General features: G+C 74.3%; 54 protein-coding genes (1 of these 54 cut by a window edge). 25 read left to right on the top strand and 29 right to left on the bottom strand.

Features of this window, described 5'->3' with window-relative positions; translation table 11 throughout:
- The 3 genes in view from ACL02O_RS02760 to ACL02O_RS02750 are tightly spaced (at most 1 nt apart) and all read left to right on the top strand, a layout consistent with a single transcriptional unit that may run on beyond the window.
- A protein-coding gene (locus tag ACL02O_RS02760) for an FtsX-like permease family protein (protein ID WP_412816324.1) crosses the window boundary here: on the top strand, positions 1–2426 show its 3' portion. 304 nt of this gene lie to the left of the window's left edge; the window shows 2426 of its 2730 coding nt (coding positions 305–2730); the start codon falls outside the window, past its left edge; its stop codon occupies positions 2424–2426.
- Position 2427: 1 nt separating this feature from the next.
- A complete protein-coding gene (locus tag ACL02O_RS02755; protein ID WP_412816323.1) occupies positions 2428–3420 on the top strand; it encodes an ABC transporter ATP-binding protein in 993 nt (330 codons plus the stop codon).
- Complete coding sequence (locus ACL02O_RS02750; RefSeq protein WP_412816322.1) at positions 3417–4136, top strand: ABC transporter ATP-binding protein; 720 nt, start codon at positions 3417–3419, stop codon at positions 4134–4136. The genes ACL02O_RS02755 and ACL02O_RS02750 overlap by 4 nt, the downstream gene beginning before the upstream one ends.
- Here ACL02O_RS02750 and ACL02O_RS02745 read toward each other — a convergent pair.
- Complete coding sequence (locus ACL02O_RS02745) at positions 4126–4713, bottom strand: hypothetical protein (RefSeq protein WP_412816321.1); 588 nt, start codon at positions 4711–4713, stop codon at positions 4126–4128. The two genes, ACL02O_RS02750 and ACL02O_RS02745, sit on opposite strands and share 11 nt — an antisense overlap.
- Before the next feature lie 101 nt (positions 4714–4814).
- Entirely contained in the window at positions 4815–5267 is a 453-nt protein-coding gene (locus ACL02O_RS02740) for a GNAT family N-acetyltransferase (RefSeq protein ID WP_412816320.1), read from the bottom strand.
- Between the two features lie 20 nt (positions 5268–5287).
- Here ACL02O_RS02740 and ACL02O_RS02735 point away from each other — a divergent pair, with 20 nt between their 5' ends.
- A complete protein-coding gene (locus ACL02O_RS02735; RefSeq protein ID WP_412816319.1) occupies positions 5288–5845 on the top strand; it encodes a potassium channel family protein in 558 nt (185 codons plus the stop codon).
- Positions 5846–5908: 63 nt separating this feature from the next.
- On the opposite strand, the gene ACL02O_RS02730 is transcribed toward ACL02O_RS02735, so the two are convergent.
- On the bottom strand, positions 5909–7513 hold the full coding sequence (locus ACL02O_RS02730; protein WP_412816318.1) for an alpha/beta hydrolase: 1605 nt from the start codon (positions 7511–7513) through the stop codon (positions 5909–5911).
- A gap of 19 nt (positions 7514–7532) precedes the next feature.
- The gene (locus ACL02O_RS02725) at positions 7533–8645 is read right to left on the bottom strand and encodes an ATP-dependent DNA ligase (protein ID WP_412816317.1); all 1113 of its coding nucleotides are present in this window, start codon (positions 8643–8645) and stop codon (positions 7533–7535) included.
- Between the two features lie 136 nt (positions 8646–8781).
- Between ACL02O_RS02725 and ACL02O_RS02720 the strand changes: the two genes are divergently transcribed.
- Both ACL02O_RS02720 and ACL02O_RS02715 read left to right on the top strand, forming a co-directional pair.
- Complete coding sequence (locus tag ACL02O_RS02720) at positions 8782–8994, top strand: hypothetical protein (protein WP_412816316.1); 213 nt, start codon at positions 8782–8784, stop codon at positions 8992–8994.
- 78 nt (positions 8995–9072) lie between these two features.
- A complete protein-coding gene (locus tag ACL02O_RS02715) occupies positions 9073–9495 on the top strand; it encodes an SRPBCC family protein (RefSeq protein WP_412816315.1) in 423 nt (140 codons plus the stop codon).
- Positions 9496–9597: 102 nt separating this feature from the next.
- Here the strand turns inward: ACL02O_RS02715 and ACL02O_RS02710 are convergent, their stop codons facing one another.
- A complete protein-coding gene (locus ACL02O_RS02710) occupies positions 9598–10095 on the bottom strand; it encodes a GNAT family N-acetyltransferase (RefSeq protein WP_412816314.1) in 498 nt (165 codons plus the stop codon).
- Positions 10096–10188: 93 nt separating this feature from the next.
- On the opposite strand from ACL02O_RS02710, the gene ACL02O_RS02705 reads away from it, so the two are divergent.
- On the top strand, positions 10189–10689 hold the full coding sequence (locus tag ACL02O_RS02705) for a DUF1990 family protein (RefSeq protein ID WP_412816313.1): 501 nt from the start codon (positions 10189–10191) through the stop codon (positions 10687–10689).
- On the opposite strand, the gene ACL02O_RS02700 is transcribed toward ACL02O_RS02705, so the two are convergent.
- The 9 genes from ACL02O_RS02700 to ACL02O_RS02660 form a co-directional block, all read right to left on the bottom strand.
- Positions 10683–11597, bottom strand: coding sequence for a DNA-3-methyladenine glycosylase family protein (locus tag ACL02O_RS02700; protein WP_412816312.1), 915 nt, complete (start codon positions 11595–11597; stop codon positions 10683–10685). The genes ACL02O_RS02705 and ACL02O_RS02700 overlap by 7 nt on opposite strands.
- A gap of 141 nt (positions 11598–11738) precedes the next feature.
- Positions 11739–12383: a hypothetical protein gene (locus tag ACL02O_RS02695; RefSeq protein WP_412816311.1), complete on the bottom strand. Its 645-nt coding sequence runs from the start codon at positions 12381–12383 to the stop codon at positions 11739–11741.
- Positions 12384–12589: 206 nt separating this feature from the next.
- Positions 12590–13369 (bottom strand): anti-sigma factor family protein, encoded by a 780-nt coding sequence (locus ACL02O_RS02690; protein WP_412816310.1) that lies wholly within the window; start codon positions 13367–13369, stop codon positions 12590–12592.
- Entirely contained in the window at positions 13366–14064 is a 699-nt protein-coding gene (locus tag ACL02O_RS02685) for a sigma-70 family RNA polymerase sigma factor (RefSeq protein WP_412816309.1), read from the bottom strand. The genes ACL02O_RS02690 and ACL02O_RS02685 overlap by 4 nt, the downstream gene beginning before the upstream one ends.
- An 81-nt stretch (positions 14065–14145) precedes the next feature.
- On the bottom strand, positions 14146–15003 hold the full coding sequence (locus ACL02O_RS02680; RefSeq protein WP_412816308.1) for a spermidine synthase: 858 nt from the start codon (positions 15001–15003) through the stop codon (positions 14146–14148).
- Entirely contained in the window at positions 15003–15962 is a 960-nt protein-coding gene (locus tag ACL02O_RS02675) for a hypothetical protein (protein ID WP_412816307.1), read from the bottom strand. The genes ACL02O_RS02680 and ACL02O_RS02675 overlap by 1 nt, the downstream gene beginning before the upstream one ends.
- Before the next feature lie 16 nt (positions 15963–15978).
- Positions 15979–18453: an AAA family ATPase gene (locus tag ACL02O_RS02670; RefSeq protein ID WP_412816306.1), complete on the bottom strand. Its 2475-nt coding sequence runs from the start codon at positions 18451–18453 to the stop codon at positions 15979–15981.
- Positions 18453–19601, bottom strand: a complete 1149-nt coding sequence (locus ACL02O_RS02665; RefSeq protein ID WP_412816305.1) for an exonuclease SbcCD subunit D — start codon at positions 19599–19601, stop codon at positions 18453–18455. Before ACL02O_RS02665 ends, ACL02O_RS02670 begins: the two co-directional genes overlap by 1 nt.
- Before the next feature lie 9 nt (positions 19602–19610).
- Positions 19611–21359, bottom strand: coding sequence for an ATP-binding protein (locus ACL02O_RS02660; protein WP_412816304.1), 1749 nt, complete (start codon positions 21357–21359; stop codon positions 19611–19613).
- Positions 21360–21669: 310 nt separating this feature from the next.
- On the opposite strand from ACL02O_RS02660, the gene ACL02O_RS02655 reads away from it, so the two are divergent.
- On the top strand, positions 21670–23280 hold the full coding sequence (locus ACL02O_RS02655; RefSeq protein ID WP_412816405.1) for a hypothetical protein: 1611 nt from the start codon (positions 21670–21672) through the stop codon (positions 23278–23280).
- Between the two features lie 24 nt (positions 23281–23304).
- Here the strand turns inward: ACL02O_RS02655 and ACL02O_RS02650 are convergent, their stop codons facing one another.
- Positions 23305–23601 (bottom strand): DUF7144 family membrane protein, encoded by a 297-nt coding sequence (locus tag ACL02O_RS02650; protein WP_412816303.1) that lies wholly within the window; start codon positions 23599–23601, stop codon positions 23305–23307.
- A 325-nt stretch (positions 23602–23926) separates the two neighbouring features.
- On the opposite strand from ACL02O_RS02650, the gene ACL02O_RS02645 reads away from it, so the two are divergent.
- Entirely contained in the window at positions 23927–25471 is a 1545-nt protein-coding gene (locus tag ACL02O_RS02645; protein ID WP_412816302.1) for a M4 family metallopeptidase, read from the top strand.
- A gap of 148 nt (positions 25472–25619) precedes the next feature.
- On the opposite strand, the gene ACL02O_RS02640 is transcribed toward ACL02O_RS02645, so the two are convergent.
- On the bottom strand, positions 25620–26453 hold the full coding sequence (locus tag ACL02O_RS02640; RefSeq protein WP_412816301.1) for an alpha/beta fold hydrolase: 834 nt from the start codon (positions 26451–26453) through the stop codon (positions 25620–25622).
- A gap of 72 nt (positions 26454–26525) precedes the next feature.
- Here ACL02O_RS02640 and ACL02O_RS02635 point away from each other — a divergent pair, with 72 nt between their 5' ends.
- Positions 26526–27575 carry a sigma-70 family RNA polymerase sigma factor gene (locus ACL02O_RS02635; RefSeq protein WP_412816300.1) on the top strand — a complete coding sequence of 350 codons (1050 nt, stop codon included), beginning with the start codon at positions 26526–26528 and terminating at the stop codon, positions 27573–27575.
- Between the two features lie 34 nt (positions 27576–27609).
- On the opposite strand, the gene ACL02O_RS02630 is transcribed toward ACL02O_RS02635, so the two are convergent.
- The gene (locus tag ACL02O_RS02630) at positions 27610–28395 is read right to left on the bottom strand and encodes a pyrimidine reductase family protein (protein WP_412816299.1); all 786 of its coding nucleotides are present in this window, start codon (positions 28393–28395) and stop codon (positions 27610–27612) included.
- 150 nt (positions 28396–28545) lie between these two features.
- Here ACL02O_RS02630 and ACL02O_RS02625 point away from each other — a divergent pair, with 150 nt between their 5' ends.
- From ACL02O_RS02625 to ACL02O_RS02600, 6 genes are all read left to right on the top strand, one after another.
- Entirely contained in the window at positions 28546–29091 is a 546-nt protein-coding gene (locus ACL02O_RS02625) for a plasmid pRiA4b ORF-3 family protein (protein ID WP_412816298.1), read from the top strand.
- A gap of 246 nt (positions 29092–29337) precedes the next feature.
- A complete protein-coding gene (locus ACL02O_RS02620) occupies positions 29338–30651 on the top strand; it encodes an ABC transporter substrate-binding protein (RefSeq protein ID WP_412816297.1) in 1314 nt (437 codons plus the stop codon).
- 124 nt (positions 30652–30775) lie between these two features.
- Positions 30776–31765, top strand: coding sequence for a carbohydrate ABC transporter permease (locus ACL02O_RS02615; RefSeq protein ID WP_412816296.1), 990 nt, complete (start codon positions 30776–30778; stop codon positions 31763–31765).
- Positions 31766–31778: 13 nt separating this feature from the next.
- The gene (locus ACL02O_RS02610) at positions 31779–32675 is read left to right on the top strand and encodes a carbohydrate ABC transporter permease (RefSeq protein WP_412816295.1); all 897 of its coding nucleotides are present in this window, start codon (positions 31779–31781) and stop codon (positions 32673–32675) included.
- The gene (locus ACL02O_RS02605; protein WP_412816294.1) at positions 32672–34105 is read left to right on the top strand and encodes a GH1 family beta-glucosidase; all 1434 of its coding nucleotides are present in this window, start codon (positions 32672–32674) and stop codon (positions 34103–34105) included. The genes ACL02O_RS02610 and ACL02O_RS02605 overlap by 4 nt, the downstream gene beginning before the upstream one ends.
- Positions 34106–34184: 79 nt before the next feature.
- Positions 34185–35231 carry a LacI family DNA-binding transcriptional regulator gene (locus tag ACL02O_RS02600; RefSeq protein WP_412816293.1) on the top strand — a complete coding sequence of 349 codons (1047 nt, stop codon included), beginning with the start codon at positions 34185–34187 and terminating at the stop codon, positions 35229–35231.
- Positions 35232–35337: 106 nt separating this feature from the next.
- Here the strand turns inward: ACL02O_RS02600 and ACL02O_RS02595 are convergent, their stop codons facing one another.
- Entirely contained in the window at positions 35338–36414 is a 1077-nt protein-coding gene (locus tag ACL02O_RS02595; RefSeq protein WP_412816292.1) for a phosphotransferase family protein, read from the bottom strand.
- A 150-nt stretch (positions 36415–36564) separates the two neighbouring features.
- Between ACL02O_RS02595 and ACL02O_RS02590 the strand changes: the two genes are divergently transcribed.
- Both ACL02O_RS02590 and ACL02O_RS02585 read left to right on the top strand, forming a co-directional pair.
- Positions 36565–37269, top strand: a complete 705-nt coding sequence (locus tag ACL02O_RS02590) for an ACT domain-containing protein (protein ID WP_412816291.1) — start codon at positions 36565–36567, stop codon at positions 37267–37269.
- An 80-nt stretch (positions 37270–37349) separates the two neighbouring features.
- The gene (locus ACL02O_RS02585) at positions 37350–38435 is read left to right on the top strand and encodes a GNAT family N-acetyltransferase (protein WP_412816290.1); all 1086 of its coding nucleotides are present in this window, start codon (positions 37350–37352) and stop codon (positions 38433–38435) included.
- A 180-nt stretch (positions 38436–38615) separates the two neighbouring features.
- On the opposite strand, the gene ACL02O_RS02580 is transcribed toward ACL02O_RS02585, so the two are convergent.
- From ACL02O_RS02580 to ACL02O_RS02565, 4 genes are all read right to left on the bottom strand, one after another.
- Positions 38616–40181, bottom strand: coding sequence for an aldehyde dehydrogenase family protein (locus ACL02O_RS02580; RefSeq protein ID WP_412816289.1), 1566 nt, complete (start codon positions 40179–40181; stop codon positions 38616–38618).
- 275 nt (positions 40182–40456) lie between these two features.
- The gene (locus ACL02O_RS02575; RefSeq protein WP_412816288.1) at positions 40457–40981 is read right to left on the bottom strand and encodes an isochorismatase family protein; all 525 of its coding nucleotides are present in this window, start codon (positions 40979–40981) and stop codon (positions 40457–40459) included.
- A 147-nt stretch (positions 40982–41128) separates the two neighbouring features.
- Entirely contained in the window at positions 41129–42007 is an 879-nt protein-coding gene (locus ACL02O_RS02570; RefSeq protein WP_412816287.1) for an LPXTG cell wall anchor domain-containing protein, read from the bottom strand.
- A gap of 50 nt (positions 42008–42057) precedes the next feature.
- The gene (locus ACL02O_RS02565) at positions 42058–42783 is read right to left on the bottom strand and encodes an LPXTG cell wall anchor domain-containing protein (protein WP_412816286.1); all 726 of its coding nucleotides are present in this window, start codon (positions 42781–42783) and stop codon (positions 42058–42060) included.
- A gap of 393 nt (positions 42784–43176) precedes the next feature.
- On the opposite strand from ACL02O_RS02565, the gene ACL02O_RS02560 reads away from it, so the two are divergent.
- Positions 43177–44124: a cellulose binding domain-containing protein gene (locus ACL02O_RS02560; protein ID WP_412816285.1), complete on the top strand. Its 948-nt coding sequence runs from the start codon at positions 43177–43179 to the stop codon at positions 44122–44124.
- A 237-nt stretch (positions 44125–44361) separates the two neighbouring features.
- Positions 44362–44589, top strand: a complete 228-nt coding sequence (locus ACL02O_RS02555; RefSeq protein ID WP_412816284.1) for a hypothetical protein — start codon at positions 44362–44364, stop codon at positions 44587–44589.
- A gap of 1 nt (position 44590) precedes the next feature.
- Here the strand turns inward: ACL02O_RS02555 and ACL02O_RS02550 are convergent, their stop codons facing one another.
- Genes ACL02O_RS02550 through bioB form a run of 3 tightly spaced genes read right to left on the bottom strand, consistent with a single transcriptional unit; the run spans position 44591 to position 46292 of the window.
- Positions 44591–45097: a GNAT family N-acetyltransferase gene (locus ACL02O_RS02550; RefSeq protein WP_412816283.1), complete on the bottom strand. Its 507-nt coding sequence runs from the start codon at positions 45095–45097 to the stop codon at positions 44591–44593.
- 3 nt (positions 45098–45100) lie between these two features.
- A complete protein-coding gene (gene bsaP / locus ACL02O_RS02545) occupies positions 45101–45289 on the bottom strand; it encodes a biotin synthase auxiliary protein BsaP (protein WP_412816282.1) in 189 nt (62 codons plus the stop codon).
- A 7-nt stretch (positions 45290–45296) separates the two neighbouring features.
- On the bottom strand, positions 45297–46292 hold the full coding sequence (gene bioB, locus ACL02O_RS02540) for a biotin synthase BioB (protein WP_412816281.1): 996 nt from the start codon (positions 46290–46292) through the stop codon (positions 45297–45299).
- Positions 46293–46481: 189 nt separating this feature from the next.
- Between bioB and ACL02O_RS02535 the strand changes: the two genes are divergently transcribed.
- Genes ACL02O_RS02535 through ACL02O_RS02520 form a run of 4 tightly spaced genes read left to right on the top strand, consistent with a single transcriptional unit; the run spans position 46482 to position 50772 of the window.
- Complete coding sequence (locus tag ACL02O_RS02535) at positions 46482–47618, top strand: 8-amino-7-oxononanoate synthase (RefSeq protein ID WP_412816404.1); 1137 nt, start codon at positions 46482–46484, stop codon at positions 47616–47618.
- On the top strand, positions 47615–48355 hold the full coding sequence (gene bioD / locus ACL02O_RS02530) for a dethiobiotin synthase (RefSeq protein WP_412816280.1): 741 nt from the start codon (positions 47615–47617) through the stop codon (positions 48353–48355). The genes ACL02O_RS02535 and bioD overlap by 4 nt, the downstream gene beginning before the upstream one ends.
- A gap of 54 nt (positions 48356–48409) precedes the next feature.
- Positions 48410–50062 (top strand): sensor histidine kinase, encoded by a 1653-nt coding sequence (locus ACL02O_RS02525; RefSeq protein WP_412816279.1) that lies wholly within the window; start codon positions 48410–48412, stop codon positions 50060–50062.
- The gene (locus ACL02O_RS02520; RefSeq protein WP_412816278.1) at positions 50059–50772 is read left to right on the top strand and encodes a response regulator; all 714 of its coding nucleotides are present in this window, start codon (positions 50059–50061) and stop codon (positions 50770–50772) included. The genes ACL02O_RS02525 and ACL02O_RS02520 overlap by 4 nt, the downstream gene beginning before the upstream one ends.
- A gap of 18 nt (positions 50773–50790) precedes the next feature.
- Here ACL02O_RS02520 and ACL02O_RS02515 read toward each other — a convergent pair whose 3' ends face one another.
- From ACL02O_RS02515 to ACL02O_RS02500, 4 genes are all read right to left on the bottom strand, one after another.
- Entirely contained in the window at positions 50791–51612 is an 822-nt protein-coding gene (locus tag ACL02O_RS02515) for an ABC transporter permease (protein ID WP_412816277.1), read from the bottom strand.
- Positions 51609–52541 carry an ABC transporter ATP-binding protein gene (locus ACL02O_RS02510; protein ID WP_412816276.1) on the bottom strand — a complete coding sequence of 311 codons (933 nt, stop codon included), beginning with the start codon at positions 52539–52541 and terminating at the stop codon, positions 51609–51611. Before ACL02O_RS02510 ends, ACL02O_RS02515 begins: the two co-directional genes overlap by 4 nt.
- 117 nt (positions 52542–52658) lie before the next feature.
- A complete protein-coding gene (locus ACL02O_RS02505) occupies positions 52659–53822 on the bottom strand; it encodes a cytochrome P450 (protein ID WP_412816275.1) in 1164 nt (387 codons plus the stop codon).
- 9 nt (positions 53823–53831) lie between these two features.
- Positions 53832–54500 (bottom strand): class I SAM-dependent methyltransferase, encoded by a 669-nt coding sequence (locus ACL02O_RS02500; RefSeq protein ID WP_412816274.1) that lies wholly within the window; start codon positions 54498–54500, stop codon positions 53832–53834.
- 198 nt (positions 54501–54698) lie between these two features.
- On the opposite strand from ACL02O_RS02500, the gene ACL02O_RS02495 reads away from it, so the two are divergent.
- The gene (locus tag ACL02O_RS02495) at positions 54699–55532 is read left to right on the top strand and encodes a hypothetical protein (protein ID WP_412816403.1); all 834 of its coding nucleotides are present in this window, start codon (positions 54699–54701) and stop codon (positions 55530–55532) included.
- Positions 55533–55573 lie beyond the last annotated feature (41 nt).

Here is a 55573-nt window from a genome sequence, read left to right as displayed (position 1 = left end):
GCTGGTACCACGCCCAGACCTCGTTCGCCCGACTGACCGGCCCGACACTGAGCTCCGAGAAGGGACTGATCGACCTCAGCCTGCGCGCGATGACCGGCATCCGTCAGGCGGCCACCCTGGCCGAGGGGCGCTGGCCCGACCCCGGGGTCACCGGGGACGGCGCGATCGAGCTGGCCCTCGCCGACACCGTGGCCGGTCCGCTCGGCGTGCACGCCGGCGACCGGTTCCGGCTGTCCATCCTGGACCCGGACAGCCGCCAGCTCCGGGCCCGGACGGTCGAGCTGGTCGGCGTGTTCCGGCCGCTCGACGGGCGGGACGGGATCTGGGACGCCCTGCCGTCGATGCTGCGGCTCACCCCACCCGAGGGCGACGGGGAGCCGTTCCTCGCCGTCGGCTACACCGCCGACGCGGGGCTCGACGCCGCCGCCACCGCCGGCTTGCCGGTCGCCTTCGGCTGGCGCTACCGGATCGCCCCGGACCGGCTGGCCCCCGGCCAGCTCGGCCCGATGATCGACGGGATCGCCGCGCTGACCCGGACCCGGCCCGCCGGACTCACCCTCACCCAGGGCGTCGACATCCCGCTGCGGCGGTTCGCCCAGTCGCTCGCCGCCGCCCGCACCCTGCTCGCCGTCATCGCCGCCGGGCTGCTCGCCACCCTCGCCGGCCTGACCCTGCTCGCCGCCCGGCTCGCCGCCCGCCGGCGGCGCACCGAGTACCTGCTGATCCGGGCCCGGGGCGGCTCGACCGGGGCGGTGCTGCGTCGCGGCCTCGCCGAGTCGGCGCTGGTGCTGCCGCTCGCCGCGGGCGCCGGCTGGCTGCTCGCTGGCCTGCTCCCCGGCGCCGGCACCGAGCTGCGCTGGGTGCTGCTCGCCGGGCTGCTGGCTACGCTGCTCCCGCCGGTCACCGCGCTCACCGCGGGGCGGGGCGAGGGTGGGCGGGCCGACCTGGTCGGCGGTCGCGCCACCGCGGTCCGGCTGACCGTCGACGTGACCGTGCTGGGGGTGGCCGCGCTCGGGGCGTTCCTGCTGCGCCGGCGGGGACTCACCCTCGACGGGACGGTGGACCCGCTGCTGGTGTCGGTGCCGGTGCTGCTGGCGGTCGCCGCGGCGCTGATCGCGCTGCGCGCCTACCCGTGGCCGCTGCGGCTGCTCAGCCGGGCCGCCGCGCGGGCCCGGGGCAGCGTCGCCTTCCTCGGCACCGCCCGCGCCGGCCGTGCGGCGACCACCGGCCCGCTCGTCGTGGTGGTGCTCGCCATCGCGACCGCCGCGTTCTGCGGGGTGGTGGCCGCCGGCATCGAGACCGGGCGGGACCGGGCCGCCGCCCGCGCCGTCCCCGGCGACGTCCTGGTCGACGGGGAGCGGTTCGCGCCGGACACCACCGAGGCGCTGGGCGCGGTGCCCGGCGTACGGGCGGTCGCCCCGCTGCTGATCGAGGAGGACCAGCGTCCGTACGCCGACCGGGCCGGCCGGTTCGGCGGGGTCGGGGGCACCCAGGTCCTGCTCGTCGACGGTGCCCGCCTCGCCGAGGTGGCCCGCCGCGCGGGCGTCACGCTGACCGTGCCCGACCCGCTGCACACCGGCGGAGACGGCAGCACGCCGCTGCCGGCGCTGGTCTCCCCGGCCCTCGCCGACGAGTTCGCCAAGGCGGGGCTGGCCGACCGGGACGGCCGCCGGCCCGCCTGGCTGGATGTGCAGGGCGCCCGGCTGCCGGTGCGGACGGCCGCCACCGTGGACGAGTTCCCGCTGGTCGGCCGGGACGTCAAACGCTTCCTGGTGCTGCCCTGGCCGGCGCTGCCGGCGGACGCCCCGCACCCGGTGGTCCCCACTGGCTTCCTGCTGGCCGGGGAGCGGGTGGACCCGTCCGCGGTGGCCCGGGTGGTCCAGGAGGGGCAGCTGCGCTACCAGCGTTCCGGGGCGGTCACCGGCGCGGAGCGCCCCCGCCGGCCGGAGGTGCTGACCCGGTCGGCGGTCCGCGCCGAGCTGGGCGGCAGCGGGGTGAACGGGCTGCTGGTGTTCGGCTTCACCATCGGCGCGGTCGGCGGCGGCCTGCTGGGCCTGCTGGCACTTGCGTTCGCGGTCCTCGCCGGGGCGCGTGGCCGGGGGCAGGTGCTGTCCCGGCTGCGCACCATGGGCCTGTCCCGCCGGCAGTGGCGAGGGCTGCTGCTGGTGGAGCTGACCCCGCTGGTGCTCGTCTCGGTGCTCACCGGCGCGTTGGTGGGCGCGGCGTTGCCGTTGCTGCTGACCCCGGTGCTCGGCCTGCCCGCGTTCACCGGCGGGGTGGCGGCGCCGGTGCGTTTCGAACCCGGTCTGGTGGCCGGCGTGCTGGGCCTCGCCGTGCTGGCCCTCGGCTTCGCGGTCGCCGTCGAGGCCCTGAACAACCGCCGGATGCGCCTCGGCGAGGTGCTCCGGCTCGGAGAGGAGAGCTGAGATGACAGCGACCGCCGAGATTTCCGCCGTGCCGGACCTGGCCGCCCTCCAGCAGCGCGCGGCGCAGCGCGCGGCCGAACGGGCCGGTGGCCGGGACCGGTTGCGCGGGCACATCGTCTGCGACGGCCTGGTGCGCATTTTCAAGACCGAAGGCGTGGAAGTGGTCGCCCTGCAGGGCCTCGACCTGGTCATCGACCGGGGCGAGCTGCTGGCGATCGTCGGGGCCTCCGGGTCGGGCAAGTCGACCCTGCTCAACATCCTCTCCGGACTGGACACCCCCACCGCCGGTATCGCCCGGGTCGCCGAGTACGACCTGCTCGCCCTGTCGAACCGGCGGCGGCTGGCCTACCGCCGCCAGGTGGTCGGCTTCGTCTGGCAGCAGACCGGCCGGAACCTGCTGCCGTACCTGACCGCGCTGGAGAACGTGGAGCTGCCGATGAAGCTGGTCGGCGGGCGTTCCCGGCGGGCCCGCCGGGAACGGGCCCGTGAGCTGCTCGACCTGGTCGGCGTCGGCTACTGCGCGGACCGGAAGCCCAGCCAGATGAGCGGCGGCGAGCAGCAGCGTTGCGCAGTCGCCGTGGCGGTGGCCAACGACCCGGAGGTGCTCTTCGCCGACGAGCCGACCGGTGAGCTGGACGAGGCGACCGGGGCGGAGGTGTTCGCCGCGATGCGGACCATCAACGCCGAGCTGGGCGTCACCATCGTGGTGGTCACCCACGACCACGCCGTCTCCGGCCAGGTCCGCCGGACCGTCGCCATCCGCGACGGTCGGACCGCCTCGGAGGTACGCCGTACCGCGCGGGTCGCCGCCGACGGCAGCACCGAGCTGGTCTCCGAGGAGTACGCGGTGCTCGACCGGGCCGGCCGGATGCAGCTGCCGGCGCCCTTCGTGGACGCCCTGTCGCTGCGCGACCGGGTCCGGCTCAACCTGGAACCCGACCACGTCGAGGTGCGGCCCGGCGACCGGGCGCACGCCGAGGAGAGTGACTCATGAGCGAGCAGGTGTCCCTGGCGCCGACCCTCGTCGCCAGCACCGACGAGGTGGTCCGGGTCGAGGGGGTCAGCCGCACCTTCGGCCGGGGCGAGCACGCCGTGCACGCGGTGCGGGAGGTCTCCTTCTCCGCCGTCCGGGGCGAGCTGGTCGCCGTCCAGGGCCGCTCCGGCGCCGGCAAGACCACCCTGCTGAACCTGGTCGGCGGGCTGGACCGGCCGGACACCGGCCGGGTCGTGGTGGCCGGGCACGAGGTCACCGCGGCGAGCGAGCGGAAGCTGCTGGCGCTGCGCCGGGGGACCGTGGGTTTCGTCTTCCAGACCTTCGGCCTGGTGCCGATCCTGTCCGCGGCGGAGAACGTCGGGGTGCCGCTGCGGCTGGCCAGGGTGCCGGCCGCGGAGCGGGAGCAGCGGGTCGCCGTGCTGCTGGAACTGGTCGGGCTGGGCGGGCACGCCGCGCAACGTCCGTACGAGCTCTCCGGCGGGCAGCAGCAGCGGGTGGCTGTCGCCCGGGCCCTGGCCAACGAGCCGGACCTGCTCATCGCCGACGAGCCGACCGGCCAGCTCGACTCGGAGACCGGCCGCGCCATCATGGACCTGCTCCGGGCCGTGGTGCACGCCAGGGGCATGACCGCCCTGGTGGCCACCCACGATCCGGCCCTGATCGAGATGGCCGACCGTACCCTCACCCTCCGGGACGGCCGGCTGGTCACCGACTGACCCGCGTCGCGGCGGTCACGGGGCCGCCGGCCCGACCGGCCGTCGCGTTCGGCGCGGCAGGGCGGTGGCGGGAGCGGCGGCGGTGGTAGGCGACGGTGAGGATGAGCAGGAGGGGTCCCCAGAGGAGGAGGGGCAGGTAGCAGGCCACCAGGAGGGCGAAGCCGGCTGGGGAGAAGCCCAGGTCGTTGCCCCGGATGACCACGCCCCAGGCGGCGTATCCCCAGATCAGGGTGAGCGCGAGGGCGCCGGTCGTGGCGGCGGTGACCGCGACCGACGGCGGCACCCGCCGGCCGCCGAGCCCGGGCAGCCACCGGGGGAACACCTCGCCCCACGGGCGGACCAGGCCCAGCGCGAGCAGTGCCAGCCCCTCCGACACCAGGCTCAACGAGACGATGTAGAGGCTCTCCCCGAGCCCCGGGCGGACCGGTGCGCCGTACGCGGAAGCCCCGATCGGCACTCCGGCGACCAGGGCGATCCGCCACAGGCCGGAGGGGAGCACGGCCAGCGGGATCAGGTGGGCGACGCGGACCGCCCAGGCGGGGGCGGGCCGGCCGGTGGATACGGCGGTGACGGGCATGGCGGTCCTCCTCGGTTGCCCGTCCAGCCTGGCCCGGCGGCCGTTCCCGACCCTCCCGCCCGGCGGGGAACCGGCTCCCCGGTGTGGGGGAGCGCCCGGGGTCAGAGGGCCAGCTTCATCCCCTCGTGGCTGGCCACGAAGCCGAGGCCGCGGTAGAAGCGGTGCGCGTCGGCGCGGGACTTGTCGGTGGTGAGCTGTACCAGCGCGCAGCCCCGCTCGCGGGCCCGGTCGACCGCCCAGGTCATCATCGCCCGGCCCAACCCCTGCCCGCGCAGGTCCGAGCGGACCCGGACCGCCTCGATCAGCGACCGCTCGGCGCCGTGCCGGCCCAGTCCCGGGATGTACGTGATCTGCATGCACCCGAGCAGTTCGCCGCCGCGGTCGGCGACGACCAGGTGGTTCCGCGGGTCGGCGGCGATGTCGGCGAACGCCCGGTCGTACGCCTCGTCCACCTCGGTGAAGTCGCGGGTCTTGCCCAGCACGTCGTCGGCGAGCAGGGCGATGACGCCGGGCAGGTCGGCGCGGACCGCCTCCCGGAAGATCACGTCGGTCATGCCGGCAGCTTGGCACAGTGGTGACCGGCGATGTCCGGGCGGCGGTCGCCGGCAGCGGGCAGCATGTCGCCATGGACGTCCTGCTGCTGCCGTTCCGCTGGATCTACCGGGGCCTGGTGTGGTTCGCCAACTCGCCGCGGACGTTGATCATCTCCTACCTGCTGATGATCGTGGTGGCGGGCATCATCTACAGCCACGTAGAGCGGAAGAACGCCGCGGACTCCGTCTGGTGGGCGGTGGTGACCGCCTCGACGGTCGGGTACGGCGACATCTCGCCGACCACCTTCGCGGGACGCTTCCTCGCCGCGCTGCTCATCTCCACCATGGTCCTCCTGGTCATCCCGCTGATCACCGCGCACTTCGCCAGCCGGCTGATCGTTGACGACGACGCCTTCGAGCACGAGGAGCAGGAGGAGTTGAAGGCCGACGTGCGCCGGCTGCGGGCGCTGGTGGAGGAGATGGCCGCCCGGCAGGGCATCGAGATGCCCGAGTCGGAGCGCCCGCTGCTGCACGGGCCGGGCAGCGGCGCGCCGCTCTGGGAGCGGTCCGCCCGACGTCGCCGCCGACGGCGGCGGTGAGGCCGGGTCAGCGATGGTTCGGGCAGCCGCGCGGCGCGGGCCGGCTGACCGGCCGGCGCGTGCTCACCGGGCCGGACAGCGCAGCCCCTCCCGCGGAACGGCGAGCGAGATCAGGTACGCGTCGACGGCGGCCGTCACGCAGGCCGTCTGCGGGTAGGCGGTGTGCCCCTCGCCCTCCCAGGTCAGCACCCGTCCGACGCCCAGCATCGAGGCGAGCGCGGCGGTCTGCTCGTAGGGGGTAGCCGGGTCGCCGGTGGTGCCCACCACCACGATCGGCGGCGCGCCGACCGCCTTGCCGGTCGGGTACGGGTCCCGCTTGCCGGGCCACTCGACGCAGGTGAGGATCCCGACCGCCAGGGCCGGGCCGAACAGCGGGTACTTCGCGCGCCACTGCGACTGGAGCCGGCGGATCTGCTCGACGGACGGCTTCTCCGTCTCGTCCGCGCAGTTCACCGCCATGTTGGCGTCGAACAGATTCGAATAGTGCCCGTTCTCGTCGCGGCCCGCGTACGCGTCGGCGAGCTTGAACACCCCGGTCGGGTCGCCGGCCTGCAGCGAGTCGATCGCCCGGGCCAGCTCCTGCCAGCCCGCCTCGGTGTAGAGGGAGGAGATGACCGCGTAGAACACCCAGCCCCCGGTGGCCTCCCGGCCGTCCTTCCCCCGCACCGGGGAGACCTCGGCCTTGTCGATCGCGGAGGTGACCGCGGCCCGCGCGTCCGGCGCGATCGGGCAGCGGCCGGCGTTGGCCTGGCACCAGCGGGCGAAGTTGTCGAACGCCCGCTCGAAGCCCTTCGCCTGGCTCTCCGACCCGGCGATCAGCTTCTGCTGCGGGTCCACCGCGCCGTCGAGCACGAGGGCGCGGACCCGCTTCGGGTAGAGCTGCGCGTAGGTCGCGCCGAGCAGGGTGCCGTACGAGTAGCCGAGGTAGGTCAACTTCTCGTCGCCCACCGCCGCGCGTACCGCGTCCATGTCCCGGGCCGCCTGCTCGGTGCCGTAGAGCACGAGCTGATCGCCGTACTTGTCGCCGCACCGCCGGCCGATCCGCTGGTTGAGGTCGGCGAAGCCGTCGAATGACGCCTGGCTCTCCGGATCCGGCTCGTAGCCGAAGCTGGCGTCCAGGTCGGCGTCGGAGATGCACTTCACCGGGCTGGACCGGGCCACCCCGCGCGGGTCGAAGCCGACGATGTCGAAGCGGTCGGTGACCGCGGTCGGCAGCCCGCCGAACCCGGAGCCGAAGGAGAGGTAGACGGCGGTGTCCACGCCGGAGGCGCCGGGACCGCCCGGGTTGACCACCAGCGACCCGATCCGGTCGTGCTGCCGCTCCGACCGGATCCGGATCAGCGCGATCTCGAAGGTCTCCCCGGTGCCGGGCCCGGCGGTCGCGCCGGTGGCCGCGCCGGTGCCCCAGTTCCGGGGTACGGCGATCCGGGCGCACTCGTAGCGCATGCCCTGCGCGCCCCGGCCGACCAGCTCGTCCGGGACCTCCGGGCAGGCGCGCCAGGTGGGTGCGGTGCCCGGAGGTGCGGCCTCCACCTGGCCCTCGACGCGCGGGGCGATCACCGGCAGGGTGCAGCCGGCGGTGAGCAGCACCGCCGCGGCGAACCCGGCCAGGGCGGGCCGAACCCGACGGATCCGGTCGGAGAAGCGGGTCACGTGGCAGCCTTCCATGATCGTGTCGACGGCCAGGCTACGCCCGGCCGCCTCCGCCGCCGACGGTCGCCGCCGGGTCCCCGCGCAGCACCTCGTCCACGTCGTACCGGATCGGGCGTTCGAGCTGGTCGTAGCTGCAGGAGCGGGGATCGCGGTCCGGACGCCAGCGGACGAACTGGGCGGTGTGCCGCAGCCGGTCGCCCTCCATCGCGTCGTAGCCGACCTCGGCCACCAGATCCGGGCGCAGCGGCTCCCACTCGAGGTTCTTGGTGCCGGTCCACCGGCTCACCCCGCCGGGGATGCGCTGCCCGCGTTCGTGGTCGCCGTGCACCCACGGGTGGTCGGCGGCGACCTCGCGGTACGGCTCCAGCTCGGCCAGCAGCTCCTTGCGCCGCGCGGCGGTGAACGAGGAGCTGACCCCGATGTGGTGCAGCACCCCGGCGTCGTCGTAGAGACCGAGCAGCAGCGAGCCGACCACCGGGCCGGACTTGTGCCAGCGGAAGCCGGCCACCACCACGTCGGCGGTCCGGGCGTGCTTGACCTTGAACATCAGCCGCTTGCCCGGCTCGTAGGGCAGGTCGGCGGGCTTGACGATGAGGCCGTCCAGGCCGGCGCCCTCGAAGACGTCGAACCAGCGCCGGGCCGTCTCCGGGTCGGTGGTGACCTGGGTGACGTGCACCGGCGGGCGGACCTTGGCCAGCGCCTTCTCCAGCGCGGCCCGGCGCTGCGGGTAGGGCCGGTCGGTGAGCAGCTCGTCGTCGAGGGCGAGCAGGTCGAAGGCGACGAAGTCGGCCGGGGTGGTCTCGGCGAGCAGCTTCACCCGGGAGGCGGCCGGGTGGATCCGCTGGGCGAGCAGCTCGAAGTCGAGCCGGGGCTGCCCGCCCGGCCCGTCGCGGCGGATCACGACCAGCTCGCCGTCGACCGCGCACCGCGGCGGGAGCTGGCGTCGGGCCTGCTCGACGACCTCGGGGAAGTAGCGGGTCATCGTCTTGCCGCCCCGGCTGGCCAGCTCGACCTCGTCCCCGTCGCGGAAGATGATGCAGCGGAAGCCGTCCCACTTCGGCTCGTACGTCATGCCGGGCGCGGTGGGGAGCTGGGGCACGCTCTTGGCCAGCATCGGCTCGACCGGCGGATTGATCGGCAGGTCCACGGCGACCAGTCAACCAGACGCCACCGACAGCCGTGAGGCAGATCACCGGCGGTGCCGGGTGGCGTGTCCCCGCACCGACCCGTTCGTCCCCGCCGACCGGATGGCGGAACACCGGCTCGGCGCTACCGTTCGCGGCGTGCCGGAGTGGAGCTGCGGGTGCTGCGGACGCTGGCGGGTCAGCGTGCAGCTGATCCGCGGGCGGTACCGCTACCGGCTGGTGCACCGCTACCGCCCCGAGCACGGCGGCGGCGCCAACGTGATCGGCGAGGTCGCCTCGGTGGCCGAGCTGGAGGAGCTGCTGCGCCGGCACGCCCCGGTCGGCCTGGCCGACCTCCGCGAGGCCGCGTGACGGCCGCCACCGCGCACGGGATCATCCGGGGTCTATACCGGGCGTAACCTGACCGTGTCAGCACGGGGAGGGAGCGCCATGCGGTTCGTCGAGTCCGTCGAGATCACCGCCGCCGCCGACCGGGTCTGGGCGGTGCAGACCGATGTGGAGCGCTGGCCGGAGTGGACGCCCTCGGTGACCGCCGCGCGCCGGCTGGAGCCCGGGCCGTTCGCCCTCGGCTCGTCGGCCCGGCTGGAGCAGCCCCGGCTGCGACCGGCGGTCTGGCGGGTCACCGAGATCGACGAGCCGCGTGTGTTCGTCTGGGAGTCCGACAGCCCGGGCGTGCACAGCCGGGGCGAGCACCGGGTGGTCCCGCTGCCCGACGGGCGGGTCCGCGCCGAGCTGGTGATGGCGCAGACCGGCCCGCTGGCCTGGCTGGTCGGGCTGCTCGGCGGCCGGACCATCCGCGGCTACCTGCGGCAGGAGGCCGACGGGCTCAAGCGCCGCTGCGAGCGGGACTGACGCGCCGACGCCGGCCGGGGAGATGTCGTCGTCCCCGGTCCTGATCACCGTGGGTCACGCCCACCCCGGCACCGCACCTCGCCTCCGGGCGAGGTTCCGGCGTCACCCGGAAGGAGCCGTTCCCGTCGGGTCGAGCGCCTTCTCCAGCACCGCCAGGCGGTTGCCGTTCTCGTCCGGCCGGTGCGTCACCACCCGGTAGCCGCGCCGCGCGTACAGCCCCAGGTTCTCCGCGCTGTCCGCGCCGGTGAACAGGGCGAACCGGGCCACCCGGCCCGCGCAGGCCGCCTCGATCGCGGTGAGCAGCCGCCCGCCGACGCCCCGACCCTGCTGGTCCGGCGCGACCGAGAGGCGGCCGATGTGGGCGGTGTCGCCGTCGATGCGGGCGCGCACCGAGCCGACCAGGCGGGGCCCGAGCCGGGCGGCCAGCACCACGGTCGGGCCGGCCAGGTCGGCCCGCACCTCGTCCAGCGTCTCGGTCAGCGGCGGCAGGAACGGGTCGGCGTAACGCTGCGCCTCCACCAGGTACGCGGCGCGCTGCACGGTGAGGATCTCGCCGGCGTCCGCGACCCCGGCCGGGGCGATGGTCACCTGATCGGTCACCCGACAAGCCCACCACAGCCCGCCGGGCCGACGCCCGGCGGCCCGCCCGCCCCGGGGCCGTACGCTGGCGGGGTCCCGCGCGAGGAGGTGGCCGTGCCCGAGCTGACGTACACCGAGGTGGGTGCGACCCGCGACGGACGCCTGCCGGCCGGCTACCAGCACCTGCGCCACCGGGTCCGGCTGCCGGACGGCTGCTTCCCGGTCGCCGCGGCCGCGGTGCTCGGCTGGCGGTTGCACCGGGCGGCGGGGGTGGCGATGCGCACCGATGCGCCGCGCGCCGACGCGGGCGTACAGGTCACCCCGGGTCTCGGGGTCGGGCCGCTGCGCATCTGGGGCCCGACCGAGGTGGTCTGGGCGCTGGACGAGCCGGACCGGGCCGGCTTCGGCTACGGCACGCTGCCCGGGCATCCGGAGATCGGCGAGGAGGCGTTCCTGGTGCGGCGGGCCGGGGACCGGGTCTTCTTCGAGGTGACCGCGTTCAGCCGCCCCGCCCGCTGGTACGTGCGCGCCGCCGGGCCGCTCGCCCGGGCGGTCCAGCACCTGTACGCCTGGTGGCTGGGGCGTACCCTGCGCCGGCTCTGCGCCGCTCAGTAGGCGGCGAAGGAGCGGATGCCCGCCCGGGGGCCGTATCGGGGCGCCTGGATGCCGGCCGCCTCCAGCAGCAGGCAGACCCGCCCCCGGTGGCCCCGGAACGGCTCCAGCAGCGCCAGCATCCGGGCGTCGTCGCCGCGCGGCTCCCCCGCCAGCGCCCAGGCCACCGTGTTGGGGATGTGGTAGTCGCCGACGCTGACCGCGTCCGGGTCGCCGTACGCGATCCGGACCACCTCGGCGGCGGTCCACGGGCCGATGCCGGGAATCGCGGTGAGCCGGCGGGTGGCCTCGGCGGCGTCGGCGCAGCGTTCCAGCCGGTCCGCGACAGCCGCGGCGCGGCGCAGTGTGTCGGCCCGGCGCTGCTCCACACCGAACGGGTGGAAGACCCAGTACGGGGCCGCGGCCACCGTCGCCGCCTCCGGCGGCAGCAGCAGCGGTTGCAGCGGACCGGGCGCCGGCTCCCGGAAGTGCCGGACGGTCGCCGCGTACGCCCGATACGCCTCCTTGCCGGTGACCTTCTGCTCCAGGACGGCCCGCAGCACCCGGGGGAAGACCAGGCCGGTGGCCGGCATCCGCAGCCCGTGGTGCTCACGGGCCAGCCGGGCGACCAGCGGGTGCGCCGCCGCGAGCTCGGCGAAGCCGGTCAGGTCGTCGCGCAGCCCGGCCACCGCGTCGGCCCGGTCGACCACCCAGACCGCTCCGGGGCCGTATCCCTCCGCGACCAGCTCACCCGCCTCGGGCCGCAGCGCGAGGGTGGCCGGCCCGGCCGGGGTGCGGGTGGCCCACCAGAAGGTGCCGGCGGCGACCCGGGCGCACGGGTCGTACGCGCTGAAGGTGAGCCCGCGCACCGAGGCGGCCAGTCGATAGCCGGCCGGAGGGTGCAACGTCCGGCGGGCGGCGGGGGAGGTCACCCGGCCACTCTGCCATGACGGTGCGCCGTGACGGGCGACACCGCCGGGACGCTGCCGGTGTGCCGGCGTCCGGGTGCACGACGATGGCCGGCCGCGCCCTCCTCGGCTGCGACCGGCCACCGTGTCCCTACCCGGCCTGGATCAGTACGAGTAGCCGCCGCTGTCCGAGCCGCCCGAGTCGCCGGTGGCCGGCGGGGCGACCGCCGTCGGGGTGCCGGTGGGCACGCACGTCAGGTTCTTCTTGCCGTTCTGGTCGATCACCCACCAGGTGCCGCCGACCCCCTGGCCCTTCCACTGGCCGGGCTTCTTGTCACCGATGTACCGGTAGACCGGCCAGCCGCCGATGGTGATCTGCCGGGTGCCGTCCTGGCGGGTGACCGTGCCGATCTTGTCGTCGGCGATGCCCTGCAACTGCGGGTTGCCGTCGGTCAGGGCGGGCGGCCAGACCTGGGCGCACTTGTCCACGCAGTTGGACTGCGGCGGGTCGGCCGAGTCCTTGTCGAAGCGGTAGAGCACCCACCCGTCCTGGTCGGTGACGACGTTGCCCATCCGGGGGACCTTCTTGCCGATCAGCTGGTCGGTGAGCTGCACGTCGGCCGCGGGCGCGGCCTGGTTGTCCGCGGTGGCGGCGGCCTCCGGTTCGGCCGTCGCGGTGGGCTCGGCCGCGGCGACGGCGACCGGCTCGGCCGCGCTCGAGTTCGCCCCGTCGTAGCCCGCGGGCGCGCAGGCCGTTAGTGCGACCATCGCGCTCGCGACGATGACGGTCGTCCGCTTCAGGTGTGCCACGTGCCCTCCTCAATCTTGGCAGTTCGCCGGGTAGTACGGGCGGCGCGCTGTCAAGGTTGAAGAGGGAAGGGTGGTCCATTTCACAGTGGGCTTGTTGAACCGTCCCGACCTGCGGCACGTGGGGGAGCACGTCGGGTGGACCCGGGTCCGGACATGCCGGAACGGCGCCGGGCGGTGCGGCTGCCCGGCGCCGACGTCGCCTCGGGTCAGATGTCGGCCACCGTCACCAGCGGCGTGGCGATCCCGCCAACGTCGATCGACTGCACCTGGATCTTCGCGATGTCGTCGAGCGTGGCCGACGTGGACGCGCTCAGCTCCAGCGCGTCACTCCGGGCGCTCGTCCCGTAGCCGGTGCCCGGCACCGACCAGGTGCTCACCACCTCGCTGGTGTTGTTCTTACGGATCACCACCAGCCGGCAGGTGCGCGGCCCCGGCAGCCGGGCCAGCCGCACGCTGATCTGCGTGCCGTACTCCTTGCGGGCGAGCCACATGTTCGTCTGCACGCCGGTGCTCGGGTCGGTCGCCCGGTGCTCGTCGCCCTCCGGCTCCGTGCCGCCGATGTTCGGGTCGCCCGGATCACCCGCGGTGCCGGTCGGGGCCGCGGTGGGCACGCTCTGGGTCGGCTCGGCCTGCGGGAGCGGCTGGCTGCCGTCGAACACGGTGGCGAGGCCGACGCCGCTGACGGTACCGAACACCACCACGGCGGCGGCGGTCGCGAAGAGCTGCCGCACCCGGTTCCGCCGCCGGTCCAGCCGCACCGCGTGCAACGTCCGGTCCAGCAGCGCCGGATCCGTGTGGGTCTGCTCCAGCGCCGCCATCGTCTCGCCGTCGATCCCGGAGAGCAGCCCCACCACCGGGACCATCGTCTCCAGCTCCGCCGCGCACGCCCAACAGGTGGCGAGGTGCTCCTCGAACCGCTCCGCGTCCTGCGGGTCCAGCACGCCGAGCGCGTACGCGGCGACGTCCATGTGATCCGCCCGGCTCATTCCGTCACCCCCCTTTCCTGCAGAGCCGTGCGCAGCGCGCGCAGCGCGTAGTAGACGCGCGACTTCGCGGTGCCGAGCGGGAGGCCCAGCTCCTCGGCCGCCTCGGGCACGGTACGCCCCCGGAAGTACGTCGCCACCAGGATCTCCCGGTGCGACTGGCTCAGCGTACGCAGCGCGTCGGCCACGGTCATCGTGCGCAGCACCCGGTCGGTGCTGTCCGCCTCGGCGAACGCGGTCAGGTCCCGGTCGTACGTCTCCGCCGGGCGGGCCTGCTCGCTGCGGTGCTCATCGATGGCGATGCGGCGGGCCACCGTGACCAGCCACGGACGCAGCGAACCCTGGCCCTGGGTGCCCAGCCGGTGCGCGTTGCGCCAGGCCCGCAGCAGCGTCTCCTGCACGATGTCCTCGGCGCGCTGCCGGTCACCGCCGGTCAGCCGCATCACGAACATCAGCAGCGGACCGGCGTGCTCCGCGTAGAGCAGCCGGATCAGCTGGTCGGAGTGACTGGCCTCGGTGGACGCCGCCTGGTGGCGTCCGGGCACCGGTCGCGGCGTCACCGGGTCATTCTGGCGATCGGCGGACCGGCCGTCGACCCCGCGGCCCAACCTCGACGCGCGCGACTGAGGCTGCGCCCGGGCGAACATCCACTCGGGCCTCGCCACCTCGCCGTGCCAGCCGGCCGCCACCGCATGCATGCAGACCTCCGGTGTCCGATGACCTCAGCCGGCCCCCACGGGCGTGGCCGCCCGGTGATACGGAGCAATCCGCCGAGCGGATCAACGACGCACGGAAAAAATTCCGGGCGGTGGCGGGGTGGAATCGGTGGCGTCCGCGTCGCGGACCACCGGGGCGCCGCCGGCGAACCGGTCCAGCTCCGCCCCGGCCAGCACCCGGCCGGGGAACCAGTCCCCGGCGGCCCGCCGGGTCAGCTCCGGCACCGGCGGCTCCACCCGGGACGCCACCAGCACCAGGTTGCCGTAGCGCCGGCCGCGCAGCACCGCCGCGTCGCCCACCAGGCAGCCCCGGGGCAGCACCGTCCGCACCGTGGCCACCTGCGCGCGGGCGTGCCGCAGCGGCGGCCCGTCGGCGATGTTCGCCAGGTAGAACCCGCCGGGCCGGAGCACCCGGGCCACCTCGGCCGCGTACTCCACAGAGGTCAGGTGAGCCGGGGTACGGGCGCCGGCGAAGACATCGGCGACCACCAGGTCGTAGCCGGCGTCCCGGCTCGACGTGAGGGTGGCCCGGGCATCGGCCACCCGGACCCGCAGCCGCGGGTCGCTCGGCCAGGGCAGCGCCCGGCGCACCAGCTCCACCAGCGCGCCGTCCACCTCGGACACCCGCTGGGTGGAGCCGGGCCGGGTGGCGGAGACGTACCGGGGCAGGGTCAGCGCGCCGCCGCCCAGGTGCAGCACCCGCAGCGGCGTGCCGGGCGGGGCGACAAGGTCGATCGCGGCGGCCAGCCGGCGGACGTACTCGAACTCCAGGTGCGTCGGGTCGGCCAGGTCCACGTGCGACTGTGGGGCGTCGTCGAGCAGCAGCGTCCACGAGCCCGGCCGGTCCGGGTCCGGCACCAGTTCGGCCCGTCCGGTGTCGACCTGCTCGACCAGCCGGTCGGCGCCGCGTCGGCGGCCCATCAGCGCCGGATCCCCCGGGCCGCGCTGGCCAGCACCCGGTGCAGCAGCCGGGCGTCGCCGAGCAGCCCGCGCAGCCGACGCTCCAGGCCGGCGATCGGGATCAGGTTCTGCGGGGCCCGCGGATCCTTGTACGGGCTGGAGGCGAACCGGGGCAGGGTGACCAGGGACAGCTCAGCCAGCTCGATCGCCTCGGCCTCGGTCAGCTCGGCGGAGCACTCCACCCGCACGATTCCCGCCCAGGGCGCGCCGCCGGAGACCGGCAGCCGGAGATACCAGGAGTAGCCGCCCCAGGCGGTGCCCAGCCGGAACACCGGGCTGCGCTGCCCCGGGGCCAGGCCGGTGACCACGGCGGTCAGCCGCGCGTCGAGGTACTGGCTGTGCTGGGTCTTGATGTAGCCCAGGGTGCGCGGCAGGTTCCGGCGGCTGCGCAGCGGCCCGTCCACCACCAGCAGGTCGCCGTCGGTCCGCACCGCGTCGGACACCGCCACCTCCAGCGCGGTCAGCGGCGCCTGCACCGCGGCGGGCAGTTTACTCAGCTCACCGCTGCCGCCGACCCGGTGCACCGGGTAGCGGATCGTGCCGGCCACCACGTCCTGTGCCGAGGGGCTGGCGGTGAACAACCCCCGACCCACCTGCGCCCCGGCCAGCTCCGCCGCGCCGCGATCCAGGTCGCAGCGGACCACCCCGGCGGCGTACGAGGCGGCGATGCCCGGATACGAGCCGCCGTCGTCCTCGGCCGTCCAGACACTGGCGTCGATCCGGCGTACCCCGTCGACCAGCAGCACCACGTCCGGGGCGGCCAGGTCCGGCCGGGCCCCGACGGCCCGCCAGTCGGCGGCCGGCAGCTCGACCTCGGCGTCGACCTGGGCGCTGCTCGGGGCCGCCGGCCCGCCCCCGCCGGCCGCCTCGAACGACGCCCCGTACGCCGGGTCCCACGCGTCGACGAAGAAGCGCGTCACGCCGCCCCCGCCCCGCTCACAGGCCGGTCCGTTCCACCCGGGCGGTCCGGGCGTCCTTGCGGACCTCGAAGCGGACCGGGATCCGCTCGGCGAGCGCCGGTACGTGGGTGACCACGCCGACCATCCGGTCGCCGCGGGCGGCCAGGTTCTCCAGGGTGGCCGCGACGGTGTCCAGGGTGGCCGCGTCGAGGGTGCCGAAGCCCTCGTCGAGGACGATGGACTCCAGGCTGGCCGCGGTGGTGGACATCCCGGCGAGCTGCTCGGACAGCGCGAGAGCCAGCGCCAGCGAGGCCTGGAACGTCTCCCCGCCGGAGAGCGTGCGCACCCCCCGGCGCAGTCCGGCGTCGTGCTGGTCGACCACGAAGAACTCGCCCTTGTCGTGTACCAGGTCGTACTGGCCGCCCGACAGCTCGCGCAGGATCCGCGACGCGCCGTCGACCAGCAGGTCCAGCGCCTCGGCCAGCAGCCAGCGCTCGAAGTTGTTGGCCCGCAGGTGCCCGGCGAGGGCCCGGGCGACCCGGGCCTGGCGTTCGTGCCCGGTCCGCTGCTCGTGCAGTTCGGCGGCCTGCTCGCGGCGGTCCTGGAGCCGGCGCAGCTCCGCCTCGGCGCGCTCCACCGCCACCGCCGCGTCCCGCAGCGGGTCGTCGGCCGCGTCCAGCCCGGCGGCGGTGAAGAGCCCGGCGATCCGCTCCCCGGCCTCGCGCACCGCGGCCTCGGCCGCGCTCACCGCGGTGACCAGCCCGTCCCGGTCGGCCCGCCGCCGGTCGGCCTGCGCACCGGCCCACCCGGCGAGGGCGGTCCAGGCGGCGGCCACGTCCTCGCGGTCGGCGGCGGGCGGGCCGAACCGGGCCAGCCCGTCGCGGGTGGTGTCGAAGTCGCGCCACGCTCGGCGCAGCCGCTCCTGCGCCCCGTCGAGCGCGCCCCGGGCCCTGCGGGCGGCGTCCCGACCGGCCCGGACCGCCCCGGCCGCCTCCTCCAGGGCACGGCGCAGCCGCGCGTGCTCCGCCAGGTTCTCCCGCAGGGTCTCCGGCGTGGCCGCGCCGGCGAGCTGCGCGTCCAGCTCGGCCAGCCGGGCCCGCAGCTGGTCGTGCTCGGTGCGGGCGCGCAGCAGCACCCGGTCCAGCTCGCGCGCGGTGGTGTCGCGCTCCTGCACCACCCGCTTGGCCGCCTCATTGGCCGCCCGGGCCGCCTTGCCGGCGGCGATCGCCCGAGCCACCGCCGACTCCTCGGGTACCGCCGGCACCCGGGGGACCACCTGCTCACAGACCGGGCACGGGCCGCCGGCGGCCAGGTGCGCCCGCAGCGCCACCGCCTGGTCGGTGGCCTTGGCCTCCTCGTGCGCCCGGAACGCCGCCTCCAGCTCGGCCTCGGCGCGCTCGGCGAGCGCCCGGGCCTCGGCCAGCGCGCCGGTCGCCGTGTCGTGCTCGGCCTGCGCCGCGCTCACCGCCGCGCCGACCGCCGCCGCCTCGCCGGTCAGCCGGTCCCGGTCGGCGTGCGCCTTGAGCAGCAGTCGCAGCGCGCTCTCGTCGCCGGCCGCGGCCAGCTCGCCGCGCAGCTTCTCCTCGCGTTCCTCGGCCAGCCCGACCGCCGCGCCGGTCTCGTCGGCGGTTGCCCGGGCGGTGGCCACCGCCCGGGCCAGCTCGGCGGTCCCGTCCGGCGGCCGGACCCCGGTCAGCACGGCCAGCTCCGCGTCGAGCGCCGCGAGCGCCGCCGCCTGCTCCCGCGCCGTGACCCGGGCCCGGTCCAGCTGCGGTACGGCGGCCGTGACCGCCCCGGCCAGCTCGCGCATCCGGTCCACCCGCCGGCCCGCGCCCGCCAGGGCCTCGTCGTCGACGTCGGCGAGCCCGCCGAGCATCCGGTCGACCGCCTCCAGTCTCGCCTCGGCCTGGCCGGCGCGCTCGGTGGCCCGCTTCTGCACGTCCTCGTAGATGCCGAGGCCGAGCAGGTTTACCAGGATCTGCTGCCGGGTGGCCGGCTTGGCGTGCAGGAAGTCGGCGAACTGCCCCTGCGGCAGCACCACGCAGCTGGTGAACTGCTCGTAGGGCAGGCCGACCGCGTCCAGCACCGCCTGCTCCATCTCGGCGGGGGTGCCGGCCACCACCTCGCCCAGATCCTCGGGGCTCAGCCCGGTGTCGAGCTTGGTGACGTCGAAGCCGGGTGGCATCAGCTGCAACCCGGCGTTGGCGGTCTTCACCGTGCCCCGGCCGTCCCGGCGGACCACCCGGGTGGCCACGTACCGGTCGCCGGCGGACTCGAAGACCAGCCGCACCCGGGCCTCGGTGGCCGAGGGGGCGAGCGCGTTGGCCAGTCCCCGGGTGCCGCCCCAGCGGGGCACCGTGCCGTAGAGGGCGAAGCAGATCGCGTCGAGCACCGTCGACTTGCCGGAGCCGGTGGGGCCGACCAGGGCGAAGAAGTCCGCGTCGGTGAAGTCGACGGTGGTCTCCTCGCGGAAGACGGTGAAGCCCGCCATGTCCAGCCGCATCGGCCGCATCAGTGATCGACCTCCTCGAGCAGCTCGTCGAAGAGCTCCTGGACGCCCTCGTCGGCGTGCCCCCGGCTGCCCAGGTAGTCGGCGAAGAGCTCGCGCGGCGAGCGGCCGGCCCGCTGGGCGGTGCGGGTGCCGCTGCCGGGGGCGGGCACCAGCTCCGGGTCGATCCGGATCTCCAGCGCCCGGGGCAGTAGCTCCTGCACCTCCTCGCGCAGCCCGGCGCGGGGCTGTTCGCGGACGTAGACCCGCAGCCAGCCCTCAGGGGCGTCGAGCTCGGCGAGCTGGGCCAGGGTGCCCCGGACCGTGCGCAGCGGCACCGCGCCGGGTACCGGCACCTCCCGGACCTGCGCCGCGGTGGTGGCGGTGACCTCGACGACGGTCACTGAGCCGATGTTCTCCTGCTCACCGAAGTCGACCGCGAGGGGGCTGCCGCTGTAGCGGATCGGGCAGGGGCCGATGACGCGCTGGGACCGGTGCAGATGGCCCAGCGCCACGTAGTGCGCGTTGCCGGGGAAGACCGTGGCCGGGACCGCGTAGCCCAGCACGGTGTGCGCGTCCCGCTCGCCGCCGCCGGTGCTGGCGCCGACTACGGTGAGGTGGGCGGTGACCAGGTGCACCCGGTCCGGCTCGGTGAATCCCTCGGCGAGCCGGGCGAGGACCCGGCCGAGGTGGTCGGCGTACGTCTGGTTGGCCTCGGCGGCGGTCAGCTCGTACATCTCCACGGCACGGACCGCGTACCGCTGGGAGAGGAAGGGCAGCGCGGCCAGCTGCCAGCGCTCACCGCCGGCGGTGACCCCGTCGATGACGTGCTCGGCCGGGTTGTCCCGTACGCCGCCGCGCAGGGTGATGCCGGCCGCCTCGGCCCACGGGCGCAGCGCGTCGAGGGCCTGGCCGTTGTCGTGGTTGCCGCCGATCGCCACCACGTCCGCCCCGGTCCGGCGCAGCGCGGTCAGCGCCCGGGTCACCAGGCGGGTCGCCTCCGGGGTGGGTGCGGCGGTGTCGTAGAGATCGCCGGCCACGATCACCAGGTCGGGCCGCTCCACCCGGGCGATGTCGATCACCTGGCCGAGGACCTGCTTGTGCTCCTCGACCCGCGACTGCCCCTTGAGAACCTTGCCGACGTGCCAGTCGGAGGTGTGCAGGATCTTCATGGCCGCACCTCAGAACGGGATGTCGTCGTCGGAGTTGCCGGAGCCCACCACCGCGAACGGGTCGGCCGCCTGGGTGATCGAGCGGAGCGTCTCCGACGGCGCCCGGCCGGCCTCGGAGACCCGGGTGGCCCAGGCCGGGAAGGGGAACTCCAGGCACAGCGGCACCGGAATGTCCGGCTGGTTGACGAACATGGTGCCGGGCTTGGCCAGCAGCGCCCGCTGCCGTTGGGCGGGCGGGAGGAAGCCGTACTCGGGGCGGGACGCCTCGGCCGGGTCGAGCCGGCCGACCACCCGGATCGCCGAGTTGGTGACGATTCGCCGCTCCACCTCGCTGGCCGTCTGCTGCGCGCCGACCAGGATCACCCCGAGCGAGCGGCCCCGCTCGGCGATGTCGAGCAGCACCTCCTTGATGGGGGAGGAGCCCTCGCGTGGGGCGTACTTGTTGAGCTCGTCGAGGACCACGAAGAGCAGCGGCTTGGCGGTGCCGGCCTTCTCCTTGCGCTCGAACTCGCTCTTGAGCGTCACGCCGACCACGAAGCGCTGCGCCCGGTCCGGCAGATTGTGCAGGTCGACCACGGTGACCTGGGCGCTCTCCGCGGTGTTGATCGAGTGCGGGCGGCGGGCCGCCAGGTCGCCCCGGATGAGCCGGCCCAGGTCCTTCTTGCTGCCGATCAGCCGGCGGGCGAACGCGTTGACCGTGCCCAGGCCCACCGCGCTGCCCGCCCAGTCACCCCGGGTCTCGTCGTCGTTGAGCTGCTCGACGATGTGGTCGACCAGGTCGGCGTACGAGCCGAGCCGGACCCCGTCGATGCTCACCCCGCCGTCGGCGGGCTGGGCGTACCGGGCGAGGTGGGCGGCGACCGAGTGCACCACCATCGTGTACTGCTGCCGTTCGTCGTCGGCGTCGGCGAAGACGTACGGCAGGAGACGGTCGGCGCAGAACTCGCTCAGCGTCCAGTAGAAGCTGTCCACGCCGGTGAGCCGGCTGCTCACGTCCGGCGTGCCGGAGGAGTCGCCGACCCGGGGCGGCGCGTAGACCCGGACGTCCGGGAAGGCGCTGGCGGCCAGGCCGAGCTTCGCGTAGCCGGCCCGGGTGTCGTCGTCGAGCCGGGCGTTGGGGTGGTCGAGGAAGAGCAGGTCCTCGCCCTTGACGTTGAAGATGAGCGCCTTGGCGTTGACCGCGTCGCCGCCCAGCACCCCGGACCGGAAGACCGAGTAGAGCAGGAACGTGGCGAAGCTGGTCTTGGTGGCCACCCCGGAGATGCCGGAGATGGAGACGTGGGCGCCCCGGGTGCCGTCGAGGAAGTCGGCGTTCAGGTAGACCGGGACGCCGTCGCGGCCCATGCCCATCGGGATGCGGCGCTCCATCCGGTCGAAGTGCAGCGCCCGGGCCCGGGCGTCGCCCTCGGCCCGGTGCACCACCGCGCCCGGGGTGGGCGGCACGTAGAACTCCGGGTCGACCCGGGTGGTGGTGACCTCGGCGGCCTCCTGCACCTGGGCGGGCAGCGTGCCGTCGGCGATGGCGAACACGTCGGAGTCGAACTGCGCCCCCTCGTGCCGGGCGCGCACCTGGGTGACCACGCCGGCGATGGTCACCGGCTCGCGGTCGGGCAGCTCGCGGCGGGTCACCACCACGTCGTCGAGCTGCAGGTAGCGGCCGGGGGAGACCGCGGTCCAGAAGGTGAGCGGGGTGGCGTCGGCGGTGCCGAGCACCCGGCCGACACCGTCGCCGGGGCCGTCGATCAGGTCGTCGGTCATCGGCGTTCTCCGGTCGGCTGGTCGTCTCGCTGGCGGCGCACGACCTGCATCCTGCCCGAGGGATGCGACAGGTTGCCACGCGACGCGGCGGACGCCACGCGGAGATCCGGGTCCGGTGGCGCAGCGGCACCGCGCCGCAACCCTCCGTGTCCCGCGTGGTCGCCCGATCCGCCCCTTTGTCGGCCCGCTTCGCGAGATCCTGCAGAGAGGGTTCCGCGACCCGGGGCGGTTGGGGGGTCCGCGAGGCACGGCCCGGGAGTCGGGACAGCGAGTGGCGCGAGGAGCAGCCGTGGAGTCGACGCGTGGCCGGATGCGGGCGCTGTTGATCCTCGCCGCCGGACCCGCGGTGGTCGAGGAGGTCGTGCTGAACGCCGTCGGGTTCCACGCCGCCCGTGGCCTCGCCCCCCAGGTCACCGCGGTGTGGCCGTACGACTCCTACCACGACCTGCGGTGGCTGCTCGTCTACCACGACTCGTGGCCGACGTTCCTGTTCGGGCTGCTGGCCGTCACGCTCTTCCGGGGAGTGCTCACGGCCGGGCTCACCGCGCTGGCCTGGCCCGACGGCACGCCACGACCCCCGCTGGGCTGGCTCGTGCGGCGGAACCTCGAGGTGGCCGCGCTGGCTGCCGTGATCATCTCGCCGTGGGCGGTGCTCTCCGTGGCGTTCGCGGTGGTCGGTCTCTCCTGGTACCTGCTCGCCTCGCTGGTGCCGATGCTGCTGCTCACCCCGTTCCTGCAGCGGGCCGGCGTGGTCGGACGGTGGTGGCGCGGACTGCCCTCGATCGAACTGCTCGGGTGGTCGTTGCTGAACTTCGCGGTGCTCACGATCGCCGGTGCGGTCATCTCGGCCACGCCCGGCTGGTGGACGGTCGTGGTGTCCGGGCTCGCCGGGGTGGCGAACGGCCTGCTCTGGCGGCAGACCGTGGCCGCCGCCGCGGTGCCCCGCCGGGTGCGGTTGGCGCGGGTGCCGGTGGCGCCGATCGCGCTCGCGCTCATCCTCGTCGGCGCGGTGATGGCCCAGTCGTTGATCCACGTCGCGGTGGGCCGGTCGGGGGACTGGCGACCGCCGGTGCTCGCCACCCGGCTGCCCGAGCGGGTGCCGCACGCGATCATCGTGATCGCCGGGCACGACTCCAGCTGGGACGGCCGGCCTGCCGTTGACCCCCGGGTGGAGCGGTTCTCCTACCGGGGCCTCGACGCGAAGGGTCACCCCGTGGCCTACCGGGCCGAGGACACCCACCGGTCCGTCGCCTCCAGCACCGTCCTGCTCGCAGCCCAGATCGACCGGTTGCACCGCCGCACCGGCCGGCCGATCGCGCTGCTCGGCCAGAGCGAGGGCGCGATGGTCGCCCGCACCTATCTGGAGTTGCTGCCCCGGTCATCGGTCGAGGCGGTGCTGCTGTTCAGCCCGCTGGCGCAGCCGGGGCGGGCCTACTACCCGCCACCTGGGCACTCCGGCTGGGGGGTCGCCGCCGGCTGGGAGCTGCGCATCCTGTTCGCCCTGGCGAACCTGCCCCGCCGGGTGAAGAACAGCCCGGACGAGCCATTCGTACGTTCTGTACTAGCTGATGCGCCCTTCTACCGGAATCGCACCCTCTGCCCGGTGCCCGGAGTCCGGATGATCGCGTTCCTGCCGACCGTGACCGCCGCCGAGGCGCCACCGGGCGAGTACGCGCGGATCCCGGTCTACCAGCTCCCCGCCTTCCACGGCGGCCTGGTCGGCCGGCAGGCCGCCGAGGAACGGGTGGTCGACTTCCTGGCCGGTGACCTCACCAGTCGGCCGAGGCGGGAGTACGCGCTGTTCCAGCGGCTGGGCGCGGCCTGGCAGGCGCCTCCGCTGGTGCAGTCGCTCAACCCGATCTGGGCGGCGCACCGCGAGAACGACCCGGCCCTGACCGGCCGCATCTGCGACGCCCGCTGACCGGGCCGGCGACGGCCGGCGGCGTCAGGACGGGCTCGTCCGGGCGGGCGACGGGCGCCACCCGCGTCGCGCCGCGACGACCAGCGACCCGGTCAGGACGAGCGCGACCCCGATGCCGACGTTCAGCCCGGCCCAGGCGGTGATGTCGACCCGGTACAGGCCGTCCCGGGTCACCACCACGAACGGGTCCGACAGGGGCTCGGTGTAGGCGTTGACCACGTCCAGGAGGCCGGAGCCGATCAGCTGCCCGCCGGCGAGCCGTGCCGGCGAGGCGGACCCGGTGGTGCCGGAGCCCGGCCCGGCTGCCTGGAGTGAGCTCATTTGCCCAGGCTGCGAGGCTGGTGGCCGAGGACGGGCGGGATCACGGGCGGCCAAGGGCACCCGTTGCCCGGGGTCGGCCGGGTCCGGCGGTGGTGAACGGGCGGCGAAGATCCTGGAAAAAAATCTTGGCCGGAGGGCGTGACAGACATGGGCCTCATGACGCAAGAATGTGCAACACGCATCGAGGATCTTTCCTCCATCGATCCTGTGTGCGTCGTCACGCCCTGTCGCCTTGCGGGGACGTGGCGGACCTGCCGCCCTCACGGCGGGTCACCCGTCGGTCGGAACCCCCCCGACCGACAGTCCTAGTGAAGGTAGGAGCTCCATGCGTCGTACCACTCTCCTGGGCGGTCTGGCCACGGCCGCGCTGCTGGCCGCCGCCGGCGGCCTGCCGACCACCGCCTCCGCCGCCCCCGTGACCGGGGACGCGTTCACCCGCGCAGTCGCCCAGCTCAAGGCCCACTCGGGCAGCGCCCTCGTCGCCGCCGGCCAGACGTTCACCCTCCAGAACGTGCTGACCGACACCGACGGCACCGAGCACGTCCGGCTGCACCGCTACCAGGACGGCCTGCCGGTCCTGGGCGGCGACACGGTCGTGCACCTCGGCAAGGGCAACACCTGGCGCGGCGCCAGCCAGACCCTCGCCGCCGCACCCACCCGGGGCGCCAGGGCGAAGGTCAGCGAGGCGGCCGCCAGCCGCACCGCGCTCGCCGCCTCCACCGCCGCCGGCGCCACGATCGACGGCAGCCAGCTCGTCTACGACGCCGACGGCGCCAGCACCGCGCTGGCGTACCAGGTCGTGGTGAGCGGCGTCCGCGCCGACGGGACCCCGAGCCGGCTCAACGTGCTGGTCGACGCCACCACCGGCAAGGTCCGCGACGCCTGGGACGCGATCCAGACCGACGGCACCGGCAACACCTTCCACTCCGGCTCGGTCGCGGTGGGCACCACCCTCTCGGGCGGCGCCTACCAGCTCAACGATGGCGCCCGGGGCGGCCACAAGACGTACAACCTCAACGGTGGCACCAGTGGCACCGGCACCCTGGTCACCAGCACCTCGAACGTCTTCGGTGACGGCACCCTGGGCAACCCGGTGACCACCGCCGCCGACGCGCACTACGGCGCCGCAGTGACCTGGGACTACTACAAGAACACCTTCGGCCGCAACGGCATCCGCAACGACGGTGTCGCCGCGTACAGCCGGGTGCACTACAGCAGCAACTACGTCAACGCGTTCTGGAGCGACTCCTGCTTCTGCATGACCTACGGTGACGGTGACGCCTCCCAGGGCTGGACCCCGCTCACCTCGCTGGACGTCGCCGGGCACGAGATGAGCCACGGCGTCACCAGCAACACCGCCGGCCTGCGTTACAGCGGCGAGTCCGGCGGCCTCAACGAGGCCACCAGCGACATCTTCGGCACCATGGTCGAGTTCTACGCCGCCAACAGCAACGACCCGGGTGACTACCTGATCGGCGAGGAGCTGCGCACCAACGGCACCCCGCTGCGCTGGATGGACCAGCCGTCCAAGGACGGCGCGTCCGCCGACTGCTACAGCAACCAGATCAAGGGGCTGGACGTCCACTACTCCTCCGGGGTGGCCAACCACTTCTTCTACCTGCTCGCGGTCGGCAGCGGCGCGTCGTCGTACGGCAACAGCCCGACCTGCAACGGCAGCACCGTGAGCGGCATCGGCAACGCCAAGGCCGGCGCCATCTGGTACCGCGCGCTCACCGTGTACATGACCTCGCGCACCGGCTACTCGGGTGCCCGCACCGCCACCCTGTCGGCTGCCAAGGACCTGTACGGCACCGGCAGCGCCGAGTACAACACCGTGGCCGCCGCCTGGTCGGCCGTCTCGGTCAACTGATCGCCTGATCCGGCGCCGGCGGACTCCTCCGCCGTCGACGCCGGAGGAGAGCGCTGCGCGATCGCGGGCGCGGGACGCCTCGGCATCCCGCGCCCGTCGTCGTGACGGAGCCCCGGCCGGTGCGCGTCCACCGGCCGGCCCGCGCGGCTCAGGTCGCGGCCAGCACCTCGCGCAGTCGGGCGGCGAAGGCGGCCGGATCCTCCACGAAGCCGATGTGCCCGCCGGGGAACATCGTCGGGGCCGTGCCCAGCGCCGTGGCGAGCGCCCGCGAGGTCGGATCGCAGACCTGCCCGGTCGAGGTCTCCCCGAGGCCGACGACGACCCGGACCGGCGCCCCGCGCAGCGCCGCGACGTCGGGCCGGAACCGGGTGGTCCCCCGGATCATGTGCACGTACTGGAAATGCTCGTCGGCGACCGCCTGGGGGGTGAGTTCGCCGCCGTACATGGCCAGGACCATCTCCTCCGGCAGGTGAATGTCGGCGTTGGCGAGGAACTTGCGCCCGGCGCCGAGCCGGTCCCCGGCGAGGTAGGTGGCGATCATGTCGTCCTCCCGGGCGAGCCGTTCGCTCCGGTCCTCGAGTAGTCCGAGCAGCGGCGGTTCGTGCGCGACGACCGTGTGCACCTGCTCGGGGTGGGCCTGGGCGAGCGCGAGGACGGTCACCGCACCACCGCTGGATCCGAGCACGGCGGCCGGCCCGGCGTCGAGGTGGGTGATGAGCCGCGACACGTCGTCCGCCCGCAGCTCGGGGGTCGAGTCCTGGTGCGGGTCGTGCAGGACGCTGCGGTGGATCCCGCGCGGGTCGGTGGTCAGCACGGTGTGCTCCGTGGCCAGCAGGTCGGCCAGCGGCGCGAAGGCCGCGGCATCCATCGGGGCGGCGACCAGGGCCAGCAGCGGTCCCTGTCCGCGTACCTCGTAGTAGAGCCGGCCGTCGGGTACCTCCAGTGTGCCGGTGCTGACGTGCGTGGTGGACGTGCCGCTCATCGGATCCTCCGAATTCATGGCGAGTGAGCCGTTCACCTTCCAGACTCGGCTGATGCGGCAGAATCGTCGCTCGTGAGCGTCACTTCCGCGAGCGCCGCCCGATCGCCCGAGCCGGCCGGGACGGGTGTGGTCGACGAGGCCGCCTTCACCGCGCTCGTCGCACCGCTGCGCCGGGAACTGCACGCCCACTGCTACCGGATGCTCGGCTCGGTCCACGACGCGGACGACGCCCTCCAGGACACCCTGCTGCGGGCCTGGCGCGGGCTGCCCGGCTTCGCGGGACGCGGCTCACTGCGCTCGTGGCTGTACACCGTGGCGACCCGGGTCTGCCTGGACGCCGTCGCCGGCCGCGCCCGGCGGGCCCTGCCGGTCGACCTCGGCCCGGCCAGCGACCGCGCCGTCCCGGACAACCACCCGGACCAGGACGTCGCCTGGCTCGGTCCGTACCCCGACGCCGGCCTCGCCGCCGCGCCGCTCGCCCCGGACGCCCGGTACGAGCAGCGTGAGGCCGTGGAGCTGGCCTTCGTCGCCGCGGTGCAGCACCTGCCGGGCAACCAGCGGGCCGCGTTGCTGCTCTTCGACGTGCTCGGCTACTCCGCCGCCGAGATCGCGGACCTGATGGGCGCCTCCGTCACCGCGGTGAACTCGGCCCTCGCCCGGGCCCGCCGGGTGCTCGCCGAGCGGCTCCCGGCCACGACCCAGCAGCGGACCCTGCGCGCGCTCGGCGACGCCCGGCTGCGGGAGGTCGTCGACCGGTACGTCACCGCCCTGCAGGACGGTGACGCCGCCGCCCTGGTCGCCCTGCTCACCGAGGACGTCACCTGGTCGATGCCACCGATGCCGCACTGGTACCGGGGGATCGAGGCGGTGCTGGACTTCGCCCGGTCGGCGCCGCTGGGCCCGTGCGGCAGTTGGCGGCACCTGTCGACCGGCGCCAACGGCCAGCTCGCCGTCGCCGCCTACCTGCGCCGGGAGGCGAGCGGTCCGTACCTGCCGTGGTCGATCGACGTGCTGACCCTGCGGGACGAGCGGATCACCGGAATCACCTCGTTCGTGGGTGCGGCGTACCTCGCGGCCTTCGGGCTGCCCGCCACGCTGCCGCCGGATCCGGCGTCCGGCTGACCCGCGCGGTCGTCCGGGACGTCGCGCGGCCCGGTCAGGCGGCGGGGGCGGCGCCGGCGGGCGGCGGGTCGCCCGGGTCGCGGGCGTAACGGAGCATCAGCACGCCGTCGTCGGCGGCGAGCACGTGGCGCAGTGGCAGGTGACGGGGCGTGCTGCTGTCCCCGGCGGTGATCCGGCCCGGCCCTGCGCCGGCGAGCAGCGGAGCGACGGTCAGGCAGAGTTCGTCCACCTGGCCGGCGGCGGTCAGCGCGCCGAAGAGGTGCGGGCCGCCTTCGCAGAGCAGTTGGTCCAGCCCTCGACGGCGTAGCTCGGCGAGGCCCGCGGCGAGGTCGACCCGCTCCGCGCCGCAGCGGACGAGGTCGGCCACCGCGGTCAGCCCGGGTGGCGGGTCGACCCCGGCGCGGGTCAGCACCAGCGGCCGGACCGGCGCGTCGGCGAAGCATGCCTGGGTCGGGTCCAGGTCCAGCGAACCGGAGACCACCACCAGGGTGGGGTACTCGGTCAGGCCGTTCGCCCGTCGCCAGGCCCGGCGGTCCTCGCTCAGCCGGACCGCCCGGTAGCCCTCGTGGCGCAGCGTGCCGGCGGCCACCACCAGCCCGTCGCAGAGCATCCGGAGCAGGCCGAAGACCCGCTTGTCCGGTTCCCCGGACAGCCCGGCGGAGTAGCTCTGGAGGGTGACCGCGCCGTCGGCGCTGGCCACGAAGTTCACCCGCAGGTGGGGCCGGTCGGCGCGGCCGTAGAGCGCGGCCAGCTCGGGGTCGTTCAGCGGACCGGTCGCGGGCGTCGGCCAGACCCGCGATATCGCCGTTCCGACGCTCATTCGCCGGCCGGACCGGTGACCGGAGGGGTGGGTTCGGGGGTACGGTGCTGGCAGTCGCACCACTTCCGGCCAGGACAGTCGTCGTGCCGTCGCTCCCGGCACGCTCGGCAGATCATGCTGGCAGCCTATGCCGAGGGAGGATGGGACAGCATGTCGCGGCAGATCTTCCAGCTCAAGATGTCCCTCGCCGGGGCTCGGCCGCCGGTGTGGCGGCGGGTGCTGGTTCCCGGCGGCTACACCCTGGACCGCGTGCACCGGGTGGTGCAGCACGCGATGGGCTGGCGGGACTGCCGCCTGCACTCGTTTGAGATCGACGGACGTCAGTACGGCGAGCCCGATCCGGACGGCGAGCTGGCGGTCCGGGACGAGTTGGACGTCCGGTTGGACGCGGTGGTGGGCAAGGGCAGTCGGGTCCGGTACGTCTACGACTTCGGGGACTGGTGGGAGCACGACCTGCTGGTGGAGGACGTCTGCACCGCCGACCCGGACGAGCGCTACCCGGTCTGCGTCGAGGGGGAGCGGGCCTGCCCGCCCGAGGGCGTGGGCGGCCCGATCGGCCACGCCGTCCTGCTGGCCGCCCTCGCCGACCCGGAGCACCCGGAGCGCCGGGCGATGCGCGAGTGGGCGGGCCCCGGGTTCGATCCGGCCGCCTTCGACGCCGCCCGGGCCACCACCCTGCTGCGCCGCTTCTGCTGATCCGATCAACCGACGGCACGTCGGGGAATCGACGCGGTAACGATCTGGGAACGCTCCCATCGGTCTATTGACACCCCTGACACCTGCCGGCAATCTCATGGGAGCGCTCCCGCGAGTGGCGTGGATCTCATCCCTGCCCGCTCGCGGGGTCGTCGTCGATGACCGGTCCGGTCGAGGACGGCGAGCCCGCGCGACAGCACCCCCCACCACACAGATATCGCCTCACCACCGAAAGAGGGGTCTCGGATGAGCGTCCCATTCCGCCGTCGGCGGCTCGCGGCCATCGCGCTCGCGTCCGTCGCGGTGATCGCCACCGCCACCGCCTGCGGCGACGACTCGTCGGACAGCGGCAAGAGCGACGGCCCGGTCACCCTGGTCGTCGACGTCTTCGGCGACCAGGGCTTCGGCTACGACGAGCTGTACAAGCAGTACGAAGCGGATCACCCGAACGTCAAGATCCAGGAGCGCGGCAAGGGTCTCGGCCTCGGTGACTACAACACCCGGCTCACCCAGCAGATCACCGCTGGCGCCGGGGCGGGTGACGTCGTCGCCCTGGAGGAGGGCACGATCGTCCAGTTCTTCGCCCAGGCCGACAAGTTCGTGAACCTCGCCGACCACGGGGCGAACGACCTCAAGGGCAACTTCCTGCCGTGGAAGTGGGAGCAGGGCACCACCCCCGACGGCAAGGTGCTGGGCCTCGGCACCGACGTCGGCTCGATGGCGCTGTGCTACCGCAGCGACCTGTTCAAGGCCGCCGGCCTGCCCACCGACCGGGAGCAGGTCGCCGCGCTCTGGCCGACCTGGGACCAGTTCATCGCCACCGGGCAGAAGTTCGCCGCCGCCGACAAGAAGGACAAGTTCGTCGACTCGGCGACCAACTTCTACAACGTGGTGCTCATGCAGACCGCGGGCGCCGGCACCGGCTACACCTACTTCGACAAGAGCAACAAGCTGGTGATCGGCGAGAACCCCGACGTGAAGTCGGCGTTCGACCTGACCACCAAGATGGTCAGTGCGGGGCTGTCCAACAACCTGAAGTCCTTCTCCAACGAGTGGAACGCCGGGTTCAAGAACGCCACCTTCGCCACCATCGCCTGCCCGGCCTGGATGACCGGTGTCATCAAGGGCCAGGCCGGTGACGAGGCCGCCGGCAAGTGGGACATCGCCAAGGCGCCGGGCAACGGCGGCAACTGGGGCGGCTCCTTCCTGGCCGTGCCCAAGTCGAGCAAGCACGCCAAGGAGGCCGCCGAGCTGGCCAAGTTCCTGACCAGCGCCAAGGGGCAGATCGAGGCGTTCAAGAAGGTCGGCAACCTGCCGTCCTCGCCGCAGGCCCTCGCCGACCCGGCCGTGGCCGACTCGACCAACGACTACTTCAGCAAGGCCCCGGTCGGCAAGATCTTCGCCAGCGGCGCCAGCGATCTGAAGCCGGTCTACCTCGGCCCGAAGAACCAGGCGGTCCGGGACGCGGTCGAGAACGCGCTGCGCAGCGTCGAGCAGGGCAAGGCGGCCGACGCCGCCTGGCAGGACGCGCTGAAGAACGGCGAGGCGGCGGGCAGGTAGCCCGGCCACGGCCAGTCACGGGTGGTGCCGACCGGGAGCAGACCGGCGGCACCACCCGTGATCCCGCGTCGGAGCCCGTGACCCGGTGCCGTCGCGTCGGCGCCACTCACCCGAAGGAACGTCCATGAGCCTCCCACTCGACACCGCCGCACCGCCCGGCTCCGCCCGCCGGCCGCCGTCCCCGGCCGCGCACCGGCGTCCCCCGGTCGGCCGCCTGCTCAACCGGCTGGACATCCGTTACACGCCGTACCTGTTCGTGCTTCCGTTCTTCGTCATCTTCGCGATCTTCGGCGTCTACCCGATCGCCTACACGTTCTGGATCGCGATGACCGACCGGTCACCGCTCAACTCCTCGATCAGCTTCGTCGGCCTGGACAACTTCGTCGAGCTGCTCACCGACGACCCGCAGTTCTGGAACGCGGTGGTGAACACCTTCGGGATGTTCCTCCTGTCCACCGTGCCGCAGCTGCTGCTGGCACTGCTGCTGGCCAACGCGCTGAACCGGCGCATCCGCGGCCAGATGTTCTTCCGGCTGGCCATCGCCATGCCGATCATCACCTCGACCGCCGTGGTCGCGCTCGTCTTCTCGATGATCTACGCCCGGGAGTTCGGGCTGATCAACTGGCTGCTCGACCTGGTGGGGCTCGGGCCGGTCGACTGGCGGGCGGGCCGCTTCGCCTCCTGGTTCGCCATCTCGACCATGGTCGACTGGCGGTGGGTCGGCTACAACGCCCTGATCTACCTGGCCGCCATGCAGTCCATCAGCAAGGACATGTACGAGGCCGCCGAGCTGGACGGGGCCTCCCGCGGTCGCCAGTTCTGGTCGATCACGATCCCGCAGCTCCGCCCGACGATCATCTTCACCCTGATCATCTCCACCATCGGCGGGCTGCAACTCTTCACCGAGCCGTTGATGTTCACCAGTGGATCCGGTGCCCTCTCCGGCGGCACCGAGGGGCAGTTCCAGACCATCACCATGTACCTGCTCGACGTGATGAACCAGCGGTTCCGCTGGGGGTACGCCGGTGCCGTGGCGCTGATGCTCTTCCTGCTGATCGCCGTCTTCTCGTTCATCAACTACCTGCTGGCCCGCCGGATCAGCTCCGACAAGTGAGGGTGGCGTATCCATGACCAGTACCACGCTGCACCCGCCCGTACCGCCGGCGGCGAGGACCCCGGTTCGGCGCCGCGCCGACCGGCTCTGGGCGGCGAGCCCGCTGACCCGGGTCGGGCTCGTCCTCGGGGTGACCCTCTCGCTCTTCCCGTTCTACTGGATGATCGTGATCGCCTCGCGGACCAACGACGCGGCCAACTCCTGGCCCCCGCCGTTCCTGCCCGGCGGCAAGCTCGGCGAGAACGTCCAGCGGGTGCTCGCCAACGGTGACGCCAACATCGTCAAGGGGCTGCTGAACTCGTTCCTGGTCTCCGGGACGATCACCGTCGCCACCGTATTCTTCGGCTCCCTCGCGGGCTTCGCCTTCGCCAAGCTCCGGTTCCGCGGCAAGAACGCGCTGCTGCTGATCATCCTCACCTCGATGATGGTGCCCATCCAGCTCGGCGTGCTCCCGCTCTACATCCTGATGGCCAAGCTCGAATGGCTCAACCGGATGCCCTCGGTGACCGTGCCCTTCCTGATCAGCGGCTTCGGGATCTTCATGATGCGCCAGTACGCCGAGCAGGCCGTCCCGAACGAGCTGATCGAGGCCGCCCGGGTGGACGGCTGCTCGACCTGGAAGGTGTACTGGCACGTGGTGGCGCCCGCCCTGCGCCCGGCCGCCGCGGTGCTCGGCCTGCTCACCTTCATGGAACAGTGGAACCAGTTCTTCTGGCCCTTCGTGGTGCTGGCCGACCCGGCCAACCCGACCGTCCAGATCTCCCTACGCAGCCTCAACACCGCGTACTTCGCCGACAACTCGCAGATCTTCGCCGGTACGTTGATCGCGACCCTGCCCCTGTTCATCGTGTTCGTACTGTTCGGCCGCCAGATCATCGGCGGAATCATGGAAGGCGCCGTCAAGTCGTGAGCAACCCAGCCAGCCCGCCCGCCGTCGTGGTCCTCGACCAGGGCCCGGAAGCGACCTTCCCGCCCGGCTTCCTGTGGGGCGCGGCCACCGCCGCGTACCAGATCGAGGGCGCGGCGACCGAGGGCGGCCGGACCCCGTCGATCTGGGACACCTTCAGCCACACGGAGGGCCGGACGGTGGCCGGGCACACCGGGGACGTGGCCTGCGACCATTACCACCGGATGCCCGAGGACGTGCGGCTGATGGCCGACCTGGGCCTGAAGTCGTACCGCTTCTCGGTCTCCTGGCCCCGGGTGCAGCCCGGCGGCACCGGCCCGGCCAACCAGGAGGGGATGGACTTCTACCGACGGCTCGTCGACGAACTGCTGGCCCACGGCATCGAGCCCTGGCTGACCCTCTACCACTGGGACCTGCCGCAGCCGCTGGAGGACGCCGGGGGCTGGCCGGCGCGGGACACCGCCGCCCGGTTCGCCGACTACGCCCAACTCGTCGCGGACACCCTCGGCGACCGGGTGCGGTACGTCACCACCCTGAACGAGCCGTGGTGCTCGGCGTTCCTCGGCTACGGCTCCGGGGTGCACGCGCCGGGCCGGTCGGACGGGGCGGACGCCGTCCGGGCCGGGCACCACCTGATGCTCGGGCACGGGCTGGCCGTGCAGGCGCTGCGGGCGTCCCGGCCGGAGGCCCAGCTCGGCATCACGGTCAACCTCTACCCGGTCACCCCGGCCAGCGGCTCGCCCGAGGACGCCGACGCCGCCCGGCGCATCGACGCCCTGGCCAACCGGTTCTTCCTCGACCCGGTGCTGCGCGGGGCGTACCCGGCGGACCTGCAGGCCGACCTGCGGGGGATCACCGACTTCGGGCACGTCCGGGACGGTGACCTGGCGGTCGTCTCGACCCCGCTGGACCTGGTGGGCGTCAACTACTACAGCCGGCACGTGGTCGCCGCGCCGGCCGAGGGGGTCGAACGGGAGACGTACTGGCGGGCCCCCTCGTGCTGGCCGGCCAGCCAGGACGTCCGGTTCGTCACCCGCGGTGTCCCGGTGACCGACATGGACTGGGAGATCGACGCCCCCGGCCTGGTGGAGACCCTGGAGCGGGTCCACCGGGACTACACCGACCTGCCGCTCTACGTCACCGAGAACGGCTCCGCCTTCGTCGACACGGTGGTCGACGGTCGGGTCGACGACCCCGACCGGCTGGCGTACTTCGACGCGCACCTGCGCGCGGCGCACGCCGCGATCAGCGCCGGTGTGCCGCTGAAGGGATACTTCGCCTGGTCGTTGATGGACAACTTCGAGTGGGCCTGGGGCTACACGAAGCGGTTCGGGATGGTCCACGTCGACTACGACAGCCAGACCCGGACCCCCAAGTCCAGCGCCCGGTGGTACGCCGAGGTGATCCGACGCAACGGCCTGGCCGCACAATAGGCTGGGCCAGCCAGTAACGGGCGGCCCGGCGCCGACGCCTCAACAGGTGCCGGGCCGCCCGACGTCGGAGGAGCAGAGGATGACAACGCAGCGCACGCGGTCGCTCGGGCGCCCGACCCTCGACGCGGTCGCCGCCCGCGCCGGCGTCGGGCGCGGCACGGTCTCCCGCGTGGTCAACGGATCGCCCCAGGTCAGCCCAGAGGCCAGGGCCGCCGTCCAGCAGGCGATCGCCGAGCTGGGATACGTACCCAACCGGGCCGCCCGGGCGCTGGTCACCCAGCGGACCGACTCGGTGGCGCTGGTGGTCTCCGAGTCGGGGGAGCGGGTCTTCACCGAGCCGTTCTTCGCCGCGATCGTCCGGGGCGTCAGCTCCGGGCTGCTGGAGACCCCGATGCAGCTCTGGCTCGCCATGGTGCAGTCGCCGATCGAGCGGGAACGGGTCGAGCACCACCTGACCAACCAGCACGTGGACGGGGTGCTGCTGCTCTCGCTGCACGACGCGGACCCGCTGCCCACCCTGCTGGAGGAGCGTGGCCTGCCCGCCGTGCTCGGCGGCCGGCCGGCCCGGATGCTGCACCCGGACGCCCAGCCCGCCTGGTTCGTCGACGTGGACAACGTCGGCGGCGCCCGGCAGGCGGTGGAGCACCTCTTCGCCCGCGGCCGGCGGCGGGTCGCCACCATCGCCGGCCCGCAGGACATGGGCGCCGGCCTGGCCCGGTTGTCCGGCTACAAGGAGGCGGTCCGCGCCGCGGGCCGCAGCGTCGACCCGGACCTGATCGCGTACGGGGACTTCAGCGAGGGCAGTGGCAGCGCCGGCATGCGCCGGCTGCTGGAGGTCTGCCCCGACCTGGACGCCGTCTTCGTCGCCTCCGACCTGATGGCCTTCGGCGCGCTGCGTACGCTGCGCGAGGCCGGCCGCCGGGTGCCCGAGGACGTGGCGGTGATCGGCTTCGACGACGCCCCGATCGCCCGGCAGGCCGAGCCGCCGCTCACCACGGTCTTCCAGCCGGTGGAGGAGATGGGTCGGCAGATGGCCCGCCTGCTGGTCTCCCGCATCCGCGGCGACGAGGTCCCCTCCCCGCACGTCCTGCTCGACACCAAGCTCATCCACCGCGCCTCCGCCTAACCCGACCCCGCGCTCCCCTGCAAATTCACGGAAAGCGTGGTCATGCCGCGTGGAATGAGCACTCTTTCCGTGAATCAGCGGGCGACGGGCGGGTTAGGCGCGGGCGTCACTTCTCCCGGACCGCGTGCAGGCCGTGCTCGACCAGCGGCGCCACCATGTCGCCGATCCGGTCGAAGCCCCCGCCGAGCGTTTGCCCGAGGGTGTGCCGGTAGTGGATCCCCTCGCAGATCACCGCGAGCTTGAAACAGCCGAGCGCCACGTGCCAGTGCAGCGGCCCGACGTCGACGTCGCTGCGCCCGGCGTAGCGGTCGATCAGCTCGGCCCCGCTCGGGAAGCCGGCCCGGGGACCGATGCCGTCGGCCACCGGGTTGCCCTCGGCGAGGTCGCTGTCGCCGAGCACGCTCCAGTACGTCAGCAGCAGCCCCAGGTCGGCGAGAGGATCGCCGAGGGTGGCCATCTCCCAGTCGAGGACCGCCCGGACGGCGACCGGGTCGACCACGGCGAGCAGGTTGTCCAGCCGGTAGTCGCCGTGCACGATCCGGCCGGCGTTCGCGCCCTCCGGCACGCTGCCGCCGAGCGCGTCGCGCAGTTCGTCGATGCCGGGCAGCGGGCGGCTGCGGGAGCGGTCCAGTTGGCCGGCCCAGCGGCGGACCTGCCGGGCCAGGTAGCCCTCGGGGTGGCCGAAGTCGGCCAGCCCGACCTCGGCCGGGTCGACCATGTGCAGCGCGGCGAGGGTGTCCATCATCGCCATGGCCAGCTCGCGCCGCTGCCCGGCGGTGAGCGGGTCGGTCTGCGCGCGGCGGCGGTAGACCTCGCCGTCGACCTTCTCCATCAGGTAGAACGGAGCGCCGATCACGTCGGGGTCGGCGCAGAGCAGCAGCGCGGCGGGGACCGGCACGTCGGTGGGGGCCAGCGCGGAGATCACCCGGTGCTCCCGGGCCATGTCGTGCGCGGTGGCCAGCACGTGCCCGAGCGGTGGCCGGCGCAGCACCACCTCGCGGTCGCCGGCGCGCAGCAGGTACGTGAGGTTCGACTTGCCTCCGGCGATCAGCCGGGCCGACAGCGGGGCGGTGGCCAGCTCGGGCCGGTGCGCGGCCAGGTACGCGCCGAGCCGGTCCAGGTCGAGCCCGCGCGGGGCCGAACCGGTCGGGGGCTGCGCTGCGTCGACGGCCGGATCGGTCATCCGGTTAGTTGATGGCAGCTCAGCCTTCTTGTCAAGGTCGGATTTTCCCGGCGGGACATGGCACTGCAACAGGGGCGAAATGGTCAGCCGGCAGGCTGGGGCCCAGCCTGCCGGCCGCCGCGGTCGGCCCGCCGAGCGGAGGGACCAGACATGCTGCTGAGAGTTCGGGTGACCCTGCCGGACCGGCCCGGCACGCTCGGCCAGGTGGCCCGGACACTCGGCGTCTCCGGTGCCGACATCGTCCAGGTGGTGGTGCTGGAGCGGCTCGGCGGTCGGGCGGTGGACGACTTCACCGTGGTGTGGCCGGGCGCGGCGCGGGTGGAACGCCTGCTGGCCGGCCTGGCCGCGATCCCCGGCGTACGGGTGGACGGGGTGTGGCGGGCGATCGGCGCGCCGACCACCGGGGGCCAGGACGCCGAGCTGCTCGCCCAGGTCGCGGCGAACCCGACCGAAGGGGTCGCCACCGTCGTCGACGCGGTGCCCGGGCTGCTCGCCGCGGACTGGGCGGTGGCCGCGGTCGTGCCGCTGGACTGGGCCGCGCGCAGCGGCGGCGCGGGCGAGGCGACGGTCGGGCACGCGAGCTGGCGGGCCCCGGTCCCGCCCCGGTTGCCGGAGGTGACCCCGCTGCGAGCCCGCTCGATGACCAGCCCCGAGGGGCACCACTACGCGGTCGCGCCGTTCGGTCGGGCCGGTCTGGTGCTGGTGGTGGCGCGGGACCACAGCGAGCCTCTCGCGGCCGCCGCGTTCCACTCCACCGAGGTGGACCGGCTGGCCCAGCTGGTCCGGGCCAGCGCGGTGATCCTGGGTGACCGGCTGGACCTGGTCGGTGCCCCTCCGGTGACCACCATCACCTGACCCGTCCCACCGTTTCACCCGTGGGCAACGGGCGCGCAACAGGCGGCCGGCAGGGTGGTGACCGGCGAAGGGAGCGAACCATGGCGCTGTGGCGGATCCGAGCCACCGTGGACGACCGGCCGGGCTACCTGTCGGTCCTCACGGCGAGCCTCGCGTTGCGCGGGGTCAACATCCTGACCGTGCAGGTGCACACCACCGAGGTGGGGGCCGTCGACGACTTCCTCGTCGACGCGCCCGACCAGGTCACCGAGGCCGACCTGCGGGCGGCCGTCGAGCGGGGCCGGGGCCGGGACTGCTGGGTCGCGCGCAGCGAGGCGCGTGGACTGGCCGACCAGCCCACCCGGGTGCTCGGCCTGGCCACCCGGCTGGTCCGGGAGCCGGACGCGGCCGGCGAGGCGCTGCGCGCCCTGCTCGGCGCGGACGAGGTGACCTGGCGGCCCGCGTCGCCCGCCCCGCTCGGCGGGGTGGGCGCCACCACGATGGTGCTGGCCGACCCGTCGGGCGGCTCGTACGAGCTGCGCCGCCGGGAGCCCAGCTTCACCCCGGCCGAGTACGCCCGGGCCCAGGCGCTGGCCGAGCTCGCCGCGAGCGCCGCCCGCCGGGACGCCGACCGGGTCACCCTGGTGCTGCCGGACGCGTCGGAGGTGCTGGTCCGGCCGGCCACCGCCGAGGACGTGACCGGTGTGGTGGAGCTGCACGAGAGCTGCTCGGCCCGGAGCCGGCAGCGGCGTTACCTCAGCGGTGCCGCATGGCCGTCGCCGGCCCGGCTGCGCCGGCTGCTGGAGCCGACCCAGGGCCTCACCCTGGTCGCCACGACCGGCCCCGGCGGGGACGCGGCGCCGGTTGTCGCGATGGCCAACCTCCTCGGTGAGGGGGACGAGGCGGAGGTGGCGCTGCTGGTCCGGGACGACTGGCAGCGGCGCGGGCTCGGTTCGGCGCTGCTGCGGCGGCTGGTCGGGCACGCCGAGCGGGCCGGCTACGCCGCCGTGCTCCTGCACGTGCAGGCGGAGAACACGCCGATGCTGCGCGCCCTACGTCGGCTCGACCGGCCGGCGGCGGTGGACCGGGACGGCGCCGTGCTGACCGTGACGGTGCCGCTGGTGGCCGCTCCGGCCCCGCTGCCCCGACAGGTCGACGCGACCGCCCGGACCCACCGGGCGCACTGAGCCGAGGGTCGCCCGCCGCGACACCGTCCCGTGCCTCAACGGCGCGGCCCGGGACGACGACCGGCAGGGGGGACCCGCACCGGCGCCGGGCGGATCCCGGCGCCACCTCGGCCGACCTCCGGTACGGAGGACGGTGACACGGCAGGGCCCCCGGTGCGGGGGCCCTGTCCGTGTCCGGGCTCAGGTCGCCGGGTAGCTGCTGTAGTCGGGGAAGTTGCCGTAGAGCCGGCCGTCGCCGCCCACCGTGACCGCCTGCACCAGCAGGTCGCCGCCGACGAACGCGCCCTTCCAGGAGGCGCCCCGGCCGCCGAACGGCTCCTCCCGGTCGCCCCGGGACCGGGGCTTGTTGATGCCCACCTTGAATGCCTGGAGGTCGACCGCGAGCTTGCCGGCCAGCTCCTCGTCGTCGCAGGCCAGCGAGGCGACCAACGCGCCGTTGGAGGCGTTCATCTGGGCCAGCAGCTCGTCGGTGGTGTCCACCACGACGATGGTGTCGACCGGGCCGAACGGCTCGGCGTGCATCAGCCGGGACCGGCCGGGCGGGGCGAGCAGCACCGCGGGCGCCACGTACGCGGAGGTGTCCTGGCCGTCGAGGAAGGGCGAGCCGTCGAGCTTGCCGCGGTGCAGCGGCACCGCGCCGCCGCGTACCGCCTCGTCGACCTTGCGGCGCAGCTCCTCCGCCTTGGCCGCGCTGATCAGCGGGCCGAAGTCCAGCTCGGGCAGCGGGTCGCCGGCCGACCAGTCGTCGGCGACGGCGAGCGGGTGTCCGAAGCGGACCGAGCGGACCACCGGCAGGTACATGTCGAGGAACTCGTCGACCAGTTCCCGCTGGACCACGAACCGGGGGTACGCGGTGCAGCGCTGCTTGCCGTACTCGAAGCCCTTCTTGAGGTGCGCGGCGAGCAGGTCCCACTGGGAGAAGTTCCAGATGCCCCAGGCGTTGAGGCCCTCCTGCTCGATGAAGTGGCGCTTGTCGGAGTCGAGCAGCGCGGCGGCCACCTTGCCGCCGTTGGAGCGACCGCCCACGAACGCCACCGCGCCGATCTCCGGGGCGCGGACCAGGACCTCGGAGAGTTCCTCACCGCTGCCGGAGAGCAGGGTGGCGGGCAACCCGGCTCGGCGCATCAGCGCGTGGGCGACGGTGAGGCAGACCGCGCCGCCCTGGGACGGCGTCTTGGCGATGACCGCGTTGCCGGCGAGCAGCTGCACCAGCTCGGCATGGACCAGCACGCTCATCGGGTAGTTCCAGGAGGCGATGTTGCTGACCGGGCCGGGCAGTGGCTCCCGGCCGTCGGCGAGCATCCGGTCGATCTCCTGCACGTACCAGCGCACGCCGTCCAGGGCGCGGTCCACGTCGGCGCAGGCCAGCCGCCACGGCTTGCCGATCTCCCAGATCAGCAGCATGGCCAGCAGGTCGCGGTGGGCGGCGAGCGCGTCGAGTGCCTCGGTGACCCGGGCCTTGCGCTCGGCGAGCGGGGTCCGCGCCCACTCCCGGTGGTCGGCGGCGGCGTGCGCGACGGCCGTGCGGGCGGTGTCCGCGTCGAGCCGGGCCAGGTTGACCAGGACGGTGTTGTCGACCGGGGTGCGCACCGGGACCGGCGCGCCGACCGCCTGCCACTCGCCTTGTATCAGGTTGTGCAGGCTGGCGGCGTCGCCGGGCGCGGTGCCGAAGGCCTCCGGCGCGGCGGCCACCGCCCGGGCGAGCGTTTCGGACCAGGAGCTGCCGTCGGCGAGTCTGAGAGCCATCGCGATCTCCTCAGGGTTGTCCGGGGAGCGGCGGCGTCGATGGCACCGCTGGTGTCGCGTACTTTCCCGCGCCGCCGAGTGGACCGGCAACCGTACGCTCGTATGCCAGGACACCGGTCCACCGACTGGCGCCGGCAGTGGCGCGTCGCGGCCGTCCGTCACCGGCTCCGACCTGCAAGTACGTCGACAGGCCATTGAAGACAACCGATTATGTGATCCAGCTCCGGGTGGCGTCGACCGGGTTACCCGCCAGTACGGATCAGCCTGCCGGCCGGTCAACCGCGCAACGCCGCGACCGCCTCGGCGGTGGTGCAGACCGCGCCGAGCCGGCGGAAGACGTAGTTCACGGCGAACTCGTGGGCGTGTTCGTCCAGTCCGGACATCGCGTCGTGCGGCAGCACCACCCGGTAGCCCATCTCCTCGCCGATCCGGGCGGTCTGCTCGACCCCGAAGTTGGTGACCAGGCCGCCGATGATCAGCGTTTCGACGCCGCGTTCGCGCAGCGCGGCGTCCAGCCCGGTCTCGTGGAAGGCGCCCCAGCTGTGCTTGACGACCGCCACGTCGCCGTCGCGCGGGGCGACCTCGGGCAGCAGCTCGCTCCCCGCCGGCTGCGGGTCGGGACCCGGCCGGTCGGCGCGGACCACGACGACCGTCGCCCCGGCGGCGCGGGCCGCGTCGGCGAGCGCGAGGCAGCGCTCGACCACCTCGGGGCCGGAGTGCGGGGCGGTGGGCAGGTCCACGATGCGGCGCTGCAGGTCGATCAGGACGAGGGCGGTGCGGGGCGGGTCGAGGGCGTCCATCTCAAGATCATATCCGGGGCGCGGCCGTTCGTGGTCGTTGCTGGAGCGCGCCCGATCCGCTCTCGCCGGCAGTCGCGCCGATCCCGCCCCGATGCGCGCAACCGGCCGCCGGAACGATTCCGACGGCCGGTTGCGCCTGGGCGAACGTCAGCTGGTGAAGGTGATCTTGTCGCGCCTGCGGCGCAGCGTCATCAGGACGACGCCGCCGCCGATCAGGGCGATGCCGCCGAGCGTGATGCTGGTAGCGGCCACGCCGGTGATCGGCAGGCTGCCGCCGCCGTCACCGCCGCCGCCCGTGCCCGGCGAGGCCGAGCCGCCGGGCGGCGTGCTCTCGGTCGGCGGGGTGGTGGTCGGCGTCCCGGGCGGGGTGGTCGGAGGCGTCGCGGCAGTGCAGTTCGGGACCCAGAAGACCTTGTGCTTGACGCCACCCGGCACGCCCTCCGACTCGATGGTCAGCTTGACGTGGTAGCCCTGCTTGGGCTGCTCCTTGTACTTGGTCAGGTCCCAGTCGGACACGTGGTACGTGAAGACCGCGTCCTCATCCTTGCTCCCCCCGCCGGCCGGGGTTGTGCTGATGGTTCTGGTTTCCGCGGGGACCACCTCTGCGCCGGAGCCTGACGGCGGGTGGATGGTGAAGGTGATCTTCGCCGTCTGGCCCTCGTCGAAGTTGAAGAACCTGACCTGGAAGTCGCAGCCGACGTGGGGACGGTTGGCGATGTTCGGGTCGTCGTGGTTGTCGACGTCGAAATTATCGATCTTGACGGTCCCGTTGTTGCCGGCCGGGTCGGTGGCCAGGGCGGGGGATCCGAAAGCGAGGCAGGCCGTGACGGCGGCCGCAGTGGAAGCTACGCGCGTCAGGCGCCGACGCTGTGCCATGAGGAATCCTCTGGGATTGGGTGGGGCGGACGGCACATGATTGCATGAACCGGTACCGATAGCGACATCGAACGATCGGCTCCGGCTGGAGCGGATTGTCAATGGACGCAGGAAATGTTCGCCAAGCCTTGGCGCGTCGTCGTAACGCAAACCGGCCGCCGGACGGGGGTCCGACGGCCGGCCGCGACTGGCGCGTGGGCTCAGCTGGTGAAGGTGATCTTGTCGCGACGGCGACGCAGCGTCATCAGCGCGACGCCGCCGCCGATCAGTACGACGCCGGTGAGCGCGATGCTGGTCGCGGCCACGCCGGTGAGCGGCAGCCCGCCCTGGGTGCCGCCGCTGCCACCCACCGAGGAGCCCGGCGAGGCGGAGGTGTCACCGTTGGGGGACTCCGAGGTCGACGGCGACTCGGACGGGGTCGGCGACTCGGACGAGGACGGCGACGGGGACGGGGACTTCGACGGCGTGGTGCCGGCGCAGGTGTGGCTCAGGTTGAACTTGTCCCCGGTGCCGCTGATGACGGCGCTGCCGTCGACCAGGGTCCAGCCCGCCGGCGTAAAGACGTAGGCGTGGATGGTCTGCGGGTCGTTGCCGCCGGTCGAGTAGAGGTAGTCCGGGTACGCGTCGGAGGCGTCCGGAATCTTGATCTCGACCTGGCCGGTGCCGTCGTTGAAGGTCAGCGTGAGGGTCTCGAAGCTGCCGGCGTCCGAGCCGGGCAGGACGAAGTGCCAGCCGTCCTGGTTGTCGCCCAGGCTGGCGAACCGCTCGTCGTCGCACTCCTGTTGGAAGTTGGCTGCGGTCGAGCCCTTGTGGCTGGGGTTGAGCGGCACCGTGCTCGACGCCCAAGCCGGGCTGGCGAAGGCGAGGAGGGCCGTGGCGGCAGCTGCGGTAAACGCCGCGCGCGTCACGTGCCGACGCTGTGGCATGAGTAATCCTCCGAGATCGGGAGAGGTGACGGCACATGATCGCACGAAGATCCGGCGATGAGGTCATCCGACGAACGGGCTGAACTGGGAGGACTTGGCGTCCGACACGAAAAGCCAAAGCGAGACTTAATCGGACCGGCGGCGTGTCCATGTAACGCGGCGGAGGCTTTCGGCGCTGCGCCGCCTCCGTGGCGACGGCGCCCGTCTTCACAAACCGGCGGCCTTCACATTACATTGTCGACCATCCATGGGAGCGCTCCCGCATTCCCGTGAGGCCACCCCACCACCGCCGGCAGCACCGACCACCGACGTCTTCCCGTCCGGTCGAGGCCGCCCGGCGGCACCGTCCACAGGAGCTCGCCATGCCCCACCCGATCCCGCCGCCACGCGGCCGTGGCCGTGCGGGTGTGGGGCGAGGAGCCCGGTCCGGCCACCCCGGACACCACCGCGCCGAGCACGCCCGGCACCCCGGTCGCCTCGAACGTCACCGCCGCCGGGCTCACCCTGACCTGGCCCGCCTCCACCGACACCGGCGGCAGCGGCCTGGCCGGATACGAGGTCACCCGCACCGAGGCCGGCACGAGCCCGGTGCTGCTCACCGCCACCAGCAACACGCTCGCCGTCTTCGGGCTGCTGCCCGAGCGGACGTACCAGTTCAGCGTGGTCGCCCGCGACGGCGCCGGAAACCGCTCCGCGGCGTCGCCCGCGGCGTCGGTGACCACCCCGGCTCCGGACACCACACCGCCCACCGCCCCCGGCACGCCCACCGCCTCGGCGGTCGGCCCGACCGGGCTCACCCTCGCCTGGGGTCCGGCCACCGACAACATCGGCGTCACCGGCTACCGCGTCCACCGGTCCGGCGACGTCCTCGTCGGGTCGACCACCGGCACCACGCTCGCGGTCACCGGCCTGACCGCGTCGACCACGTACTCCTTCACCATCGTCGCGGTGGACGCGGCCGGCAACGTCTCCCCGGCCTCCCCGGCGGTCACCGTGACCACCGCGGACCCGCCGGCCGCCGGCGGCTGCGCGGTGACCTGGGCGACGAACACCTGGGACACCGGCTTCACCGCGAACATCACCGTCACCAACACCGGTACGGCCGGGATCAACGGCTGGACCCTTGCCTTCACCTTCCCGAACGCCGGGCAGCAGGTGCGCCAGGGCTGGTCGGCGAACTTCACCCACATCGGCACGGCGGTGACCGCATCCAACGTCGCCTACAACGGGACGCTCGCGCCGGGGGCGTCGACCAGCTTCGGCTCCAACGGCACCCACACCGGCACCAACCCGAAGCCGACCGCCTTCACCCTCAACGGCTCCCCCTGCACCGTCTCCTGACGGGATCGTTTTGCGATCTTGGACGGTTGTCGTTCCTCCCGAGCGGCAACTGTCCAAGGTTCCGGGCAGTCGGGGGTTGCGGCGTCGCGGTGTCGCACCTGGTGCCGACGGCCGGCTGGCCGCTGCCCGACGGCCTGGTACCCGCGATCTACTGGTGGATCGTCGAGGGCGACGACGTGCTCGGCGCCATCTCGCTGCGGCTGCGGCTCAACGACTTCCTGCGCGACGCAGGCGGCCATGTCGGCTACGGCGTACGCCCGCCGGCCCGGCGGTGGGGGGGCGACCTTCGCGCTCGGCGCGGCGCTCGCCGAGGCCGCCCGGCGGGGTATCGACCCGGTCCTGGCCACCTGCGACGACCGCAACACCGCGTCGGCGCGGACCATCGAGCGGCACGGCGGTGCGCTGGAGGACGTCCGCGACACCGAACTGGGCCGGATCCGGCGCTACTGGATCGCCACCGGCTGACTCAGTCAGCGAGTTCGTGGGCGAGCAGGTCCATCAGCAGGGCGTCGTGCCAGCGGCCGTCCGGGCCCCGCTCGTAGCGGCGCATGATGCCCACCGGGCGGAAGCCCACCTTCGCGTACGCCCGGATCGCGGCGGTGTTCGCCGCCGCCGGGTCGATGGTGAACCGGTGGTGGCCGTACTCGTCGACCAGGTGCCGGGCCAGGGTGCGGATGGCGTCCCCGCCGAGGCCGGCGCCGCGTGCCGCCGGGTCGAGGAAGATGTCCAGACTGGCGTGGCGGTAGTCCGGGTCCGTCTCGGCGTACCACTGGATCGCGCCGACCAGCCGGCCCTCGTGCTCGATGGCGTACACGGTCAGTTCGTCGTCGGCCAGGTCGGCGCGGACCGCCGCGGCCAGGTCGTCGCCGCCGCGCCACCAGCGGCGCACCTCGGGGGTGGCCCGGATCGCCGCGAGCGCGGGCACGTCGTCCTGGGTCACCGGCCGCAACGCCACCACCCGCCCGCGCAGCACGGGTCAGCCCCGGATCTCGCCGTGCTCGACGCAGACCGCCGACCAGCCGGCCGGCACGACCTGCACCTTCATCCGGCGGCGGCAGTGCGCGCAGTAGCGCGGCGGCTCCAGCGCCCGCGCCGACGCGCACGCCTCGTGCGGCACGGATGCCTCCGCACCGCAGCGGTCGCACCACAGCTCGGTCAACGTCATCTCCGCCTCACAGGGTCGCCGACAGCGCCTTCACCGGCATCTTCAAATCATCGAGGAGCTTCAGGTCGTCGGTGGCCGGCCGGCCCAGCGTGGTCAGGTAGTTGCCGACGATGACCGCGTTGATGCCGCCCAGCAGGCCGTCCCGCGTGCCCAGGTCGCCGAGGGTGAGCTCCCGGCCGCCCGCGTACCGGAGGATGGTGCGCGGCATGGCCAGCCGGAACGCGGCGATCGCCCGCAGCGCGTCCTTGCCCTCGACCACCGGCCGGTCGGCCAGCGGCGTGCCCGGGCGCGGGTTGAGGAAGTTCAGCGGAACCTCGTGCGGGTCCAGCTCGGCGAGCTGCGCGGCGAACTCGGCGCGCTGCTCGACCGTCTCGCCCAGGCCGAGGATGCCGCCGCAGCAGACCTCCATGCCCGACTCGCGGACCATCTTCAGCGTCTCCCAGCGCTCCTCCCAGGAGTGCGTGGTGACCACGTTCGGGAAGTAGGAGCGGCAGGTCTCCAGGTTGTGGTTGTAGCGGTGCACGCCCATCTCGACCAGCTCGTCGACCTGCTCCTGGCTGAGCATGCCCAGCGACGCGGCGACCTGGATGTCGACCTCCGCCTTGATGGCGGCCACACCCTCACGCAGCTGCTTCATCAGCCGGGCGTCCGGGCCGCGCACGGCGGCCACGATGCAGAACTCGGTCGCCCCGGTCGCCGCGGTCTGCCTGGCCGCCTCGACCAGCGCGGGGATGTCCAGCCAGACCGACCGGACCGGCGAGGTGAACAGGCCGGACTGCGAGCAGAAGTGGCAGTCCTCGGGGCAGCCGCCGGTCTTCAGCGAGACGATGCCCTCGACCTCCACCTCCGGGCCGCACCAGCGCATCCGTACCTCGTGGGCGAGCTGGAGCGCGGCGGGCAGGTGCTCGTCGGGCAGGTTCAGCACGGCGAGGACACCGGCCTCGTCGAGGCCGACGCCGTTCTCCAGCACCTGGGTCCGGGCCTGGTCGAGGATCTCTGGCATGGCTCGTACCCTACAAGGCCGTCCAGCTGGCCGGAAACGGCCGCGTACGCCCCTCGATCCGGCCGCGACCAGCGGTCCTGCGGCTCCGGCGAGCCGGACCGCGCCACGCCGCGGTGTGTCCGGCGGGTGGTAACTTCGCCCGGCGGAAGTGCCCCGACGGGGCGACGGTCGGCGGAAGGGTACGTGACGGTGGCGGACTGGCTGGCGGCCCTGGACCGCCGCGCCGAGCTGCGGGCCAAGGCGGGACTCACCCGTGTCCTGCGCCCGCGCGCCGCCGGCGCCGCCGTGGTCGACCTGGCCGGCAACGACTACCTCGGCCTGGCCACCCACCCGGAGGTCACCGCCGCCGCCGCGCGGGCGCTGTCCGCGTACGGGCTGGGCGCGACCGGGTCGCGGCTGGTGCGCGGCTCCACCGACGCGCACCACGGGCTGGAGGACGCCCTCGCGAACTGGCTCGGCACCGACCGGGCGCTGGTCTTCTCCTCCGGCTACCTGGCCAACCTGGCCGCCGTCCGGGGGCTGGTGCAGCCACGTACGCTGCTCGTCTCCGACGCCCACAACCACGCCTCGCTGATCGACGGCTGCCGGATCTCCGGTGCGGAGACCGTGGTGACCCCGCACGCCGACGTCGACGCGGTCGCCGCCGCGCTGGCCGCCGCGCCCGGCCGGCCGGCGGTGGTGGTCACCGAATCGGTCTTCTCCGTCGACGGCGACCTCGCACCGTTGGCCGCGTTGCACGCGGTGGCCCGCCGGCACGGCGCGCTGCTGCTGGTCGACGACGCGCACGCGCTCGGCGTCACCGGCCCGGCCGGGGCCGGCGGGGTGTCCGCCGCCGGCCTGTCCGGCGAGCCGGACGTGGTGGTCACCGCCACCCTGTCCAAGGCGCTCGGTGGGGCCGGCGGCGTGGTGGCCGGTCCGGCGGAGTTCGTCCGCCACCTGGTGGAGACCGGCCGGACGTTCATCTTCGACACGGCCCTGCCCCCGGCGGTGGCTGCCGGCGTGCACGCGGCAGTGCGGCTGGCCCGGGCCGGCGACGAGTTGCGCGCCGAGCTGGCCGGGCGGGCCACCCTCGCGGTCCGCCGGCTCCGCGCGGCTGGGCTGGAGGTCTCCGCGCCCGACGCGGCGGTGATCTCGGTGACCGCTCCCGGCCCGGAGGCGGCGACCGCGTGGGCGGCCGACTGCCGGGACCGGGGCGTCGCGGTGGGCTGCTTCCGACCGCCGTCCACCCCGGACGGCCGCTCCCGGCTCCGGCTGACCATCAGCGCCGGGGTGCCGCGGGCGGACTTCGAACAGGCCCTCGACGTGATCGTGGAGTGTGCGCCATGAGCAACGGCGACGGCAACGGCTGGACCGGGCCGGTGCTGGTGACCGGCACGGACACCGAGGTGGGCAAGACGGTGGTGACCGCGGCGATCGCGGCGGCCGCGCAGGCCGCCGGGCTGCGGGTCGCGGTGGTCAAGCCCGGCCAGACCGGTACGGCCACCGGCGAACCCGGCGATGTCGACTCGGTGACCCGGCTGGCCGCCCCGCTCACCGGCCGGACCCTGGCCAGTTACCCCGACCCGCTCGCCCCGCTCGCCGCGGCCCGGGTTGCCGAGCTGGAGCCACTGGAGCTGTACACCGCGGTCGACGCGATCCGCGAGGAGGTCGACAAGCACGACCTGGTGCTCGTCGAGGGGGCCGGTGGGCTGCTCGTGCCGATGGGGCTGCGGCCGTCGGGCGAGCCGTGGACGGTGGCCGACCTGGCGGTGTCGCTGGGCGCGCCGGCGGTGGTGGTCGCCCGGGCCGGCCTCGGCACGCTGAACCACAGCGCGCTCACCCTGGAGGCCCTGGAACGCCGGGCGATCCCGGCGGGCGTGGTCATCGGCGCCTGGCCGGCGGAGCCGGAGCTGGTGCACTGGCTCAACCTGTCCGACCTGGTGCCGAAGTTGCTCGGCGCGGTGCCGACGGGCGCCGGCGCGATGGACCCGGGGGTGTTCCGCCGCTCCGCCCCGGGCTGGCTCACCCCGGCCCTGTACGGGGTGCTGGACGACTGGCGGTCCTGGGCCGAGGACGCCGGCTGATCACCTGACTTTCGTCGGTGTCGGGCCGCAACGGCCGTCGGTAGCGTGACCGTCGTGGAGTTCCGCGACGTGGACGGCCCGTCGACCTGTCGGAGGTGGGTCGGTGACCTGCTGCTCTGGGCCGCCGTCTCCGCGCCGGTGGCGTACGCGGGGCTCACCCCACCGTGGCCGTGGCATGCGGTGCTGCTGCTGATCGGGTCGTTGGCGCTACTCGCCCTCGCGGTGGCGGTAGGCCGCCGGCTCCCGCTCGCGGCGCTGGTGGCGGTGGTGCTCGGGTCGCTGCTGGACGGCAACTTCGTCTTCGCCATCCCGGTGTTCAGCTACCTCGCCGGGCGGCGCAGCGCCAGCGCCGGCCGGGCGGCGGTGGTGTTCGGGGTGATCGCGGTCGCCGGGACCGCGCTCAACCTCGGCCTGCTCGGCACCGGTCCGGCGACCTGGTTCCTGCTCGCCTCGGTGCTGCTCTTCGCCGGGGTGTTTCCCTGGCTGCTCGGCCGGCTCCGCCGGCAGCAGCGGGCACTCGTCGAAGCCGGTCGGCGGCACGCCGAGGTGGAGGAGCGGGAGCGCCGAGCCGCGGTCGAACGGGTCCGGCTGCGCGAGCGGACCCGGATCGCCCAGGACATGCACGACTCCCTCGGCCACGACCTGAGTCTGATCGCCCTGCGCGCGGCCGCTCTGGAACTGGCCGTCGACCTGACCCCTGCGCGTCGGGCCGCGGCCGGCGAGCTGCGGGCCAGCGTGGCCGCCGCCACCGAACGGCTGCACGAGATCGTCGGGGTGCTCCGCGACGAGCGGTCCGGCTCGCCACACCCGGCCGGCGACACCGTGGCGGAGTTGGTGGACGGGGCGCGGGACGCCGGGATGGCGGTCACGCTGTGTGCCGGGCCGAGCGAGGTCGAGTTGCCGCCGCTCACCGGGCACGCCCTGCACCGGGTGGTTCGCGAGGCGCTGACCAACGCCGCCCGGTACGCCCCCGGCGCCCCGGTTACCGTCACCGTGAACCGCACCGGGGGCACGGTCGCGGTCGAGGTCGTCAACGGGCGGGCGCCGGCTGGTCCGTTGCCCGGGCCGGCGTCGCACGGCTCCGGGCTGCTCGCGTTGCGCGAGCGGGTACGCCTCGCCGGGGGTGTCCTGGACGCGGGGCCGCGGGATGGCGGCTTCGTGGTGTCCGCGCGGCTGCCGCTGACCTCCGGCCCCGCCGTCCCGACGGCGTTGAGCGAAGTGCCGGCAGGCAATCCCGCGACGGCCGAGGCGTCGGGCGACGTCACCGGCGCCCGGGTGCCGGCGGTCAGCTCGCCGGCCCGCTCCACAGTGGGGGAGTTCGACGACGGCGAACTCGTCGCCGGCCGGGTCGCGTACGACCGCCCGGCCGAGGCGGCGCGGCGGCTGCGGGACGCCCGGCGGGGGGTCCGGCGCAGCCTGCTGGCGGCGTTCGGTGCCCCGGCCGTCCTCGGGCTGGTGCTCGGCCTGGTCTACTACCCGCTCGCCACGGCGGGCGCCGTGCTCGACCGGTCCGGGTACGAGCGGCTGCGCGTCGGCGACGCCCGGGACCGCCTCGGGCTGCCCGAGCGGCAGGCGGAGCCGCCGACGGCGGATGCCCCCGCTGGCTGCGAGTTCTACACCGACGGCAACTTTCCCTTTGCGGAGCCGACCTGGCGGCTCTGCTTCTCCGACGGCCATCTGGTGAGCAAGGAGCGGATCGCACGGTGACCGACGACCACGGAAGACCCCTGCGGGTAGTGCTCGCCGACGACGAGGCGATGGTCCGGGCGGGGGTACGCGCCATCCTGGCCGCCGATCCCGGTATCGAGGTGGTCGGCGAGGCCGGGGACGGCCGGGCCGCCGTCGAGCTGGTCCGCGCCCACCGGCCGCGGGTGGCGCTGCTGGACATCCGGATGCCGCGGTGGGACGGGATCGGCGCGGCGGCGGAGATCCGCCGGCTGGTGCCGGGGACCGCCACGGTCATGCTCACCACGTTCGGCGAGGACGACCTGATCGCCCGGTCGCTCGGGCACGGGGCGAGCGGCTTCCTGCTCAAGTCGGGCGACCCGCGGGAGCTGCTCGCCGGCATCCGGGCGGTGGCCGACGGCGGGGCGTACCTGTCGCCCCGGGTGGCCCGCCGGGTGATCGAGCTGAGCGGCGGGCGGATGGCCCGGGCCCCGGGTGCCCGGGACCGGCTGGCCGGCCTGACCGACCGGGAACGGGAGGTACTGGCGCTGGTCGGGGCGGGACTGTCCAACGCCGAGATCGCTCGCCGCCTCCACCTGGTCGAGGGCACCGTGAAGAGCTACCTGACCAGCATTTTCACCCGGCTCGACGTGCGCAACCGGGTGCAGGCGGCGATCCTCGCGTACGAGGCGGGGCTGGTTCCGCCCGACCGGCTGACCAGCCCCGCCCCGGGGTTCACGCGGGGCGCCTGACCACCCGCGCCCCGGTGTTCACGCGTCGCGGCGGGCCATCGCCCACCTGCCGAGGGCCAGCGCCGCAGCCGTCCAGCCGGCGAGCAGCAGCAGCCCCACGGCCGCCGGGTACGGCTCGGTGTCCCCGGTCAGGAAGTGGTTGCCGGCCACCCCGGGAAAGGCGTCGGCGATCCGGGTCAGCACGGCGATCCCCGGCTCCTGCAACGACAGCGGCACGATCATCAGCAGGGCGAGGAGCACGGTCAGGGTGAGCACCGCGCCGCGCAGCGCCGCCGCCAGGCCCAGCGCCAGCACCCCCACCAGCGCCAGGTACGCCGCCGAGGCGACCACGTCGCGCGCCGTCGCGCCCAACGGGGCGCGCCCCCACTCGCCCAGCACCGGCCGGGCCGCCGCCGCGCCGATCCCGCCGAGCAGCAGCCCGACGAGGAACGTCGCCGCGCCGACCACGACCGCCTTGGCCAGCAGCACCCGCCCCCGAGACGGGGTGCAGCGCAGCGTGGTGCGGATCGTGCCGGTGGCGTACTCGCTGGTGATGGCGAACAGCCCGAGGGCGAGCACGACGTACTGGGTCAGTTCCAGCGAGCCGGTCACGATCTCGCCGGCTCCGACGATGCCCGGGTTCACCGTCGGGTCGTCGTCGGTGTTGTCGTTGACCGCATAGATGGCGAGCTGGGCGGCGGTGGCGGCCATGGTCAGCGCCCCCGCCAGCACCGTCCACCAGGTGGACCGGACAGACCAGAGCTTGGTCCATTCGGCGGCCACCGCCCCGGTGAACGGGCCGCTGGTCGGAGCGAGCCGGCCGGCCGGCCGGGTTGGGGCGGCGGTGGGCAGGGCGGTCATCGGGTCCCGCCTCCGTTCGGGCCGGCAGCGTACTCGACGCTGTCGGCGGTGAGTTCCAGGAACGCCTCCTCGAGCGAGGCGGCCGCCGGGGTCAGTTCGTGCACCCGGACCCCCAGCTCGTACGCCAGGTCGCCGACGCGGGCGGCGGTGGCGCCGGTGACGGTCAGCCCGTCGCCCTCCGGCGCCACGGTCGCCCCCTCGGCGGTCAGCCTTGCTCCCAGCGTCGCCAGGTCGGCCGGCTCGGCGGCGCGTACCCGGACCGAGGCGACCGGGCGGGCGGCGATCAGCTCGGCCAACGGCGCGTCGGCGATCAGCCGGCCGCGCCCCAGCACCACCACCCGGTCGGCGGTCTGCTGCATCTCGCTCATCAGATGGCTGGAGATCAGCACGGTTCGTCCCTCGGCGGCGAGGCTCCGGCTGAGCCGGCGAATCCAGCGCACGCCGTCCGGGTCGAGGCCGTTGACCGGCTCGTCGAGGAGCAGCACCGGCGGGTCGCCGAGCAGCGCCCCGGCGATGCCGAGCCGCTGGCCCATACCCAGCGACAGTGCCCGTCCCGGCTTGGCGGCGGCGCCTTCGTCCAGCCCGACGAGGTCGAGCACCTCGTCGACCCGGCGGGCCGGGATGCCGTTGCTGTGGGCCATGGCGCGCAGGTGCGCCCGGGCGGGGCGGGTCGGGTGGATGCCGGTGGCCTCCAGCAGCGCGCCCACCTCGTACAGCGGGTGCCGCAACGTCCGGTAGGGCCGGCCGTTGACCAGGGCCTGGCCGGCGGTCGGCTGGTCCAGCCCGAGCACCATCCGCATGGTGGTGGACTTGCCGGCGCCGTTGGGGCCGAGGAAGCCGGTCACCTGTCCCGGCCCGACTTCGACGGTGAGATTGTCGACCGCGGTCGTCGTCCCGAACCGTTTCGTCAACCCACGCAATGTGATCATGCGCCGACGGTAGGGAGCGGGGCGGTGGTCGCGCCGCCGCCGATCGGCGGCGGTCCGCCCTGACTTTTGTCAGGTCGTCGGGCCCGCAGGGAAGGTCCGGGCCTCCACCGGCGCGGGTCAGGCCCGGCGGATCACGAACGCGTCGGGCATCCGGAAGGTGAGGTTGTCCGGGCACCACGGCGGGCGGACCACCGTCACCCCGTCGAGCAGCTCCGCCGCCTCGGCGACGACCACCGCCGCCTCCATCCGGGCCAGCTGTGCGCCCACGCACCGGTGCGCCCCCGCCCCGAAGGCCAGGTGCCGGCGGGAGCCGCGCTGCCCGGGCCGGAACTCGTCCGGCGCGGCGACCACCGCCGCGTCGCGGCCGGCCCGGGCCAGCCACGCCACGATGCTGGTGCCGGCCGGGACGGCGGTCCCGCCCAGCGTGGTGTCGACCGCGGCGACCCGGCGCCAGGTGACGATCGGCGGCTCCAGTCGCAGCCCCTCCTCGACCACGTCGGCGACCGTGACCTCGCCGCCGCGCAGCCCGGCCCGGACCTCCGGTTCGCCGACCAGCCGGTGCAGCAGCAGGGTGAGGAACTGCGAGGTGGTCTCCTGGCCGGCGACCAGCAGGAAGAAGAGCGCGCCGACCACCACGTCGGGGGAGTGCCCGGCGGCCCGCAGCCGGGCGGCCAGCCCGCCGCCGGTGGCGGCGAAGGCGCGCAGCACGGTGTGGAACCGCCCCACCTCGGCGGCGAGGGCGAGCTGCCGCGCCCCGTCCAGCGGGGCCCAGAACAGCTCCAGCGCGGCGCGGGCGAAGTCCTTGACCGCGCCGACCGGGGCGTCCGGCAGCTCCACCAGCCGGGCCAGCACCAGCAGCGGCAGGTCGGCGGCGAGTTCGGCGTACAGGTCGACCGGCTCGCCCGCGTCGAGGGCGGTGGCGAGCCGGATCACCCGCTGCCGGACCAGGTCGGTCAGCCAGGGCTGCTGTGCGGCCACCCGGTCGGGGTGCAGCGCGTCGGCGACGATGGCCCGGATCTCCGGGTGGCTGGCCGACGAGTTGTTGGCCAGCGTCGGTGGCAGCCGGAACCGGTGGCCGGCCAGGACCCGCAGGGCGGCCACCGGGATCGGCGTCACCGCGTCGAGGGCGTTGTCCGGCCGGAACGTCTCCGGGTCGGTGAGCAGCCGCCGGACCAGGGCGTGCCGGGTCACCACCAGGTGCGGCACGCCGACGTGGTCGACCACGGTCGCCACGTCCGGCCACGGACCGTCGACGGACTCCCCCCAGCCCCGGAACAGCACGGCGACACGCTAGCGGGCGGCTCCCGGCGGAGCCGGATCCAGCTCCCAGACGGTGGTGTGCTTCACCCGCATGCTCTCCAGCGCCTCGGTCACCGGCACGTCGTACGCGGCCAGCTCGTGGAAGCGCTCGCGGGGCAGGAACGCCCGGCCCGGGTCGCCGACCAGCACCCGGGCCCCGGACCGCGCGGCCCGGAGCAGGAAGCGCAGCATCCGCCGGGCCATCGCGTCGCTGTAGAAGACGTCCCCGGCGAGGACCACCTCGGCGTGGCCGGCGTCGCCGTCCAGGATGTCGCCGAGTTCGGCGTCGACGCGTACCCCGTTGGCCTCGGCGTTGAGCGCGACGGCCGCGACGGCCCGCTCGTCGACCTCGACGGCCCGCACGGCGGCCGCGCCGGCGCGGGCGGCGGCGATGGCGACCAGACCGGAGCCGGAGGCGAGGTCGAGCACCCGCCGGCCGGCGACCAGCTCGGGACGGTCGGTGACGTAGCGGGCGAGCGCCTGCCCGCCGGCCCAGGCGAAGGCCCAGAACGGTGGGGGTTGGGCGCTGCGGAACTCGCCCTCGGTCAGTTCCCAGAGGCCGATCGGCTCGTCGGCCTGGTGCAGCCGCACCTCGGGGACGAAGGCGACCGGCGCGAGTCGGGCGTGCAGCCGGACGAAGGCCGCGGACAGGTCGGACACCCGGTGATTCTGTCGTACGCCGGGCTGCCGCCCGCCGGCGATCCCGGGCGTGTCGCGGGGTGGCCGTGAGTGGTTCACCACTGTCCGTGATAACGGCCCTCGCGGTTGGCGGTCCGTGCGAACACGCCCGTCTACCGGCCGGTCGGTGACGCTCATAGCGTTCCCGGTGGACGCGACCGACGGGAGGGCGGGGCGGTGGTGAACGGGTGGCGGTACGCGCTGCGGATCGGAGTGGTGTTGACCTGCCTGTCCGGGGCGGGCCTCGGTGTGGCCGCGCCGGCCGGGGCGGCGGCCGCGTTCTCCACCGAACTGAGCGGCCTGCCGGACGAGTTCATCGCCGGTGACCGGGTGGAGACGCTCTCCGCGGTGGTGTCCCGGTCCGACGGCGGCGGCTGTGTCAGGGTGCGCTGGTCGATGCTGCTGGAGGTGCAGGGCCTGCGGCTGGACCAGGTCAAGGTGGACCGGGTGGAGGAGAGCGGGTCGTTCCCGCTGGAGATCCGGACCGAGGGGGACGTGGCCCGGTTGACGGACCGGGAGTTGGATCCGGGCCTGCTCTGTCCGGGCCGCACGGTCACCGCCCGCTACCGGGTGGCCTTCGCCGAGGACGTCACCCGGGGCCGGGTGAGCTTCGCCGCCGAGGCGTACGACCAGAGCCTGCGACTGCTGGCCCGGCGGAGCGCCTCCCGGCAGGTGGTGGGGGAGGGCGCCGGGGCCGACCCGACCGAGGTGGCGCCGGAGCCGACGGCGGGCGCCGCCGAGCCGACCGGCCCGGCGACGGAGGAACCGGCGACCGGGGACCCGGCGGACGCCCCGCCGGGCGGCGAGGCGGTGGCCGAGCTGCCGCCGCCCGGCGCGGCCGGCCGGGCGGTCTCCTCCTCGGGCGGCTTCGGCGTGGTCCAGGCCGCCTTCCTCCTCGGCGGCCTGCTGGTGTTCCTTGGTGCCGGGCTGCTGCTGCGGATGCGCCGCCTGCTGCGCACCGAGGCGGTGGCGGAGGGTCCGGGCCGGCCGGCCGCCCGGAAGCGGTGGCGGTAGGGGGTACCGCGCGCCGATCGGGGCCGGGAGGGACCTCCCGG

The sequence above is a fragment of the Micromonospora mangrovicola genome (assembly GCF_047200535.1).
Lineage (GTDB): Bacteria > Actinomycetota > Actinomycetes > Mycobacteriales > Micromonosporaceae > Micromonospora.
This window is presented reverse-complemented; position numbering and strand designations above follow the sequence as displayed.

Excerpts from the sequence above, each read along its gene's own strand:
- ACL02O_RS02580 (WP_412816289.1), bottom strand. The coding sequence starts at position 40,181 with ATGGCTCTCAGACTCGCCGACGGCAGCTCCTGGTCCGAAACGCTCGCC.
- ACL02O_RS02665 (WP_412816305.1), bottom strand. The coding sequence starts at position 19,601 with ATGAAGATCCTGCACACCTCCGACTGGCACGTCGGCAAGGTTCTCAAG.
- ACL02O_RS02690 (WP_412816310.1), bottom strand. The coding sequence starts at position 13,369 with ATGAGCCGGGCGGATCACATGGACGTCGCCGCGTACGCGCTCGGCGTG.
- ACL02O_RS02515 (WP_412816277.1), bottom strand. The coding sequence starts at position 51,612 with ATGACCGCCCTGCCCACCGCCGCCCCAACCCGGCCGGCCGGCCGGCTC.
- ACL02O_RS02585 (WP_412816290.1), top strand. The coding sequence starts at position 37,350 with ATGGCGCTGTGGCGGATCCGAGCCACCGTGGACGACCGGCCGGGCTAC.
- ACL02O_RS02655 (WP_412816405.1), top strand. The coding sequence starts at position 21,670 with ATGCGGGCGCTGTTGATCCTCGCCGCCGGACCCGCGGTGGTCGAGGAG.
- ACL02O_RS02755 (WP_412816323.1), top strand. The coding sequence starts at position 2,428 with ATGACAGCGACCGCCGAGATTTCCGCCGTGCCGGACCTGGCCGCCCTC.
- ACL02O_RS02615 (WP_412816296.1), top strand. The coding sequence starts at position 30,776 with ATGAGCCTCCCACTCGACACCGCCGCACCGCCCGGCTCCGCCCGCCGG.
- ACL02O_RS02645 (WP_412816302.1), top strand. The coding sequence starts at position 23,927 with ATGCGTCGTACCACTCTCCTGGGCGGTCTGGCCACGGCCGCGCTGCTG.
- ACL02O_RS02575 (WP_412816288.1), bottom strand. The coding sequence starts at position 40,981 with ATGGACGCCCTCGACCCGCCCCGCACCGCCCTCGTCCTGATCGACCTG.
- bioD (WP_412816280.1), top strand. The coding sequence starts at position 47,615 with ATGAGCAACGGCGACGGCAACGGCTGGACCGGGCCGGTGCTGGTGACC.
- ACL02O_RS02660 (WP_412816304.1), bottom strand. The coding sequence starts at position 21,359 with ATGACCGACGACCTGATCGACGGCCCCGGCGACGGTGTCGGCCGGGTG.
- ACL02O_RS02740 (WP_412816320.1), bottom strand. The coding sequence starts at position 5,267 with ATGACCGACGTGATCTTCCGGGAGGCGGTCCGCGCCGACCTGCCCGGC.
- ACL02O_RS02650 (WP_412816303.1), bottom strand. The coding sequence starts at position 23,601 with ATGAGCTCACTCCAGGCAGCCGGGCCGGGCTCCGGCACCACCGGGTCC.
- ACL02O_RS02610 (WP_412816295.1), top strand. The coding sequence starts at position 31,779 with ATGACCAGTACCACGCTGCACCCGCCCGTACCGCCGGCGGCGAGGACC.
- ACL02O_RS02565 (WP_412816286.1), bottom strand. The coding sequence starts at position 42,783 with ATGCCACAGCGTCGGCACGTGACGCGCGCGGCGTTTACCGCAGCTGCC.
- bioB (WP_412816281.1), bottom strand. The coding sequence starts at position 46,292 with ATGCCAGAGATCCTCGACCAGGCCCGGACCCAGGTGCTGGAGAACGGC.
- ACL02O_RS02625 (WP_412816298.1), top strand. The coding sequence starts at position 28,546 with ATGTCGCGGCAGATCTTCCAGCTCAAGATGTCCCTCGCCGGGGCTCGG.
- ACL02O_RS02680 (WP_412816308.1), bottom strand. The coding sequence starts at position 15,003 with ATGGGCCGCCGACGCGGCGCCGACCGGCTGGTCGAGCAGGTCGACACC.
- ACL02O_RS02640 (WP_412816301.1), bottom strand. The coding sequence starts at position 26,453 with ATGAGCGGCACGTCCACCACGCACGTCAGCACCGGCACACTGGAGGTA.
- ACL02O_RS02555 (WP_412816284.1), top strand. The coding sequence starts at position 44,362 with ATGTCGGCTACGGCGTACGCCCGCCGGCCCGGCGGTGGGGGGGCGACC.
- ACL02O_RS02670 (WP_412816306.1), bottom strand. The coding sequence starts at position 18,453 with ATGCGGCCGATGCGGCTGGACATGGCGGGCTTCACCGTCTTCCGCGAG.
- ACL02O_RS02685 (WP_412816309.1), bottom strand. The coding sequence starts at position 14,064 with ATGCATGCGGTGGCGGCCGGCTGGCACGGCGAGGTGGCGAGGCCCGAG.
- ACL02O_RS02630 (WP_412816299.1), bottom strand. The coding sequence starts at position 28,395 with ATGAGCGTCGGAACGGCGATATCGCGGGTCTGGCCGACGCCCGCGACC.
- bsaP (WP_412816282.1), bottom strand. The coding sequence starts at position 45,289 with ATGACGTTGACCGAGCTGTGGTGCGACCGCTGCGGTGCGGAGGCATCC.
- ACL02O_RS02600 (WP_412816293.1), top strand. The coding sequence starts at position 34,185 with ATGACAACGCAGCGCACGCGGTCGCTCGGGCGCCCGACCCTCGACGCG.
- ACL02O_RS02730 (WP_412816318.1), bottom strand. The coding sequence starts at position 7,513 with ATGGAAGGCTGCCACGTGACCCGCTTCTCCGACCGGATCCGTCGGGTT.
- ACL02O_RS02510 (WP_412816276.1), bottom strand. The coding sequence starts at position 52,541 with ATGATCACATTGCGTGGGTTGACGAAACGGTTCGGGACGACGACCGCG.
- ACL02O_RS02750 (WP_412816322.1), top strand. The coding sequence starts at position 3,417 with ATGAGCGAGCAGGTGTCCCTGGCGCCGACCCTCGTCGCCAGCACCGAC.
- ACL02O_RS02715 (WP_412816315.1), top strand. The coding sequence starts at position 9,073 with ATGCGGTTCGTCGAGTCCGTCGAGATCACCGCCGCCGCCGACCGGGTC.
- ACL02O_RS02620 (WP_412816297.1), top strand. The coding sequence starts at position 29,338 with ATGAGCGTCCCATTCCGCCGTCGGCGGCTCGCGGCCATCGCGCTCGCG.
- ACL02O_RS02745 (WP_412816321.1), bottom strand. The coding sequence starts at position 4,713 with ATGCCCGTCACCGCCGTATCCACCGGCCGGCCCGCCCCCGCCTGGGCG.
- ACL02O_RS02590 (WP_412816291.1), top strand. The coding sequence starts at position 36,565 with ATGCTGCTGAGAGTTCGGGTGACCCTGCCGGACCGGCCCGGCACGCTC.
- ACL02O_RS02595 (WP_412816292.1), bottom strand. The coding sequence starts at position 36,414 with ATGACCGATCCGGCCGTCGACGCAGCGCAGCCCCCGACCGGTTCGGCC.